The sequence below is a fragment of the Allobosea sp. 01N443 genome, assembly GCF_056399325.1.
In genome coordinates, this window is record NZ_JBFTRC010000059.1 from 1 (window position 1) to 41,900 (window position 41,900).

At 65.1% G+C, this 41,900-nt stretch carries 47 protein-coding genes and 2 pseudogenes; 25 read left to right on the forward strand and 24 right to left on the reverse strand.

Features of this window, described 5'->3' with window-relative positions:
• Positions 1 to 329 (forward strand): annotated as a pseudogene (locus tag AC1DRP_RS16175) (dienelactone hydrolase family protein); the annotation flags it as partial.
• A gap of 79 nt (positions 330 to 408) precedes the next feature.
• Here AC1DRP_RS16175 and AC1DRP_RS16180 read toward each other — a convergent pair.
• The 3 genes from AC1DRP_RS16180 to AC1DRP_RS16190 form a co-directional block, all read right to left on the reverse strand.
• Positions 409 to 918: a GNAT family N-acetyltransferase gene (locus AC1DRP_RS16180; protein ID WP_476768966.1), complete on the reverse strand. Its 510-nt coding sequence runs from the start codon at positions 916 to 918 to the stop codon at positions 409 to 411.
• A gap of 185 nt (positions 919 to 1,103) precedes the next feature.
• Positions 1,104 to 1,583 carry an SRPBCC family protein gene (locus AC1DRP_RS16185; protein WP_441508873.1) on the reverse strand — a complete coding sequence of 160 codons (480 nt, stop codon included), beginning with the start codon at positions 1,581 to 1,583 and terminating at the stop codon, positions 1,104 to 1,106.
• The gene (locus AC1DRP_RS16190) at positions 1,567 to 1,917 is read right to left on the reverse strand and encodes an ArsR/SmtB family transcription factor (protein ID WP_441480415.1); all 351 of its coding nucleotides are present in this window, start codon (positions 1,915 to 1,917) and stop codon (positions 1,567 to 1,569) included. Before AC1DRP_RS16190 ends, AC1DRP_RS16185 begins: the two co-directional genes overlap by 17 nt.
• 108 nt (positions 1,918 to 2,025) lie before the next feature.
• Here AC1DRP_RS16190 and AC1DRP_RS16195 point away from each other — a divergent pair, with 108 nt between their 5' ends.
• Entirely contained in the window at positions 2,026 to 2,667 is a 642-nt protein-coding gene (locus AC1DRP_RS16195) for a dihydrofolate reductase family protein (protein WP_476768967.1), read from the forward strand.
• Positions 2,668 to 3,078: 411 nt separating this feature from the next.
• On the opposite strand, the gene AC1DRP_RS16200 is transcribed toward AC1DRP_RS16195, so the two are convergent.
• Both AC1DRP_RS16200 and AC1DRP_RS16205 read right to left on the reverse strand, forming a co-directional pair.
• Positions 3,079 to 3,522 carry an SRPBCC family protein gene (locus tag AC1DRP_RS16200; RefSeq protein ID WP_476768968.1) on the reverse strand — a complete coding sequence of 148 codons (444 nt, stop codon included), beginning with the start codon at positions 3,520 to 3,522 and terminating at the stop codon, positions 3,079 to 3,081.
• 154 nt (positions 3,523 to 3,676) lie between these two features.
• Positions 3,677 to 4,816, reverse strand: coding sequence for a DJ-1/PfpI family protein (locus AC1DRP_RS16205; protein ID WP_476768969.1), 1,140 nt, complete (start codon positions 4,814 to 4,816; stop codon positions 3,677 to 3,679).
• A 140-nt stretch (positions 4,817 to 4,956) separates the two neighbouring features.
• Between AC1DRP_RS16205 and AC1DRP_RS16210 the strand changes: the two genes are divergently transcribed.
• Complete coding sequence (locus AC1DRP_RS16210; RefSeq protein WP_476768970.1) at positions 4,957 to 5,928, forward strand: GlxA family transcriptional regulator; 972 nt, start codon at positions 4,957 to 4,959, stop codon at positions 5,926 to 5,928.
• Between the two features lie 45 nt (positions 5,929 to 5,973).
• Here the strand turns inward: AC1DRP_RS16210 and AC1DRP_RS16215 are convergent, their stop codons facing one another.
• Positions 5,974 to 6,735 carry an alpha/beta fold hydrolase gene (locus AC1DRP_RS16215; RefSeq protein WP_476768971.1) on the reverse strand — a complete coding sequence of 254 codons (762 nt, stop codon included), beginning with the start codon at positions 6,733 to 6,735 and terminating at the stop codon, positions 5,974 to 5,976.
• Positions 6,736 to 7,015: 280 nt separating this feature from the next.
• Here AC1DRP_RS16215 and AC1DRP_RS16220 point away from each other — a divergent pair, with 280 nt between their 5' ends.
• Positions 7,016 to 7,234, forward strand: a complete 219-nt coding sequence (locus AC1DRP_RS16220; RefSeq protein WP_476768972.1) for an AbrB/MazE/SpoVT family DNA-binding domain-containing protein — start codon at positions 7,016 to 7,018, stop codon at positions 7,232 to 7,234.
• On the forward strand, positions 7,221 to 7,568 hold the full coding sequence (locus AC1DRP_RS16225) for a type II toxin-antitoxin system PemK/MazF family toxin (protein WP_476768973.1): 348 nt from the start codon (positions 7,221 to 7,223) through the stop codon (positions 7,566 to 7,568). Before AC1DRP_RS16220 ends, AC1DRP_RS16225 begins: the two co-directional genes overlap by 14 nt.
• 13 nt (positions 7,569 to 7,581) lie before the next feature.
• Here the strand turns inward: AC1DRP_RS16225 and AC1DRP_RS16230 are convergent, their stop codons facing one another.
• Both AC1DRP_RS16230 and AC1DRP_RS16235 read right to left on the reverse strand, forming a co-directional pair.
• On the reverse strand, positions 7,582 to 8,016 hold the full coding sequence (locus tag AC1DRP_RS16230) for a dihydrofolate reductase family protein (RefSeq protein ID WP_476768974.1): 435 nt from the start codon (positions 8,014 to 8,016) through the stop codon (positions 7,582 to 7,584).
• 85 nt (positions 8,017 to 8,101) lie between these two features.
• Positions 8,102 to 12,709: an autotransporter-associated beta strand repeat-containing protein gene (locus tag AC1DRP_RS16235; RefSeq protein ID WP_476768975.1), complete on the reverse strand. Its 4,608-nt coding sequence runs from the start codon at positions 12,707 to 12,709 to the stop codon at positions 8,102 to 8,104.
• Positions 12,710 to 13,303: 594 nt separating this feature from the next.
• On the opposite strand from AC1DRP_RS16235, the gene AC1DRP_RS16240 reads away from it, so the two are divergent.
• Together AC1DRP_RS16240 and AC1DRP_RS16245 are read left to right on the forward strand one after the other, a co-directional pair.
• Positions 13,304 to 13,483 carry a hypothetical protein gene (locus tag AC1DRP_RS16240; RefSeq protein WP_441492805.1) on the forward strand — a complete coding sequence of 60 codons (180 nt, stop codon included), beginning with the start codon at positions 13,304 to 13,306 and terminating at the stop codon, positions 13,481 to 13,483.
• A 122-nt stretch (positions 13,484 to 13,605) separates the two neighbouring features.
• Entirely contained in the window at positions 13,606 to 13,938 is a 333-nt protein-coding gene (locus tag AC1DRP_RS16245) for a YciI family protein (RefSeq protein ID WP_476768976.1), read from the forward strand.
• 113 nt (positions 13,939 to 14,051) lie between these two features.
• Here AC1DRP_RS16245 and AC1DRP_RS16250 read toward each other — a convergent pair whose 3' ends face one another.
• From AC1DRP_RS16250 to AC1DRP_RS16270, 5 genes are all read right to left on the reverse strand, one after another.
• Entirely contained in the window at positions 14,052 to 15,395 is a 1,344-nt protein-coding gene (locus AC1DRP_RS16250) for an ATP-binding protein (protein WP_476768977.1), read from the reverse strand.
• Positions 15,392 to 16,141: a response regulator gene (locus tag AC1DRP_RS16255; RefSeq protein ID WP_476768978.1), complete on the reverse strand. Its 750-nt coding sequence runs from the start codon at positions 16,139 to 16,141 to the stop codon at positions 15,392 to 15,394. Before AC1DRP_RS16255 ends, AC1DRP_RS16250 begins: the two co-directional genes overlap by 4 nt.
• Positions 16,142 to 16,297: 156 nt before the next feature.
• On the reverse strand, positions 16,298 to 16,549 hold the full coding sequence (locus AC1DRP_RS16260) for a hypothetical protein (protein WP_441492809.1): 252 nt from the start codon (positions 16,547 to 16,549) through the stop codon (positions 16,298 to 16,300).
• A 155-nt stretch (positions 16,550 to 16,704) separates the two neighbouring features.
• Positions 16,705 to 17,340, reverse strand: coding sequence for a maleylacetoacetate isomerase (maiA, locus tag AC1DRP_RS16265; protein WP_441492810.1), 636 nt, complete (start codon positions 17,338 to 17,340; stop codon positions 16,705 to 16,707).
• 140 nt (positions 17,341 to 17,480) lie between these two features.
• On the reverse strand, positions 17,481 to 18,176 hold the full coding sequence (locus AC1DRP_RS16270; RefSeq protein WP_476768979.1) for a MarR family winged helix-turn-helix transcriptional regulator: 696 nt from the start codon (positions 18,174 to 18,176) through the stop codon (positions 17,481 to 17,483).
• Here AC1DRP_RS16270 and AC1DRP_RS16275 point away from each other — a divergent pair.
• Positions 18,158 to 19,057, forward strand: a complete 900-nt coding sequence (locus AC1DRP_RS16275; protein WP_476768980.1) for an alpha/beta fold hydrolase — start codon at positions 18,158 to 18,160, stop codon at positions 19,055 to 19,057. The two genes, AC1DRP_RS16270 and AC1DRP_RS16275, sit on opposite strands and share 19 nt — an antisense overlap.
• A gap of 52 nt (positions 19,058 to 19,109) precedes the next feature.
• Positions 19,110 to 20,315, forward strand: a complete 1,206-nt coding sequence (locus AC1DRP_RS16280; RefSeq protein ID WP_441492813.1) for an ABC transporter substrate-binding protein — start codon at positions 19,110 to 19,112, stop codon at positions 20,313 to 20,315.
• 137 nt (positions 20,316 to 20,452) lie between these two features.
• Here the strand turns inward: AC1DRP_RS16280 and AC1DRP_RS16285 are convergent, their stop codons facing one another.
• Genes AC1DRP_RS16285 through AC1DRP_RS16300 form a run of 4 tightly spaced genes read right to left on the reverse strand, consistent with a single transcriptional unit; the run spans position 20,453 to position 23,048 of the window.
• Complete coding sequence (locus AC1DRP_RS16285) at positions 20,453 to 21,094, reverse strand: CDP-alcohol phosphatidyltransferase family protein (RefSeq protein ID WP_476768981.1); 642 nt, start codon at positions 21,092 to 21,094, stop codon at positions 20,453 to 20,455.
• Between the two features lie 3 nt (positions 21,095 to 21,097).
• On the reverse strand, positions 21,098 to 21,487 hold the full coding sequence (locus AC1DRP_RS16290) for a hypothetical protein (protein WP_476768982.1): 390 nt from the start codon (positions 21,485 to 21,487) through the stop codon (positions 21,098 to 21,100).
• Positions 21,484 to 22,434: a phosphatidate cytidylyltransferase gene (locus tag AC1DRP_RS16295; protein WP_476768983.1), complete on the reverse strand. Its 951-nt coding sequence runs from the start codon at positions 22,432 to 22,434 to the stop codon at positions 21,484 to 21,486. Before AC1DRP_RS16295 ends, AC1DRP_RS16290 begins: the two co-directional genes overlap by 4 nt.
• Positions 22,431 to 23,048 carry a lysophospholipid acyltransferase family protein gene (locus AC1DRP_RS16300; protein ID WP_476768984.1) on the reverse strand — a complete coding sequence of 206 codons (618 nt, stop codon included), beginning with the start codon at positions 23,046 to 23,048 and terminating at the stop codon, positions 22,431 to 22,433. Before AC1DRP_RS16300 ends, AC1DRP_RS16295 begins: the two co-directional genes overlap by 4 nt.
• Before the next feature lie 286 nt (positions 23,049 to 23,334).
• Here AC1DRP_RS16300 and AC1DRP_RS16305 point away from each other — a divergent pair, with 286 nt between their 5' ends.
• The 4 genes from AC1DRP_RS16305 (at position 23,335) to AC1DRP_RS16320 (ending at position 27,068) form a co-directional block, all read left to right on the forward strand.
• Positions 23,335 to 24,009: a hypothetical protein gene (locus AC1DRP_RS16305; protein ID WP_476768985.1), complete on the forward strand. Its 675-nt coding sequence runs from the start codon at positions 23,335 to 23,337 to the stop codon at positions 24,007 to 24,009.
• An 862-nt stretch (positions 24,010 to 24,871) separates the two neighbouring features.
• Positions 24,872 to 25,867, forward strand: coding sequence for a 6TM ABC transporter family protein (locus tag AC1DRP_RS16310; RefSeq protein ID WP_476768986.1), 996 nt, complete (start codon positions 24,872 to 24,874; stop codon positions 25,865 to 25,867).
• A 139-nt stretch (positions 25,868 to 26,006) separates the two neighbouring features.
• A complete protein-coding gene (locus tag AC1DRP_RS16315) occupies positions 26,007 to 26,222 on the forward strand; it encodes a hypothetical protein (protein ID WP_476768987.1) in 216 nt (71 codons plus the stop codon).
• Between the two features lie 363 nt (positions 26,223 to 26,585).
• Positions 26,586 to 27,068, forward strand: coding sequence for a peroxiredoxin (locus AC1DRP_RS16320; RefSeq protein WP_476768988.1), 483 nt, complete (start codon positions 26,586 to 26,588; stop codon positions 27,066 to 27,068).
• 156 nt (positions 27,069 to 27,224) lie between these two features.
• Here AC1DRP_RS16320 and AC1DRP_RS16325 read toward each other — a convergent pair whose 3' ends face one another.
• On the reverse strand, positions 27,225 to 27,908 hold the full coding sequence (locus AC1DRP_RS16325; RefSeq protein ID WP_476768989.1) for a helix-turn-helix domain-containing protein: 684 nt from the start codon (positions 27,906 to 27,908) through the stop codon (positions 27,225 to 27,227).
• Positions 27,909 to 28,038: 130 nt separating this feature from the next.
• Between AC1DRP_RS16325 and AC1DRP_RS16330 the strand changes: the two genes are divergently transcribed.
• The 4 genes from AC1DRP_RS16330 (at position 28,039) to AC1DRP_RS16345 (ending at position 30,546) form a co-directional block, all read left to right on the forward strand.
• Positions 28,039 to 28,428: a hypothetical protein gene (locus AC1DRP_RS16330; protein ID WP_476768990.1), complete on the forward strand. Its 390-nt coding sequence runs from the start codon at positions 28,039 to 28,041 to the stop codon at positions 28,426 to 28,428.
• Positions 28,425 to 29,051, forward strand: coding sequence for a helix-turn-helix domain-containing protein (locus tag AC1DRP_RS16335; protein ID WP_476768991.1), 627 nt, complete (start codon positions 28,425 to 28,427; stop codon positions 29,049 to 29,051). Before AC1DRP_RS16330 ends, AC1DRP_RS16335 begins: the two co-directional genes overlap by 4 nt.
• Positions 29,048 to 29,923, forward strand: coding sequence for a YdaU family protein (locus tag AC1DRP_RS16340; RefSeq protein WP_476768992.1), 876 nt, complete (start codon positions 29,048 to 29,050; stop codon positions 29,921 to 29,923). The genes AC1DRP_RS16335 and AC1DRP_RS16340 overlap by 4 nt, the downstream gene beginning before the upstream one ends.
• A gap of 95 nt (positions 29,924 to 30,018) precedes the next feature.
• Positions 30,019 to 30,546 (forward strand): hypothetical protein, encoded by a 528-nt coding sequence (locus AC1DRP_RS16345; protein WP_476768993.1) that lies wholly within the window; start codon positions 30,019 to 30,021, stop codon positions 30,544 to 30,546.
• Between the two features lie 181 nt (positions 30,547 to 30,727).
• Here AC1DRP_RS16345 and AC1DRP_RS16350 read toward each other — a convergent pair whose 3' ends face one another.
• From AC1DRP_RS16350 to AC1DRP_RS16370, 5 genes are all read right to left on the reverse strand, one after another.
• On the reverse strand, positions 30,728 to 31,009 hold the full coding sequence (locus tag AC1DRP_RS16350) for an addiction module antidote protein (RefSeq protein ID WP_476768994.1): 282 nt from the start codon (positions 31,007 to 31,009) through the stop codon (positions 30,728 to 30,730).
• 3 nt (positions 31,010 to 31,012) lie between these two features.
• Positions 31,013 to 31,303 (reverse strand): type II toxin-antitoxin system RelE/ParE family toxin, encoded by a 291-nt coding sequence (locus AC1DRP_RS16355; RefSeq protein WP_441507610.1) that lies wholly within the window; start codon positions 31,301 to 31,303, stop codon positions 31,013 to 31,015.
• Between the two features lie 147 nt (positions 31,304 to 31,450).
• Positions 31,451 to 31,708 (reverse strand): helix-turn-helix domain-containing protein, encoded by a 258-nt coding sequence (locus AC1DRP_RS16360; protein WP_441507609.1) that lies wholly within the window; start codon positions 31,706 to 31,708, stop codon positions 31,451 to 31,453.
• Positions 31,709 to 31,912: 204 nt separating this feature from the next.
• Positions 31,913 to 32,761 (reverse strand): diaminopimelate epimerase, encoded by an 849-nt coding sequence (gene dapF, locus AC1DRP_RS16365; protein WP_476768995.1) that lies wholly within the window; start codon positions 32,759 to 32,761, stop codon positions 31,913 to 31,915.
• A 562-nt stretch (positions 32,762 to 33,323) separates the two neighbouring features.
• Positions 33,324 to 34,421, reverse strand: a complete 1,098-nt coding sequence (locus AC1DRP_RS16370) for a YeiH family protein (protein ID WP_441507606.1) — start codon at positions 34,419 to 34,421, stop codon at positions 33,324 to 33,326.
• Between the two features lie 263 nt (positions 34,422 to 34,684).
• Here AC1DRP_RS16370 and AC1DRP_RS16375 point away from each other — a divergent pair, with 263 nt between their 5' ends.
• The 7 genes from AC1DRP_RS16375 to AC1DRP_RS16405 all read left to right on the forward strand — a co-directional run bounded on the left by AC1DRP_RS16375 (position 34,685) and on the right by AC1DRP_RS16405 (position 40,713).
• Complete coding sequence (locus AC1DRP_RS16375) at positions 34,685 to 34,987, forward strand: hypothetical protein (RefSeq protein WP_441507605.1); 303 nt, start codon at positions 34,685 to 34,687, stop codon at positions 34,985 to 34,987.
• 323 nt (positions 34,988 to 35,310) lie between these two features.
• Positions 35,311 to 35,739, forward strand: coding sequence for a portal protein (locus AC1DRP_RS16380; RefSeq protein WP_476768996.1), 429 nt, complete (start codon positions 35,311 to 35,313; stop codon positions 35,737 to 35,739).
• The gene (locus AC1DRP_RS16385) at positions 35,732 to 35,992 is read left to right on the forward strand and encodes a hypothetical protein (protein WP_441507603.1); all 261 of its coding nucleotides are present in this window, start codon (positions 35,732 to 35,734) and stop codon (positions 35,990 to 35,992) included. The genes AC1DRP_RS16380 and AC1DRP_RS16385 overlap by 8 nt, the downstream gene beginning before the upstream one ends.
• Positions 35,993 to 36,469: 477 nt before the next feature.
• Positions 36,470 to 37,501: an AAA family ATPase gene (locus AC1DRP_RS16390; RefSeq protein ID WP_441507602.1), complete on the forward strand. Its 1,032-nt coding sequence runs from the start codon at positions 36,470 to 36,472 to the stop codon at positions 37,499 to 37,501.
• Between the two features lie 97 nt (positions 37,502 to 37,598).
• The gene (locus AC1DRP_RS16395; RefSeq protein ID WP_476768997.1) at positions 37,599 to 39,323 is read left to right on the forward strand and encodes a S8 family peptidase; all 1,725 of its coding nucleotides are present in this window, start codon (positions 37,599 to 37,601) and stop codon (positions 39,321 to 39,323) included.
• Entirely contained in the window at positions 39,317 to 39,970 is a 654-nt protein-coding gene (locus AC1DRP_RS16400) for a hypothetical protein (RefSeq protein ID WP_476768998.1), read from the forward strand. Before AC1DRP_RS16395 ends, AC1DRP_RS16400 begins: the two co-directional genes overlap by 7 nt.
• 260 nt (positions 39,971 to 40,230) lie before the next feature.
• Positions 40,231 to 40,713, forward strand: a complete 483-nt coding sequence (locus AC1DRP_RS16405; protein WP_441507600.1) for a methyltransferase family protein — start codon at positions 40,231 to 40,233, stop codon at positions 40,711 to 40,713.
• 70 nt (positions 40,714 to 40,783) lie between these two features.
• Here the strand turns inward: AC1DRP_RS16405 and AC1DRP_RS16410 are convergent, their stop codons facing one another.
• A complete protein-coding gene (locus tag AC1DRP_RS16410; RefSeq protein WP_441507599.1) occupies positions 40,784 to 41,212 on the reverse strand; it encodes a CBS domain-containing protein in 429 nt (142 codons plus the stop codon).
• Between the two features lie 548 nt (positions 41,213 to 41,760).
• On the opposite strand from AC1DRP_RS16410, the pseudogene AC1DRP_RS16415 reads away from it, so the two are divergent.
• Positions 41,761 to 41,900 (forward strand): annotated as a pseudogene (locus AC1DRP_RS16415) (cytochrome P460 family protein); the annotation flags it as partial.

The window sequence follows — 41,900 nt, forward strand, 5'->3', positions numbered from 1 at the left end:
CCTATTACCCGCCTTGCGAGATCCTGACCGAGCCCTTGGTCATCCCGACACTCGTTCTCATCGGCGACAGGGACGATTGGACCCTCGCATCTGACTGCGAAGCAGCCGCCCGGCGTCAGGTCGGTGGCCCCGCCGGACTGAGCCTCACCGTGTTCCCAGGCGTGTACCACTCATTCAATTTCCCGATTTTCGCAGAGCCGCGTCAGATCTACGGGCACTGGAGCAAATTCGACGAGGCGGCGAGCAGGCGCGCGACATCTGAACTTCGCGAATTCCTCGAGCGGGAATTGGCTGGATCATCGGACCGGATATCGCATCCGGCCCGATGATCCAGCCTTCTGTGTTTGCATCGGCCTTGTCCCGAAAGCCGCAATCCACTTTTCGGGCCGATGCTTTGGTTAGCCTCCTTCAAAGCGGTCTTCGGTCGCAAAGACCACCAAGCCCGGCTTGGGTCGATTTTGCCCCTTGGCGGATGATCGTCTTCTGCATTGGGACGCAGTTGTTAGCGTGTTCAAGCAGCCGCGGCGGATGGCCCTCGAAGCGTTTCCACCCCGTCGCAGGATAGAACCCTTCAGCATCCGAAGCCGCGTTCACGAACAGGATACTGATTCCGAGCCTGTGCGCGTATCCTTCCACCATCGCGTTCAAGATTCGACCGTGGCCCTGTCCGCGAATGGCGGCCGTGATGGCAACGAGCCTGACGATACCCGTTCCATCGCGTCGATCATCGAGCCTTGTCGTACCGGCTCCCAGCCCCTTGAACTTCAGCAGCAGGGGATGGTGGTGGGGCAGTCGCTCTTCCGGACGGGCATCGTCGTAGCCGCCTAGACCCCGTTCCTCCCACAGAACCGCGCCGCGGATAGCGTGGTAGACTTGCCAGTCAGCATCGCTGGCAACGCGAATGAGGGCGTGTTCCATCGAACAAGACGAGCACGTGGACGACCGCTTCCCATCTCGCCTGATCGAATGCCAGCTTCCGAACCAAGGCCGAAGGGGCAAATTCGACCCATCTCGGACGTTCGCGGTTGGACCGCAAAGTCCTGAAAGCGGTCGTTTATGGGCACTATGGCGCGGCGACCGCCAACCCTCCAGATGAGCAGCGTTCAACCATCCAGCCAAGTGGCGAGGCCGTCCAGCGTCTGCAGCCCATATTCCACCGCGCCGAAACCGACGACCACCTGTCGGCGTTCGCGGCTTGGGTGAAGCTGGCGCATGGTCAGCACGGTCTTGCCGTCGGTCTGCTCATCGAAGGTAACCGTCATGTAGAAGCGCTCCGGGTCGTTGGGGTCCGGGGTACCATAGTCCACCACGATCAGCTCGTTCGGCACGACCTTCAGGAAGCGCATGAGATTGGGGAAGCGCTGCTTTTGGCCCTCGAACACGCCCACCATGTCGAAGCGCCATTCCCCGCCTTCGCGGATATCGGCCTTGTGGTTCTCGATGTTGAGGCCAGCCGGGCCGTACCACTGCGCCAGCGCTTCCGGGTCCATCCAGGCAGCGAAGACCTTATTGCGCGGGTGCTTCAGCACCTTGACCAGCACGATCTCACGGTCGAGCGACCAGGTCTCAAACAGCTTTTCCATCGTCGTTCTCTTCCGCCTTGTCCAAATAAGTTTCCAGCCGGTCGAGCCGCTCGGCCCAGCGTCGGCGCTCCGCTTCCATCCAGTCTGCCGCCTCGGCGAAGCGCGCCCGCTCCAGCCGGCACCAGCGGCTGCGCCCGCGCTTCTCGCTGGCGATCAATCCGCAATCCTCCAACACCTTGAGATGCTGGGCGAAGGAGGGCAGCGCCATGTCGAAAGGCTCGGCCAGTGCGGTCACCGGCAGCTCGCCCTCGACCAGTCGCGACACCACCGCGCGGCGGGTCGGGTCGCTGAGGGCGTGAAAGGCGAGGTCGAGGGGGGTCGAGTGGTAGGGCATATAGCTCGGTAAAGCGGCCGGCCGTGCCGGTCAATAATAAAAAGGCACTTGCCTTAGTGTTTAGCTGCGAATACGAAGGTGAGTACCTTAGTGTTTGGGAGTGCACCAATGGCAGTTCGTGTGGACCTTGTTATCTCGCTCGATGGCTTCGCAACAACGACGGACCAGACGCCAGACAATCCGTTCGGCCAGGACTGGTCGCGCCTGGTCGGCGCTTATGTCGCGACGAGGACGTTCCGGGAACGTGTGTTCAAGGACACCAGCGGCAAAGGCACCACCGGCATGGACGATGCGTATGCAAAGGACTACTTCGACAACATCGGCGCGGAAATCATGGGCGCCGGCAAGTTCGGGCTGCACAACTTTCCCGACGATCCGAACTGGAAGGGGTGGTGGGGCGATGAGCCGCCATTCGGCTGCCCGGTCTTCGTCCTGACGCACAAGCGGCGGCCMTCCATCGAGATGGCTGGAGGCACCACGTTCCACTTCCTCGCGGCGGACCCGGTTGATGCGCTGCAGCAGGCCGTGACAGGCGCAAACGGCAAGGATGTGCGGATAGGTGGCGGACCAACCATGGTTCGCGACTATCTGAAGGCCGGGCTTGTCGACCGCCTGCATGTAGCCATTACCCCAATTCTGCTGGGGCGGGGCATACGCCTCTGGGACGAGTTACGCGGGTTGGAAGCCGGCTACACCGTCAAGTCGGAAACGGCCGAGAGCGGCACTGTCCACCTCACGTTCCAGCGMTAGCCGCCAGGCCGTGACTTACGGCCATCATGGACTGCCCAAACTTGGTCGATGACTGCCTTCCCGTTTCTGCCCTCGCCCAATGTCCACTTTTCCTGGTTCCATAACCGAAAGCAGACCGACCGGTTTCCACCCTTCCTGCGACCTTCGGAACGTCCGGTCATTGGCAGTGGCCCGGCGGGCCAGGAGCGGATGGTGGTCTTTGCTACCTCATTCCGCTTCAAAGGGTGGGGTGAACCGATTGAACGTCCTGATCTCGAGATGGATCAGTTCGCCTGGGAGGGCGCGCTCGTAGCGGCGCACCGATACCGTTAGCGGGGGCAGGGGGGCCGAACCATCCGACGCTCGCTGCGGCGGGGCCGGATCGGGCTCAGGGCGAGCGATCGTCCCGGAGCCGTTCCGGCACCGCGTTTGCTACTGGTTGATCTCGGGCTCGGCGAGTTTCGCGAGCTTGCGCAGGGATTCCTGCCAGCCGAGATAGCAGGCCCCGGTGGGGATCACGTCCGGCACGCCCTCTTGCTCGATAGTCACCTCGGTGCCGACGAACACGGCCTTCAAGATCACCGTGACCTTCATCTCGCCGGGCAGGTTCGGGTCGTCGAACCTGTCAGTGTAGACGAGGCGCTGACCGGGAACGAGCTCCAGATAGGTTCCGCCGAAGGCGTGGCTGTGCCCCGTGGTAAAATTCCGGAACGACATCCGGTGGTGGCCACCGACCTTCGCATCGAGCTCATGGACGGTGCAGGTAAAGCCGTAAGGGGGCAGCCAGCTCGCAATCGCGTCCGGTTCGAGGAATGCGCGGTAGAGCTTCTCGGGCCTGGCGGCGAAGACGCGGTGCAGTCGGATCGTGCTCGGCATGGATCTCTCCTCCTGGTTCGGTTTTAGGGTGTTCGGTTGTCTCCCGGCCGGCGGCCCTTCACGCTCGACACATCTACGACGAACGGGCTGGTGAGAATTCGACAGCGCTCCCGAAAAAAAATCCGGAGCACCGGCCAGCCCCGTCATCGCTCCGCTATCGCCTGGGATATTCAAGCTGCATCGCGACGACATCGCTGGTCCGCGCGCCGTAGCGGGCGGTGATCGCGTCGAGCACGAGATCGAGCGCCTGGGCAGGCTTGCGGTCGGGAAAGGTCGCGACGCGCTGGTCTGGCGCCAGGGGCGCGCCCGCGCGGTCGGGAACGATACGCAGGCCGTTGCGGGTCTCGACCGCTTCCATCGCGCCGGCATAGGTCGTCGCATGGGAGCGGTAGGTTCGCGACCATGCATCGGCAACCAGGGCAAGCGTCGCCTCGTCCATGCCCGGCACCAGGGGGATGCCGCGTTCCTCCCGGTTCCAGAAGGCCAGCCTGTTGGCGAGCACGGTCAGCGCGAACGGACGGGTAAGCCTGAACGCGCCGCTGGCATGGCGCATATCCCACGCGTCGAGGCCGAGCTCCTGCGCGACCGCTTCCGCCCTGGCAGGGCCGGCGATCGCCTCGATCAGCGTCAGCATCATCGGCATGGAGGCGGTGATGCCGGTCGTGGTCGTCACGCCCTTGTCCGAGACGATCCGCCGGTCCGGGACATAGGCGATCGTCGGACTGCGCGTCAGCATCGCGCCGAGATAGTACCAATGCGTCGTCGCGCGCTTGCCGTCGAGCAGGCCGGCTGCCGCGACGACTTTGGCGCCGGCGCAGATGCCGATGATCGCCGCCCCCTTTTTCGCCTGGCTCCGGATCCAGGCGATCGCGGCTGGATCGTCGTCACGGCTCATGGCGGGCACGACCACATAATCGGCTCCTTCGGGATGGCTTGCGTCGAATGTGGCGATGGTGGCGTCAGGCTCCGCGACGAGGGCCGGGAAGAGCCGCACCGGTCCTGGACCGGTCGCCAGCATCATGACGTCGGCTACGTCCGCGCGGCGCAGGATGCCGCCCGGCATCAGGTAGTCGGTCGTCTCGGTGGCGTCGTTGATGCCGATCACCGCGACCAGGGGGCGCTCGCGCTTCGCGGGTTTAAGCGAAACGCGCATCGCGTCGGCTTCCTCCTGCGGCACCGGCGGCGCCTCTGTGGCCGCCCTCGCGGACGGCAGGCTGAAGACCCAGCCGCCGAAGCCGGCGAGGGACAGGAGAATGAGAGCGACACCACCCCACAGGACGTATGATCTCGACATCGCTTTACGTCTCCCGGAACGGAAGAAGGGCGGAACGCCGCGAATGGGCCGGTTGGCCTCATCCGGAACGTCCTCATGCCCGCGGAAACTAGCAGCGGCGAGTTCTGGCGGACATGACAAAGAGATGGCAATTTCTGCCAATGCACGCTGTCGCCTTCATCGTCTATCGCGGTTTCGAGCTGCTCGACGTCTCCGGGCCGACATCGGTCTTCAGCGGCGCCAACCGCGCCCTGCAGCAGCGCGGCAAGCCGGCGTTCTACAGGGTCGTACTCGCATCGGCCCCGGGCGGAGCCATCGAAAGCAGCAGCGGCGTCGCGCTGGAGACGCGACCGATTGCCGAGCTTCGGCCCGGGGACGCCCAGACGCTGCTGGTTGCAGGGGCCGAACGCGAGCCACTCCTGCAGGCGGTGGCGGATTCAGCCCCCTGGGCAGGCCTCCCGCAGCTCGCGGGGCAGGCGGAGCGTTTCGGCTCGGTCTGCACTGGCGGCTTCGCCCTGGCGGCACTCGGGCTGCTCGACGGCCGTCGTGTCGCGACGCATTGGGATGCCTGCACGCCTTTTGCGAAGACCTTTCCGAAGGTGGCAGTCGATCCTGACGCCCTCTATCTGGTCGACGGCAAGCTATGGACCTCGGCCGGGGTCACCACCGGCATCGACATGGCGCTGGCGATGATCACGCAGGATCTCGATGCGTCGATCGCCGGCGAGGTTGCCAGACGGCTGGTGCTCTATGCCCGGCGCCCCGGCTACCAGTCCCAGTTCAGTCCGCTGCTGGAGGCGCAGGTGAAGGGCGACAGCCCGCTTGCCGACCTAATCGGGTGGATGCAGGCGAATCTCGACGCGCCGCTGGACGTGCCGTCGCTGGCGGCCCGCGCCGGGCTGTTGCAACGCACCTTCCATCGCAAGTTCGTGGCAGCGACCGGCGAGACGCCGGCCCGCTTTGTCGAGATCGCCCGGCTCGACGCCGCGCGCATGCTCCTGTCGCGCGGGCTGTCGCTGAAGGCGGTTGCGGCGCAAGTGGGGCTTTTCCCAACCGCGCGCCTGGCGGACGCCTTCGAACGCCGCTTCGGCATTGCGCCACGGCTATTCCGCGACATGCACGCAGAGCCGTGAGCGCTCAGAGGCGGCTTTTCTTGGCGCTGCCCGGCGAACGAAGGCTCAGCCTGTTGCCTTGGCGATCGCCTCGGCGAGCCCGCCCGGATTGTCCCACGCCATCGAATGGCCCGCCTGGGGCACGATCGCGACGCCGCATCCCTCATCCGGCAAGCCGTCAAATTCGGGGGCTGGCAGCGAGCGCTCTCCGACGAGGAGTGTTTTTCGCGTGGTCAGGCTGCCGAGCATTTCGCGCCATGTCGGGTTGCATCCGGCGATCAGCGATACTGCTTCCCGGTGGACTGCGAACGGGGCGCTGATGGCCAATGAGGCAGCCCAGACCGTATTGCCGACCGCCCTTGCAGTCGCGACGGTCGCCGCATGGCCGCGCGCCACGAACTCGCCCTCGGACATGTCGGCGATTGCCTTGCTGAAGAAGCCACCGCCCGGCTCCAGATTCGGTTCGCCAAGCACGAGCGCTTCGACCTTGGGGAGCAACGCAGCCAGGGTGATCGCCACTGCCCCTCCCATGCTGTGACCGAAGAGGCTGACAGGCCCCTCGCAGACGCTCCCGATGAGCCCGGCAACCGAGCGAGCATGGCCTTCGATGGAATAGCAGAAGTCTGCCGGCCTTTCGCTGAAGCCGGAGCCGAGCAGATCGACCAGGATCGCCCGGCGCCCGGCCAAGGCCGTATCCGCGATCACGCGCGGATAGTCACAGGATGACGCGCAGCCGAGACCGTGGATGAATACCAGGGGCGTGCCGGTCCCCGGAATGTCCTGATACAGGATATTGGCGGACGCCGTCTTCACCCAGAAAGCCTTCACGACCCGCTCCATCACATGCCAGGGCAGCTCCGCTAACCCGGAGTGCCGCCGCACCATGTCAGCATGATCTGGGAAGCCGGCGGAAGGGGCGCCCGGGACCGTCCGGTTTCCGGGGAGTGGCGGATGCCCGCGTGTGGCGCGCAGCAGCGCCTCTTACCGGGGCTCGGGAGGCGCCCACCGCCTGGTTCAGAACGAGAGACGCCGTACTGGCGACTCGCTCTTAGCTCGCCGTCTGAAAGGAATTTCCTTACTGTAAGGAGCTTCCTTACAGGAGTTCCGCATGATCACGAGCAAGCTGACATCAAAGGCGCAGACGACGATTCCGCAGCCCATCCGGGCCGCGCTGCATCTGCGCGAGGGCGACGAGATTGCCTATAGAATCGAGGGCGACACGGTCGTGATCCGCAAGGCACCGGCAGCAGCCCCGGCCGAAGACCCGTTTGGCACATTCAGCGAGTGGGATAGCGACGCCGACCGGAGAGCCTATGCCAAACTCTGAGTTCAGCCAGGGTGACGTTGTCCGTGTGCCGTTCCCCTTAAACGACCGCAACACCCGCCAGCATCGGCCGGCGCTTGTCGTCAGCCATGGCGGCGTAGGGGAGGGCGAAGGCCTGTTGTGGGTGGTCATGATCACCAGCGCCGAGAACCGGTCATGGCCGGGCGACGTGTCGCTGGGCCTGACTTATGGCGAGGTCGGGTTGCCGGCGCCATCGGTTATTCGCCCATGCAAAATCGCGACGATCGAGGCAGGCCACGCGGAGAAGCTGGGCCGGATCAAGCCGACGACAATGGCCCAGGTTGGAGATCAACTGCGGACGTCTATGGGCGTTTAGAGGCTGCTCTGGATTAGCGCTCGCGCCGGTAATGCGTGGCGACGGCGCCGCTGCGGAGCGGCGTGGCCGAGATCAGCTCGAGCCGTCGCGTGCTGGGCAGCCCGCTCTGGTAGAGGGTTGGGCCGTGGCCGGCGATCCTGGGATGGACGAGGACCTTGTACTCGTCGATCAGATCCAGCCGGTCCAGCTCGGTCGCGAGCTTGCCGCTACAGAGGAGCACGCCGGCCGGGGTCGCGTCCTTGAGCCTCTGCACGCCCGTGCGCAGGTCGCCGGCGATGTGGTGGCTGTTGGTCCAGGGGAAGTCCGTTCGCGTCGACGACACCACGTATTTCGGCTTGGCGTCCAGCTTGACCGCCCACTCGCGTATCGCCGGCGGCGCCTCCACGTCGCCAGCAACGTTTGAGATGGGTGGTGAGCGGCCGTTCGGCGACGTGCCGATAGCTGACATTGCGTGGCGTCGAAGCGATCGTCTGGACACCATCGAGCGGCCGCGTCTCGGCCGCTCGATCGGCGCTGGCGCCGTCGCGGGTTTCTTAGAAATTCACCCTGAGCTGGGCAGTGCCGCCGACACGTTGCGTGTTCCCGGACAGCTCCGAGTCGACGCGCATGCCGAGGCTGACGGTTTGGCTGAGCTTGATATCGGCTCCCGCCGCGAGCAGCGCCGCATTGCGGTCGGGCCTGGCACCGCTCACCGCGAAGCTCGCGCCGGGCAGGCCGTTGAGCGCGGCGGTGAGGTCGGCGTCGCGCTGGTAGTAGTGCGCCCAGGCGGCGCGGACGAAGCCGGTGACGGGAGATGCGCCCGCGATCAGGTTGGCGTCGAGCTGCAGGCCGAGCTCGCTGCGGCTGGTGATGTCGGTGCGCCGCGGCAGCGTCAGCATGCCGGCGGTCGCGCCCATCCCGTCGCGCTCGACCGCAGCCGGGCTGTTCGCCCGCACCGCCTGGAAGGCGGCGAGCGGCGAGAGCGTCAGGCCACCCCAGCCGGCCACCGGCAGGCTCGCCTCGATCCGGCCGGACCAGGCCTGCGTCGCATAGGAGGCGGCCACGCCGGTGCGGCCCAGCGCCGGGATGGCGCGGCTGGTGTCGGTGTCGAGCCGGGCATAGCCGAGCGCGCCGGCAAGGTTGACGGAGCCAAGCGTGGTGCGGCCGTAGAGACCCGCCTGGAAGACATCGGCCTGCGCCTTGCCGAGCCCGCCCGAGAGCGAGGCACGCGACTGGCCACCCGCGACTGCGGCGCCCATGACCGTGCTGGAGCCCAGCCGGATGTCGGCGCCGACCGCGACGTGCGCATCGGAGAGGTTGCGGTTGGCCGAACCCACGACCCGGTCGCCGTCGGTTCGTCCGGTCGAGCCGAAAGTCGCGCCCCAGAGCGTGAAGCGCGCCGGATCGAAGGTCGGGCGTCCCGGCCCATCCTGCCTCGATGGCAGGTCGGCTGTGAAGCCGGCCACGCCGGCAGGGCCGCCGGGCGCTCCTGAGAGCCGGCCGCTGCCCGAGCCGTCCAGCATGGTGCGCAGGAATTGGTCTGAAGCGACATGCGCCATCGCGGGCGCCGCCGTATGGACCTCGCCCGAGAGCGAGTTCACAGCCGCCGGGATCGCCGCCGCCGGCAGGTTGTAGATCCCGAACAGCGCGGACGGGTCGACGCCATTGGCCACCGCACTGTCGATGGCCGAAGCGATCGAGGCGGCGTTGCGCGGCGCTGTGACGCCGAGCGTCGGCGTCACGATTGGCGCCAGCGGCTTCGGCGTCAGCGTCAGCAGCACGTCGTTGCCGGTGTAGCTCACCGCAGTGGTGACACCGTCGCCGAAGGAGCCGGTCGTGTCGACCGGGCCGAAGCGCGTGCCGCCGAGCCCGCCCGCTGCCGAGAGCAGCGTGTAGGGGGAGGAGAAGCTGTAGGCGCCGCCGAGCGGCACGATCCGCAGCGTACCCGCCAGCGAGGCCGTGCCGGTGACGTTGACCCGGTCCGCGACAGTGCCTTGCACCTCGGCGATATAGGTCGAGGCGACGCCCATCACGAGGCTGCCGTTGACGGTCAGCGTCCCCGGCGAATTGCCCGGCGAAAGCGTGCCGCCGATCGTGGTCGCGCCGACCGAGCCGGAGCCAGCGAGCGTCGCACCCGCATGCACGATCACCGGCGTCGCGACCGAGCCGTCGACGACGAGGCTGCCACCGAACACCTGGGTCACGCTCGTGTAGGTGTTGGTTCCGTTCAGCGTCAGCGTGCCGGTACCGGTCTTGAGCAGCGAGCCCGCGCCCGAGATCGTGCCGGAGAAGGTCGTGCTGCTGTTGTTGCCTCCGGCGGTCAGCGTCGTGCCACCCAGGAGCACGTCGCCCGTGCCGGACAGCGAGCCGACCGTCTGGGCGATGCCGTTGAGATCGAAGACCGCCCCGGCCGAAATCTGCACCGCCGTCTGGTTCGGCAGGACGCCCACCCCGCCCATCCGTAGCGTGCCTTGCTGGATCCAGGTGGCGCCGGAGTAGGTGTTGGTCCCCGACAGCGTCAGGACCCCGGCGCCCGTCTTGGAGAGCGTGCCCCCGCCGCTGATGACGCCGGCCAGGCCAAAATCCAACGAACCGGTATCGACGAAGGCGGTGCCGCTCGACAACGCCACGGCGTTGGCCAGCGTGAGAGCAGGGGCGTTGGCACGAAGCGTCGTCCCGCTCGCCATCTGCAGCGTRCCTGTGCCGAGCGCGCTCGCCGATCCGACGGCGAGGGTGCCGGCGTTGAGCAGCGTGCCGCCGGAATAGCTGTTGGCGCCGGACAGCGCCAGCGTGCCGGCACCGGCCTTGGTCAGGCTGGTCCCGACGCCATCGATGATGGCCGAGCCGATCGAAGCGGTGACGCCGGCTGCCGTGTTGATCGTGCCGCCACCGGCGACGCCGAGGCCGAGAGAACCTCCGGTCAGCAGATAGCCGTCGCTGGTGAACTGCAGCGTGTCGAAGTTTTGCGTGCCGGACACCGTCACCGTGCCGGCTATGCCCTGGAACACGCCGACCGAGCTCAGCCACGGGGCATTGAAGCCCACCTCGCCCGGCGCCACCGCCCAGTTGGTGTTGCCGCCGTTCCAGGTGCCCGTGCCGCCATCGACGGCACCGTTGCCGGTCTGGTCGGCGCCGTCCCAGAACTGCAGGATCTGGCCGGCCCCGAGCACGGCAAGATTGACTTGCGGCGGCAGGCCGGCAGGCATGCTGTAGACCGTCCCGGTCGCGCCCGCGACGCTGGGCGCGGTCAGGGCAAGCGAAGAGAAGCTGCCGCTGATCGTGCCGCCGCCGGTGACGTCGAACAGGCGATAATAGCCGGCCGAAGCGACATTGGCCGTGAGCGTGCCGCCGAGCGTCAGGTTGCCGGCCGCCCCGCTGCCGTTGATGATGATGTGGTCGTTGGTCGCGCCGCCCGCGACTCCAGGGGTGCCGAGTTCGAACACGGTGTTCGAGCCGGCATTCAGCGCCAGCGATCCTACCGTGAGCGTGCCCGGGCTGTTGCCGGCCGACAGCGTTCCGCCGGAGGCGACCGTCACCGCTCCCGCGATCGAACCCGAACCGCCAAGCGTCGTGCCGCTGCCGACGCTCACGCTGGACGAAGCCAGCGAGCCGTTCACGATCAGCGTGCCCCCGTTGATCGTGGTTGCGCCGGTATAGGTGTTGGCGCCGGTGAGCGTCCAGGTGCCTGCATCTATCTTCGTCAGCCCGCCTGTCCCCGTAGCGATCACCCCGGATGCGGTCCCTGTCCCGGGGCCGGCGAGGGTCAGGTTTTGGCCCGAGCCGGTAATGCCGCCGGAGACGGTCAACGTACTTGGAAAGGTCAAAAGGCCGGCGTTGATCTGGCTGTCCGCGGCGAGAGTGATGTCTCCGCCATAGGTGTTCGTACCACCGCCCGCTTGCAGGGCGCCGAAACCACCTGTGCCGCTGCCCGAGAGCGTGAGCGCCTCCCCGACGATGTTGACGCTGCCGCCGAGTATAAGGGACGCGCCCGATGCCACCACCGTTCCGTTCGCCGTCGAGCCGAGACCGAGACTGTTTGTCACGAACAGGCTGCCCGAATTCACGGTAGTGAGGCCGGAATAGGTGTTGGCGCCTGCCAGGGTCCATTGGGAGCCGGACTTCGTGATCGAGCCGGAGCCGATGGCGATCACGCCACGGATGGTGCCGCCATTGTTGCTGGAGCCGCCAAGCGTCAGATCCGTGTTGGATCCAGTGATGCCGCCCGAAAGATTCAGCGAGCTCAGGTTCTGGACATTGATGCTGCTGGATGCCGCAAGGGAGATCGCGCCCTGGAAGGTGTTCGCGCCAGAATTCAAGCTGGTGAGAGCGCCGCCCCCCGACACGCCAGTCCCCGACAGCGTCAGAGCCTCGGCGCCGACGGTGATACCGCCCGTCAAGGCGAGCGTCGCACCCGAGTCGACCGTCGTTCCGCTGGAAACCGCGCCGAGGCCACTGGCGTTGGAGACCGTGAGCGTGCCCGCCGAAACTGTCGTCAAACCCGTATAGATGTTCGCACCGGACAGGGTCAGGCCGCCGGTGCCGACCTTGGTGAGGCTGACTGGATCCTGGATCACGCCGGCATAGGCGGTGTCCGAATTTAGGCCGCCAACCGACAGAGTTTGTGCCCCCCCCCCGGCTCGTATGATCCCGGTGCCTTCGATCGAACCGATCGACAGCGTATCACCGGCGCCCATGGCCAAATTCAGTAGTCCGCCCTGGCCGATAAATCGCGAGCCCGCAGCCGAACTCCCGGCGAAGAACTGTATCGAGCCGGAGCCTGGTCCAGCAGTAAGTGCCATCGCGCCGGTAATCGTGCCAGAGATGCCGAACCCGCCCGCTGCTCCTGCAAACAGCGTCTGCTCGGAGGTCGAATTATTGGTGATGTTGGTGATATACAGAGCCGAGCCGGGGGCTGTCGACAGCGTGTAGGCGAGGGCGTTGTTGTTGTACTCGAGCAGCGTGAGTGTACCGCCGGACGCGGTGACATTTCGCTCTGCCGTCGGGCTGTTCGTGAAGGTCGCCGTATCCGTCGGCACGGTACCGCCGGCCCAGTTCGAATCGAGGTTGAAGTCCCCGCTGCTGCCCAGCCAGTCCGCCGCATGCGCCGTGCCGGGGGCCATCACAGGCGTTGCAGCGACGGCGAGCGCCAGACCGCTCACCATCGTTGTGTCCACCAGCGCACCCCGCCAACGCGATAGCGTATTGGCGGCGACGTCACGGCTCCTCGAAGGCATCATTTTATGCCACAGCCCCGCGGCTATGACGCCGGTTGCGAGCACGGAAGGGGCAGTGAAGGATGTCGTCCCGCGCGTGGCGCGCTGTAGGCAGGAGATCATAGGCTCTCACGGTAGGCATAGGCCGTCGCCATTAGCCCGCGACGCAACCCGTGCAGTTTAGCGATTTAAGATCGTGATGCACCTGCTTTCTGACCTTGCGGCATTGTCGCGCCCCGCCGCGATTCAGCAACGAGGACGGACGAACCCTCAGCTATCACGCCTCCCAGAAGAGCAGCCATTGCAGAACCCCATGCGTCTAGCTGCCCGCGCAGCCATACAGTGTGCCGGCGTGCTCGTGACGCGGCGGCGGAGCAGAGGTCTGCTTTCGGGCGGAGACCCAGGTTCTGGCGCCGAGCGGCCGGATGGGCTCGGCTTCCATCGACACGTGGGGCCAAATTCGTCGCCATCACTGCTATAGTCGCCATCACTGCTATAGTGGACGCGAATGCGGGAGATGTCCCGGCGAAGCAGGAGCAGATCGTGGCCGAGAGATTTGAACGGCATCGCCAACCCTGGACCCATGAGGAACTGGAGAAGCTGAAGCTGCTCGCCAGGAAGGGCATGGCCTTGAAAGCGATTTCGAAGGCGATGACCCGCAGTGAGGAATCCATCAAGGACCGCGCGAAACAGGATGGCATCGGGATCGCCAAGCTCCGCTAGACCATTGGACCGGACATCCTATCGCGTCCGGTGATCCAACCTTTGCGTTTGCATCGGCTTTGCCCCGAAAGCCGCAATCCGCTCTTGCGGCCGATGCTTTGGCCAGTTGGAGGAGGCGACCCGTGCCGACATTCGTGACGATCGGGTATGGAGACCGTGAGGGCTACGACCGTACCCCGGTAGCCGTTCGAGACGCAGCCCACGCCCATGATGCGGCGTTGCAGAAAGACGGAGTGTTGATGGGTATCGCGGGCGTTCCCGTGCAGGTGCGCAATCCCGACGCTGCCCAGGTTGAAACGGCCAATGGCCCATTCATGACGTCGTCATTGCCGGTGGCGGGCTTTGCCATCATCGAAGCCGCCGATCTGGCCGAGGCCATCGCTATGGTTTCACGAACGCCCTGCGCCGTGGCCCATGGCGTCGTTGAGGTGTGGCCGCTCGAGCAACGCTCATGAAGCGGCACGTCGCGCTGCGCTCAAGCGATGGCGGGGGCGGGGACATGCAGCCATGACTGTCCCGTTCGGGTCCACGCGACTGTCGCGGCACGGCCGGGCAAAGGTGTAAGCGCTCAGGCGCTCTCAGGAGCCGCAGCGGCCAGGCGCGGCAGGCTGATCCGGGCCAAGAGGCCGCGCGGCTGGTTGTCGTGCAGGCTCAGCTCGCCATCATGGGCGGCCGCGATCGACCGGGTGATGGCGAGGCCGAGGCCAAAGCCTTCTGAATCGATCCGCCCGCGTGCCTCGTCGCCGCGCATGAAGGGTTCGAGCAGGCGCAAGCGATCGGCTTCCGGAATACCGGGGCCATCGTCGGCCACCTCGATCAGGAGGGCATCGGGTTCGTTGCGAAGGCGGATGATCACCTGCGTGCCATGGCGCACCGCGTTCTCGACGAGATTGGTCACGGCGCGCTCCAGCTGCTGGGCATCGCCTGTCGCGACGAGCCGTCGCGGCCCCTCGTAGCGCGTCGATGTGCCGATATCGCTGAACTCGTCCGCGACGGTCTGGAGCAGGCTCGAAAGGTCGACAGCACCGCGCTTCTGGCGCCGGTCGACATCGCGCAGATAGGACAGCGCGCCCTGCACCATGGTGCCCATATGCTCCAGATCGCGGGTGAACTGAGCGCGCAGGACAGCGTCCTCGATGAACTCGACGCGCAGGCGCATGCGCGTGATCGGCGTCCTGAGGTCGTGGCTGATCGCCGCCAGCATGCGCGTGCGGTCGGCAAACAGCGCATGGATACGGTCCCTCAAGCGGTTGAGGGCGCGCGCGGCGGTGCGGACTTCGAGGGGGCCCTCCTCGGGCAGCGGCGAGGGATCGCGGTCGATCGAAAACTCCTCGGCAGCCGAGGCGAAGCGCGCGAGCGGCGCCGTGATGCCGCGCGAGGCCCAGAGCGTCAGCGCGCCGATATTGAGCCCGAGCACGATGATCGTGGCGACCACCAGAATGGAGATGGGGCGCGGTGGCGGTGTCCCCATTCCACCGGGCGCGATCTCGACATCGAGGCCCGTGCCGTCGGGAAGCCGGATCGCATAGCCTTGCGGCGGCCTGTCCCCGTCAGGCACCGGGTTCGGCTGCACCGCAAAACCCTCGCCCAGGCGCTGCGCCATGCCCTCCGCGGCGAAAGGATGCGGCTGCGCTGGCAAGGGGGCGGGGTCCTTGGCCGATAGCGTGAACCGGTAGCGCCGATCTGCCGTGTTCGCGGTCTCGACGACCATCTGGCGCAGCTCAGGCTGCGTCCGGGCCACCAGCTTCGCGATCGTCGCCACGCTCTCATAGGCTGGCGGGCCTGGTCTGCCGCGGGGCGCCTGCCAGACCAGGGCGACGGAGAGCACGAGATAGAGCAGGCCGATGACGCCGATCACGAGCAGCGCGATCTGGCTGCCGATCCGTGCGGGCAGGCGAAACGGGTGGATCATTGCCGGGCGACGGCGGGCGTGAAGAGATATCCGCCCGAGCGGATCGTCTTGATCAGTTCGGGCTCGCGCGGCTCGCGCTCGATCTTCTGGCGCAGCCGGCTGATCAGGATATCGATGCTGCGCTCGAACGGTGTGGCGGCGCGTCCCTGCGTCAGATCGAGCAGCGCATCGCGCGCGAGCACGCGCCCGGGCCGCTCGCACAACACCCGCAGCAGATCGAACTCGGCGCCGGTGATAGTGACACGGACATTGTCGGGATTGGTCAACTCGCGGTTATTGGCATTCAGCGTCCAGCCCGCGAAGGAAAAGGAGCCGGGAAGCTCGTCCGGATCGGCCTGTCCGCTGCCCCGTCGCCGCAGCACCGCCCGGATGCGGGCCAGGAGCTCGCGCGGGTTGAACGGTTTGCCGAGATAATCGTCGGCCCCCATTTCGAGGCCGATGATCCTGTCGATATCCTCGCTGCGGGCGGTGAGCATGATGATCGGCAGCTGCATCGTCAGGCCCAGCCGCCGGCAGATCGAGAACCCGTCCTCGCCGGGGAGATTGAGATCGAGCACGATGAGGTCAAACCGGCCGTCCCGCAGAATCCGGTCCATCTCGCGCCCGTCGCGCGCGGTGGAGGTCCGCATGTCGTTCTGCGCGAGATAGCGCGCGACCAGCGTGCTGATCTCGCGATCGTCCTCGACGATCAGGATATGCGCCGATGCGCTCACGTCAGGTTTCCAGGTTTCAAGCGATGTGAGCATATCGGAGGCTTAGGTCCCCTGCAGCCGTCATCATGGCTAAAGCATCGGCAGGGCCGAAGCATCGGCCGGAAAAGTGGATTGCGGTTTTCGGGGCAAAGCCGATGCAATCACAGTTGGTTAGATCATCGGACCGGATACGATATCCGGACCGATGATCTAAGGCCGATAGGCGAGATCGCGGCATCGGATCGTGCCGTCCGCAGCGATCCGGACGGCTCCGATGGCTTGCTCCCGCCCCGTCACCGGATCGCGATAGACCATGCGGCTGCAGGCCGAGGCAGTGTCGGCGGTGTCGGCCCCGAAGATGCGCAAGAGCACCACGCTGATCCACATGGCTGCTGCGGCGAGGACCCCCAGGGCGCGCCTCAGCGACGAGCCCGGCCGCAAGGGTGAAGGGATATCCGGCATAGGCGCTCCGACGTTGCGTGAGCCTGCCGGATAGGTCGCGTTTGTGGCCCCAGTGCCGAACGGATGTTGCTGGAGTGTTTCCGTTTGTATCCCTGAGCGCATCCTCCGCATCTGGCGCAGGGCGGAACTGGCGCCTTGACGATATGTCGGGCCAGCTACTCGGCATCGCCCTGCATCGACGGGTGGGCACTCCTGAAGGCAGGGTGCTCGTTGCACAATCGCTCGACCCGCAGGATGCGCGTGCAATGGTCGATCGGCACCTGGAAACGCCGCGCTGCGTAGAGCTGGGGCAGCAGGTAGATATCCGCCAGGCCGGGCAGGGGGCCGAAGCAATAACCCTCGTCGCCAATCAGCGCCTCGACGGCGCCGAGCCCCTGTCCGATCCAGGTGGCGATCCAGGCCGCAACCTCCGGTTCGGCCTGCCCAAGATTCTGCCTGAGATAGGACAGCGGCGCGACGTTGTGGAGGGGATGAATGTCACAGCCGATGATCGCTGCGACGGCCCGGACCTTCGCACGCAAGACCGGGTCGCGCGGGAGGAGCGCCGGAGCCGGACAGGTCTCCTCGAGATATTCGATGATGGCGGGCGATTGGGTCAGGATGGTGCCGTCGTCGAGTTCCAGTGCCGGCAACCGGCCTTGCGGGTTGAGCGCGCGATAGCTCGCGCCATGTTGCTCTCCGCCGTTCCGGACGAGATGAACGAAGCGCGGCGTGACTTCGAGCCCCTTGAGCGCGAGCGCAATGCGAACGCGGTATGACGAGGTGGACCGCCAATAGGTATAGAGTTTCATCCTGCCTCCCCCTCGACGCGGAACGATGACGGCCGGGCCTTGATCGAAACCAGGTGGCGCCGGCTATATACATGAGGGCCAGTACATAGGCTGCCAGCGCCGCTTGTCCGACCCGCAAAAGCTGGCGGTAACGGGAGACGCTATAGCTCCGAAAGCGAACCCCAGTCCGGCACATGGGCGGCGAGCTTGTCGAGCAGCTGATCAAGTTGTCTTCGTTCTGGTTTGGACAGGCAGGACAGCATCGCCGCCTCGCGAAGTTTCAACGCCGGAATGTAGCGCTGATACAGGGCTCGGCCGGGATCGGTCAGGAAGAGCCGCTGACGTCGGCTGTCGGCTTCATCGGTCAGCCGTCGGATCAGCCCCTTCTTCTCCAGCGCGATGGCCGCACGGCTGACGCCCGCCTTGAGATGACCCGAGAATTCGCAGAACTCGGCAGCGGTGATGCCTTCGCGGGAATGCAGCGCCAGCAGGATCACGATCTCGGGGCGCGTCAGGCCGAATTCGGCCTCGATCCGCCGGAATGACGGCTCGCGGTAGAAGTTCAGGATGTAACCGATCCTGTAGGCCGTTGGTATCTCGGTGCCTCCGAGCATCGCGCGCAGGCCCTCTTCGCGACCCACCCCGGCCACGTCCAGGTCCGTCGCTTCCAGGTCCGTCGCTTCTGAATTTCGTCTCATATGAGACTTTTTTGTTGCTGTCATGACATCGCAGTCGTAGCATTCCGGGCAATGAGAGGACTTGGCGATGCCGCCCAGTCCCCGGGGAGGATCGCATGGATATCCCGGTTCCCGCCAGCGCTCGCCCCGCCGCGACAGGCGTGTCGTTCGGGCGAGCATTCTTCGCTGCAACCGGATCGCTGCCGATCTATGTCGACCATATCGCCGCGATAGCCGGGCCCAGGCGCTTGCCCGTCGTCATGGTCCATGGCGGCTGTCACACCGGCCAGTGCTATCTCGCGACGCCGGACGGGCGCCAGGGCTGGGCGACCCGCTTCGCGGCAGCGGGGCGCGACGTTTTCGTGGTGGACTGGCCCGGCCACGGCCGCTCGCCGGCGTGCGGGAATCTGGCGACCCTGTCGACCCGCGAGATCGCGCAATCCATTCTCGCCCTTGTGGAGATGGTCGGGCCGGCCGTCCTCCTGGTCCACTCCGCCAGCGGGCCGATGGCGTGGTGGATCGCGGAGCGGGCCCCTGGCGCGGTCGCCGCCGTGATCGGCGTTGCGCCGGGCGCGCCGGCCAACATCCTCCCCGTGCTGCCCGACGACCCGGAAGCGATTGCGAAGCTCAGGGACGATGTCAGCCTGGGCTGCCCTGTGATGCTGCCCGAGGACAGGCCGGTCGTGGTCGGCGAGGCGTTCATGCGGAGCTTCTGGGCCAACGCTCCGCGCTTTCCGCGTCAGGCCTTCGAGCAGTATCGGCTCTCGATTGTCCCGGAGAGCGCGCGGCTGTTCAACGAGCGCTTCAACATCGGCGGGCGCGGCTTGCAGATCGCGGACCCGGCCGCGCTGGCTCGGACGCCGATCCTGATCGTCACCGGTGATCACGATCCACGCCATCCGCGCGCGATAGACGAGGCGACCGCCCGCTATCTGGGGGCGGAGTTCCTGTGGCTGCCGGACGAGGGCACCTCCGGCAACGGCCACATGCCGATGATCGAAGACAACAGCGACGCCATCGCGGACCGGCTGCTCCTCTGGCTGGCCGGCCGGGAACTCTGACCCCCTGTTTCAAGCGAACCGCAGCAAGCGGACCAGTCCTGGGAGGACACTCATGAAGACGCTGCTACTGGCCGGAGCCCTGACCGCATTCGCCTGCACGACCGCCGCCGAGGCGCAGGTGAGCGACGATGTCGTCAAGATCGGCGTCCTGACCGACATGGCCGGAGTGACGGCCGATATCACCGGCAAAGGCTCGGTCGTCGCGGCCGAGATGGCGGTCAAGGAGTTCGGCGGAACCGTGCTCGGCAAGCCGATCCAGATCGTCACGGCCGACCATCAGCACAAAGCGGATGTCGGCACCACGGTCGCGCGGCAGTGGTTCGACATCGACAAGGTCGATGCGATCGTCGACGTGCCGAACTCGGCGGTGGCGCTGGCGGTGCAATCGCTGGCACGGGAGAAGAAGCGCATCGTGATGTATTCGGGTGCCGGGACGACGGCGCTGACCAACGAGCAGTGCTCGCCTTACGGATTCCACTGGACCTATGACACCTATGCCGTCTCGCGCGGCACTGCGTCGGCGGTCGTCAAGGCCGGGGGCAACACCTGGTTCATGCTGGCCTCCGACTACGCCTTCGGTCATCAGCTGCAGAAGGACGCGACCGACGTGGTCGAGGCCAATGGCGGCAAGGTACTCGGCGCGGTTCGTCATCCCCTGAACAATGCCGATTTCTCCTCGTTCCTGCTCCGGGCCCAGGCCTCCGGCGCGAAGGTGATCGGCATCGCCAACGCCGGCAACGACACGGTCAATGCCATCAAGCAGGCCGGCGAGTTCGGTCTGGCCGAGCAAGGCCAGTCTCTCGCGGCATTGATCTTTTTCCTGCAGGACGTACACAGCCTGGGGCTGAAGGCGACGCAGGGCACGTATCTGACCACGGCGTCCTACTGGGACATCGATGACGCCTCGCGCGCCTGGTCGAAGCAGTTCATGGAGCGGACCGGGATGATGCCCTCGATGCTGCATGCCGGCGTCTACGGCTCCGTCCGGCATTACCTCAAGGCCATCAACGAGGCCGGCACCGACGATCCCGACAAGGTTGCCGCCGCGATGAAGGCGATGCCGATCAACGACGCTTTCACGAAGGGGGCGACGATCCGCGCAGATGGCCGCGTGCTGCGCGAGATGTATCTCGCCCGTGTCAAGAAGCCGGCGGATTCCAAGGGGCCGTGGGATTATTTCGAGATCGTGCGAACGATTGCGCCGGAAGAAACCGTCTGGCCGCTCTCCCAGAGCAAGTGCCCGCTGCTTCCGAAATAGCTGCGGGCGGCCCGGCGACTGAAGTCACCTCTATTGTAATTGAGACGATGCACCTGTGGGCCTTGCCAGCCGGTATCGTCCCGCTTCGGTCGTCGGGGAATGTCGGGGGACGGCGTCGAGCGAGATCGTGAGCTCGCTCAGCGCGCGCGCAAGGCCCGGACCACATTTGCGGCCCGCCGCAGCGTGGTCACGGCAGCGCCAGCCGCGATGAGCCAGAGAGCGAAGACCAGGACCTCGTTATGGCCGCGCCAAAGCGGCTCCAGGAGGGACAAGACGGCCGCTGCGGTGATCACCGCCATGCGGTGCTGCTTGGCCATCGGGCCCGAGAAATCGGCCGGCAGCCCGCAGGCGCGACCGAGCTCGCGCGTGTAGGCGGTGAGCACCGCGAGGGCGGCCGCCGCCCAGCCCAGGGCCGGGATCCCGGCCCCGTAGCCGGCGCCGACGAGAATGAGGATATCGGCGACGCGATCCGGGAACTCGTTCCAGAACGGTCCGTCGGGGGCCTGCTTGCCGCCTTCGATCGCCACCATGCCGTCGAAGAGGTTGCAGAGCAGCCTGAGCTGGCAGAACAGGGCAGCCGCCAGGAGCAGGGCGGCGCGCAGCCCGGCATCCGCCAGGYCCGCAAGCCAGAAGCCGGCGCCGGCAAAGGCCGCCATCGCCATGCTCGCCATCGAGATCTGGTTCGGCGTGATCGCGGMCGCGCTCAGCCTGCGCGCGATCGAGCGGGCCCAGCCCGCATCCCGGCTCGCGAGCGGGCGTCGATTACCGTCCTCTGCCACGGTTCAGGCCCTCCTGCTGCGCCAGAGCGAGAAATTGTAGAGCGCCGCATAGCTGGTCGCGACGGTCCACGGCACCGCGATCGTCCTGGCGATTTCCGGCGTGCCACCAAGCGTATGGATCACGGTGAGCAGGCTCGCGGAGACAAGCCCGGCGATCAGGGGCGGAGCCAGGAGGGCCGCGAGGCCGGAGAAGCGCCTGGCCAGTTCCTCGATGCCGCGTTTCAGGAGCAGCGTGATGAGCGCCGACAGCGCGCCCTGGATCAACCCGGCCTGGAGCGGCGCCGGCATCGGATGGGCGCGGTTGGCGAATGCCGCCCAGCTCCCCATCGCGACAAAGGCGAAGGCGATGTGCACGAGGCTGCTTCGCATCAGGCTGGTGACGGGAAGTGTCATGTGGTCGACCACCCCCAGCGGACCAGGTGAAAGAAGATCGGCGCCGAGAACACCACGGAATCGAGCCGGTCGATGAACCCGCCATGGCCGGCGATCAGGTGGCCCCAATCCTTGACGCCGCGATCGCGCTTGATCRCCGACATCACGAGCCCGCCGAAGAAGCCCATCAGGACGATGACGAGCGACAGGAAGGCCGCCTKGAGCAGCGTGAACGGTGTCATCCAGGACAGGGCCGCCCCCACGGCCACCGCGCTCAGCCCGCCGCCAATGAAACCCTCGACCGTCTTCGAAGGCGACAGGTTCGGCGCGATCCTGGTGCGGCCGAGAAGCTTGCCCCAGACATATTGCAGGACATCGCTCATCTGCACGACGATGACGAGATAGGCGATCAGGAGCACGTTGCGCTCCTCGAAGCCGGGAATGTCGAGGCTCAGCAGCGCCGGCACATGCGACGTGCAGAAGACGCAGATCATCAGCGCCCACTGCACTTCGGCGATGCGCACGAGAAAGTCGTCCGTATCGCCACGCAGCGCGGCGATGATCGGCATCAGCAGGAAGGCGTAGACCGGGATCAGGATCGAGAAGAGGCCGTACCAGTCCATCCAGATGAGATAATATTGCAGCGGCAGCACGACGAAGAAGGCTACCGCCAGCGCCCAGTGGTCGGCGCGGTGCGTCGTGGTCAGCGTGATGAATTCACGGAAGGCCGCGAAGGAACAGAAGGCGAAGAGCAAGGTCACGCCGGCCTTGCCGCCGATCAGCGCCAGCCCCATCAGCACGATCATGACCCACCAGGCACGGATCCGGTGGTTCAGGTTCTCGATCACGGCATGCGAGCCATCAGGCGACAGCCTGCGCTCAAGCACGTAGCCGATCGCAGAGGCGACGATGAGCACGCAGAGCAGGCCGGCGAGCACCGCCACGAGATCGGGATGCGGCATCGTCATGGCGCGCCGGCCTTTGGCGAGAGGGCGAGCAGGGCCGCTTCCGCCCGCGCCAAAAAATCCCTTTTGGTCTCGCCCTGGGCGATCTGGAGCGCGGCCCCGAAGGTGACCGTGCAGATCAGGGGTATCGGCACGAACTCGCCCTTCGGCATGACGCGGTTGAGATTGTCGATCCATACCGGCACGAGGACGATCTCCGGCCGGGCGCGCGCCAGGTGGAAGAGCCCGCTCTTGAAGGGCAGGAGCGGGGCAGGGGTGCTGTTGCGCGTGCCTTCCGGGAAGACGATCAGGGAGGAGCCGGCATCGAGCGCATCCGTCATCTGGCTGATCGGGTCGTTCGTCCGGCTCGGACGCTCGCGGTCGATCAGGACGGCGTTGAAGACATCGCAGCCGATGAAGCGCCGAAGACGGCTTTTCAGCCAGTAGTCGCTCCCGGCGACCGGCCGGCTCGCCAGGCGCAGGCGGCGCGGCAGCACCGTCCAGATCAGCACGAAATCGCCATGGCTCGCGTGGTTGGCGAAGTAGATCCGCTGCTGGTCGCTCGGCGCCACGCCGTGCCATTGTCCGCGGACCGCGGTGAGGAAGCGGGCAAACAGCAGAATGAGCGTGCCTGCCAAGCTTATCCCAGCTMCGCGCATCTCAATTCCCAACCACGTCTTCCTGCTGACGTAGCGCTCAATCGCGCCCCTGTCGACGGCCGGCGTCGATCGGGCGGAGCTGCCACTCGCTCACCACGGCTCGCGAAGGGGGCGAACCGCATGGTTGGGCGCAATCAGGAAGCCGCGCGATCGGCAACAGGCCCCCTCGGGATTAGTGCTGACGTCAGCTACGGTCATGGATTGTCCGGAGCCTGATCCATGATCTGGCAAAATCCCCTGCAATACCGGCACAGATGGAACTCAGATGGCACCTGACGTGAGCACGACTCCTCGCCGCGGCACCACGGGTCTGCGCCAGTTTCTGGATCTCGAGGAGCAGCGCGATTGGATCGAGGGCAAGACCGACTTGCGCGACGCTGACGAGCGCTCGGATTCCCTCGAGCTGCGGTTCAAGTACGTCACGCGATTTCAAAAGCTGCTGCGTCGCCCGCAGGCACAGGACGCCCTGGAGATTCTCAGGCTCTACGGCCAGAACTGCATCCCCATCCCGCGCAGGACCGAGCGTTGCTACTGGTCGGTGTCTTGTCTGCCGTCGACATCCGACAAGCCGCTCGTCCGCGTCAATGCGAGCTGGATGGAGTTTTTCACCCTCTATGCGGACGGGGAGGGCATCCGTGCGCGGTTTTTGGTGCATCTTTCGGATTTCGCCACGGACCAATCTCCTGCACAGGGCCAGGTGGACGAACTCTTTCTCGAGCGCTGCGTCACGACGCCAGAGGATGTCAGCTATTTCTTCCCGCGTGGCGCAGACATCTTTGGCATCAATGTGCGGGGCTCCGCCTCGATCCGCAGTTTCCTTGCGGCGCGCCGCGTCCTGGCTGCCATTCGAACCTTCAATCTGACGCATATGAACCGAGGGCGGAACGCCTACCAGGCAAGCCACTGCTACAGCCTGGCGGATTGCATGCTGGCAGATTGAGTGGCGCTCGGAGGGCCGCCAGCCTGGCGAGGCGACCGGATCGCTCCGCCGTTGCGGCCGCGATCCACGACCGCGGGCTGATGGCGACAGGCTGACCAGCCGAGCGGCCGCTCCTCGGCGGCGCAAGCCAGGCCCGAGCCACGGCCACGCCATGAGAACGAAGGCAAGGTGGGACGTCGAAATGGCATCGCGGCTCTGCCAGCCTCCTTGGTCGACCTGGCGTTTGCGCAGTGGCTGGTGTCGGCTCAGGCCGCGCGTTCCCAGGAAATAGGAGATGGCCCGAACCGTGCGGGCTCAGCATGGAGCGGCGAGCGTCCGCTTCCGGGTGGTCATCCGGCGTCCGTAACTGGCGCGAGGTCGACGGGGCGCTGCGATGCGAGCGCAACGACCGAGATGGATGGGAAGCAGACCTCGGCTTATCGCCAGGAAGCCGACATTCGGGTAGTTTTGCTCCATGCCCGGAGTGAAGCGAAGGGTCATATGGCAACGGCAGAGCGTAAGCGGGATTAACCGGGATTACGAGTGGCATGGCCAGATGCCGCGTTATCGATTCCGCCGTTTAGAAATGGATGATAAAAGTCTTTTGCGTCTACGACGCCCTGAATCCAAGTTCTCTGGTGAAGCAGCCTTCGCCGCTGGTTTCGCCGGTTCGAAAAGCTGACCGCATTCGTTTGGTTTGATGCAGGTCAAAAAAATAGTTCCCTGCTTAGCTATAAATGGTCCGAGCCGCCGAAAGCGCAGCGCAGTGATGAACGGTCTTGGCAAAACAATTGCCCCGCAAGGCGGAAAGTAGGATTCGACAAGGTTAAATTCGATGGAATGACGGTCGCCCCCTCCTTCGCTCTCGATTTGGYAGAAAGCCATGTTTAGTCGGCCATTATCTTCGGGCATTATCTCAGATTCCGTTGAGTTATTGCCTAATTCTCTGTTCAAATTCGTATTTAGAATTGGCGGCTGGCATCAATTGTGGGTATCGCTAATCTCTGTTGCGGTATTTCTGTTGAATACCGCGCCGATCGAGCTCCAGAGGAGAGTGATTGATACCGCCGTCAAGGGCGGACCGATCAGGTTGATTCTACTACTCATCGCCGCTCAAGCCGCCATTACAGTTTGCTTCGGCCTCCTGAAGCTCCTCATGAACCTCTATCGGGCCTGGATTGGAGAAAGCGCCGCCCGTGCCCTTCGCGTTGCGATCGAGGCTCGACTTGCAAATCGGTCCGCCGAGGCTCGGCAAGGCGGCAGCGACGCTATCGGGCTGTCTATAATAATAGCGGAAAGTGATGACGTCGGCCTATTCGTCGGCTCCAGCGTAAGCACGCCGGTCGTGGAAATTGGATTCCTGATTAGCGTATTCACCTATCTTGCAATTCTGGAACCACGACTGGCCATGGTCAGCGCGGCCATTCTCGCGCCACAGATCCTCATTGTGCCGCTGATACAACGTGCGATCAATGCGAGGGTCGAAGGTCGGATAGTGCTTCTACGAAAAGTGGGAATGGATATTCTTACCATAAGCAAGGCAGACGAACTGATCCCGAGAAAAGACGATCTGAATATAATATTCCATCTCAACATGGGTATTTTTGCACTGAAATTCTCAATGAATTTCTTTATGAATCTTACAAATAGCATAGGAAATCTAGTAATTCTTGGGCTAGGGAGCGTTCTTGTCGTTCGCGGGCAGACAGAGATCGCCACAGTCATCACCTTTCTTTCGGCGACGGGGAAGGTCGTTGATCCCTGGAATGATGTGGTCGACTGGGCTCGTAGTCTGGCCGTTTCGTCGGTGAAATATGATCTGATCGTTAAAGGGTATGCGCGGCTTGGCTTGGCGCAGGACGCATTGGACCATCCATGAGTGGCAGGCATCATCCGCCATGCCGCGGCCGGCCCTTCGGGGGCACTGCTTGATCTGACGCAGCGCCGAGCAGTCACCCCTGTAGCAAGATTGGCAATTCGTTGCCGATCGTCAGCATTTCAAACCGCAGAGGTGGCCCATGAAAACCACGATCAAACACACTCCGGAGTCGTGCCGGTCGGACGCGCCGACTTTCACGATCGAGACCGTTGAAGACTACGAACTCGCAAAGCGGCGCATCAAAACGCTCTCGGTGCAGGACGGGAGCAGTTACCGCGAGTCAGTAGCGCTCAAAAACGCGATCGGCGTATGGGAAAGGGAGCACCCTGACGTGATCAAGGAACCGCGGCGATGAAGAGCGCTGCCTAATAGCGCTGCGGGTGCCGCTAACCAAGGATCTGCTCAGGCTACTTGATTCCCGGACAGCATCGTCGGGGGCCGCCAGGGGCCGCGGTCGGCGCTCGGCCTCCGTCGACCGTTAAGCGGCATCGACAGCCAGACTTCCTGACTGGACTTTTGCAAGAGTCAAAATGTGGCCAACTCCGGTCGCCGGACATTGATCGGCTAATGTCTCACTTGGGTCGACTCCGGAAATAGCGATGACGCGCCGCCTATGTCTCGGTGGGAATCGGACATCCGGCATGCGATGGAATCGGMCAGGATCAAAATCTGACCAAGGCAATCAATGTCCCTAAGCTCTCGTCTGGTCGGCATTCGGATGCCCGCGGTCGCTCTGCGTTCAACAACGGGGCGAAAGGTCGATCTGGCGTCACTGCCTGGAGGACGCACGGTGATCTATTGTTACCCTCGGACGAGTGACCCGGGGAAGCCTGCGCCTACTGGCTGGGATGTCATTCCCGGCGCTCGAGGCTGTACCCCGCAGGCCTGCGCATTTCGTGACCATCATGACGATATGGCTCGCGTTGGAGCGACCGTGTTCGGTCTCAGCACCCAAGCAACCTCCTATCAGCAAGAGATGGCGACACGTCTGCACCTACCCTTTGAAGTGCTGAGCGATGAGGACTTCCAGTTGACGGATGCGCTGTCGCTTCCAACTTTCGTCGCGGACGGAATGCGCCTCATTGAGCGGTTGACCTTGGTCGTCAAGGACGGAGCGATCGAACACGTCTTGCATCCGGTAACCAGGCCCGAAAAGAGTGCGGAAGACACGCTTGAATGGCTGTCAGCGCAACAGGTTTAGTTTCGCTTTGGGGCGGGAACCGAAGTCAGGCGAGACCTTTGGCAACGTCTGCTTCCGGGTCTTGCATGGGGCCGCTTGTTGCGCGATCGGGAACAGTCCAACGGCAAAGGCCAGGAGCAGGAAGCCACGTCGCTCCGGCTGCAGGGCCACCCGAACCTAAACCCCCAGCAGCTCGTCATAGGGAATGATCCGCAGCATCTGCTTCACCCGCATGGCGTCGAAGCGGAGTTCCTTCGGCGGGTTGTATTGGGAGACGACGATCGTCTTTGCGCCGCGTGAGACCAGGGTCTTCACGTAGACCGGGCCGGGCTCGCCATCCTCGTCGGAATAGAGCTCGAGCAAAACCTCGTCGCCGATCTCGGGGCGGCGGCCGTCCTCGTCGGCATAGATCTTCTTTCCCGCGCGGTAGAGCGGGTACATGCTGTTCGTGATCAGGTTGACCGCGAAGGCGCGCTTGCGCCCGGCCAGCGCCGGCGGCCGCGTCGTGCGCTCCAGCACATCGCCGTTCAGCCGGAAATCGCCGTCCTCCTCGCTGCCGCCGACCGCCGTGCCCATCACGGGCAGGTCGCGCGCGCCGCCGAGCGGCTTCAAAAGCTCCGGCTGGCCGGCGATCGCGGCATTGGGCTCGGGCTCGTCATCGCCCGCCATCAGGGCGCCATCCAGGATCAGGTGCTTCAGCCCGACGGCGGCGAGCACGCTGGTCAGATGCTTCGAGCGCCGGGTCTGGCCGTCCTCGATCTTCTTGATTGCGACCTGGGAGACGCCGATGCGCCGCGCCAGCTCGGCCTGGGACCAGCCAAGCGCGTTGCGGGCATCCTTGATGAGCGGGCCGAGTTCCATAGGGCAATCAATAACTTAGGATATCGAGAACGTCTCGATAACTTTTGTGATTGACTAATCATAACTTAAGTTATCAATATGCGGCATGAACCCAGCCGCTCACCCAACCTCACCCCTCACAGCCACTCAAGTGGCGCCAGCGACGCCAGTCGCGCCAGCGACGCCCGTCGTCTCCATCACGCCAGTCGCTCCCTTCACGCCCCGCGATCTCCTGCGTCGTGAAATCGACCGGGCCGGTTCCGAAGCCAGGCTCGCCACTGCCGTCGGCTGTTCGCAGGTCGCGATCAACAAGGCCAAGCGCGCCGCTTCGGTCTCGCCCTGGATGGCGCTCCGGCTCGAGGCCGCGACCGGCGTTTCGCGCCAGCATTGGCGGCCCGATCTCTGGCCGGCCGATGGCGTGCCCTCTACGCCGCCTGAGCCCGCCGTGCCCAGCACCCGTGCGCAGCCTGGCCGCATCGCCCGGTTTCGCCGGGCCTGCGAGGCACAGCTGGCCTTCCCGCTGGACAGGGGGCACCCATGACCGCTCTCCCGATCAAGGGCTATGCCAGGGAGTATGGCAGCGCCGAAGAGATGCTGGCGGCCTATCGCGCCAGGCAGGCCCTGCCGTGGAAACAGGCGGCAAAGCCGGAGGAGCCGGTGCCGGCTGCGGGTGCATCTGCAGGGCCCGGGCTCGATGTCCGCGCCGCCAGCGAGGCGAAAACCCGCGAGGCCAAAACCCGGGAGGCCGACGCGTCGCAAGACGGGACGCAGCCCGGCGCCGTGCCCTGGGCCGTGGTGCGCAACCAATACCGTCTGCACCATGCCAGCACGCCGCTGCGCGGGAAGATGCAGGCCGGCGCGATCATCGCGGCCGTCGCTGCCGAGACCGGCATCGCCATCGATGCGCTCAAGGGCGAGCAGCGCGTCGCCCGGATCGCCGGGGCGCGCCAGCTCGCGATCTGGCGGGTGGCTGATGAGACCGAATTGTCGCTCTCCGAGATCGGGCGGCTGTTCCACCGCGACCACACCACCGTGCTTCACGCCATCCACGTCATCAATCAGCGCCGCGGCGCGGATGTGCGCGGCTATGGCGGCGTTCCCGTTGCCCGGACCGAGGGCAAGAAACCGGCGAACCGGGCGCCCGGGCGTGGAGGCACGCGATGAGCCGGGCCTGGATGCCGCTCTATGTCGCCGATTATCTCGCCGATACCGGCCATCTCAGCGCGGCCGAGCATGGCGGCTATCTCCTGCTGATCATGCATTACTGGCAAAATGGCGGGCTCCCTACCGAGGACCGCCGGCTGGCCCGCATCGCCCGGATGTCGCCGGCGGAATGGGGCGCGAGCCGTGACACGCTGGCCGATCTCTTTGCCGAGGACTGGGTCCATAAGCGCATCGATGCCGAACTGCAGGCGGCAGCCGAGGCCAGCGGGAAGGCCAGGGCCAAGGCCGTCAAGCGTTGGCAGGTCCAAGCTGCGGCAGATGCTGCGGCAGATGCCGCAGGAGTGCCGGGGCATGTGCCGGAGGCATGCAAATCACAATCACAATCACAATCACTAATTCAATCACCCCCAGCCCCCAGGGGGACTGGGCGCGCCAGGGCGCTTCCTGAGCACCGGGAGATCGAGGCTGCGCTCGGCGCCGTGCTCTCGAAGGAGCAGGCTCAGGCCGTCATCGCCCATCGCCGGACGCTGAAGAAGCCACTGACGCTGCATGCGGCGAGACTTCTGGCGAACCAGCTTGCCCTGGCCGCCGAGCCGGACCGCGCCGCGGATCTGATGATTTTGCGGGGCTGGCAGGGTTTTGCGCCGGAATGGGGCGTCAATGCCGGGCTCGCGCTTGCCACCCCGCCGGACCAGTCCGGGAGCGATGCCGGGGCCGGCGTCAGGATCTCGCCGGTCGACGATCCCGAAGCCTGGGATGCCTGGCGGCAGGCGAGGGGCGGCAGGCCGCTTCCGACCGACAGGACCGGCTGCTGGACCGTGCCCAGCCGGCTTCCCCCGACGACCCCGCAGCCAAGCGAGCCAACAGCATGACCGAGACACAAGTACCGCCAGCGGGCGTCGCCGCACGGGTCGCACCAAGCCCCCAAACCCCAGCAGAGCAAACCCCAGCAGAGAAAGACGAGACGATGGCACGCGCAGGACGCAAACCCCGCACGGATGTCGGCCGCTACCGCAATGGCCGGATCAGGAATGCCGAGCGGGGCGAGCGCCCCGAGAAGATCATGGCGGTGGCGCTGGCGCAGCCGCACCGCAAGGGAAATGCCTCGCCGATGGCCGGCTATGCCTTTGGCCGGATGTTTCTGGGCGGGATGATCGACCGGCGCCAGTTCGAGGCGGCCGAGACGGTGACGCRCCGCTTCGTGCGCTATCATCGCCACATCACCGACAGCCTCCCAAAGCTGCCGAGCATGGTCGCCGAGCTGGTCGCGGGCACGACAGGCGAGGGGCCTGAACTCGACGTCGAGACAGTCGCCAAAATCCGCTCGCAGTATCGCGAGCTGCAGGACGCGCTGGCCGATTCCGGCCTGCACCATGACGGCAACGCCATCCTGATGCGGGTCTGCGTGCTCGACCGCGACATCACCGACCACGCGACCATGGGCATTTTCCGCTGCGCGCTGAACGTCATCGCGCATCGGCTGCGCTTGAGCTGATGCCGTAGCTCACGGTGGCGAGCTGCGCCCGGACCAGCGATGGCCGGGCGCCTTTCCGTTTCGGGCAGAACAAGGATGCCGCCACTGCTTACAGGTGCGCCGTGGCGTCTGCTTCAGCCCACAACCATCCCCGACAGGTTTACGGGGCAAGCCGGCATCGCGCCGGCCTCGTCGGTTCTTTTCAGGCTGCAACCCGCAGCTTCAACCMGAGCGCCTTCATCACGCCCATCAGGGTTGAAAGGCGAGGGTCTCCCTTCTCGCTGAGCGCACGATACAGGGCTTCGCGCGTCACGCCCGCATCCTTCGCCACCTGGGTCATGCCGCGCGCCCTCGCGACCTCGCCAAGAGCCTTGGCAAGAAACGCCGGGTCATCCTCATCGAGGGCGGCCTCGATATAGGCGAGCTGCTGCTCAGGGGTTTTGAGATGCTCCTGGATGTCGAAGCGGGTCGTTTCGAGGGGCATGTCTCAGGCCTCCTGTGCCATGCGCTTTGCCTTGGCGATATCCGCCGATTGGCTGCTCTTGTCGCCGCCGCACAGCAGGACAACGATCGTCCTGCCCTGCTGGATGAAATAGACCCGATACCCCGGCCCATAGCTGATCCGCATTTCGCTGACGCCTTCGCCGACCGGCTTGACGTCGCCAAAATTGCCGTCCTCCATCCGTTGGATGCGCGTCGCAATTCGCAGCTGAGCGTTGGTGTCGCGCAAGGCCCCGAGCCAGCTGGAGAAGATCCTGGTCTGGCGGACTTCGAACATTCGTAACTTATAAGTTACGGCGCGATGAGCGTCAACGGATCGGGAAACAAGGGCTGCAGTCCCGCCGCGAGCGAGGCGAGCGAGCCGACAGGATCATGGCGGTGGCGAGCTGCGCCCGGACCAGCGATGGCCGGGCGCTTTCGCGGTTCAGCCCCGGATCATCCAGGCGAGGTCGAGCGCGTCGGAGCGCACCGAGGCGGCCGCCACCGTGGGGTTTTCCTTGCAGACGGCGCATTGGAGCGAAACGCGTTCCATCGCCAGGGCGTGAAGGGTGTTGACCTCCTCCCCATCGGCCCCCGTCTCGATCTCCTGCACGGCTTCCGGGCTCAGGCCGAACTCCAGGGCAAGGTCGTCCTGGCTCAACCCGCAGGCCTGGCGAAGAGCGGCGAACTCGGCACGGGTCATCGGGCAACCTCGCTTGGGGCGGCAGATTCCGGGCAGCGCTGCAGCCGGGGAGGCGACCGCCCGGCTGAAGGAGCATACGAAAAAACCGGCGACCGGTCAGGCGATCAAACGTGCCTTGCGTCCTGTTTCGACGAAGACGCTCTAAACTATCGGAGTCGAGCACGTTTTCTGCGTTCGGACGATCTCGTCGAAACGCAGCCTGAGCTAGGCCTTGTCGACAAAGCTGCCGTCCTGACGATGCATGGATTTGCCTGGGAGCGCGATTTCGCCACGGAAAACGGTCGCGACCCTGCCCGTCAGCCACACGCCGCTTCCAGCCTTCCAGGAAACACCCACGCTTCCACCATCACAGATGACCTCGACTTCCTCGTCGACAAGCCCACGGCGGATGGCCGCCACGGCCGCGCCGCAAGAGCAAGATCCTGACCCCGCCGGCACGCCTCCGCCTCGCTCCCAAATGCGCAGCCTTATGCGCTTCCGGTCCAGCACTTGAACGAAATGGAAGTTGGTTTTTTCAGGAAACAGARGATGGTGTTCGATCTGCGGCCCTGCCGACCAAGGGTCGATCGCCGAGAGATCATCAACGAAAAACGTGCAGTGCGGATTGCCCATGCTGCAAGCGGCAGGCTCGCCATCGAGCGGCAATCGCAATGTGTCGCAAGGCTCGGCGAGGGGAATGTCGCGCCAATCGAGCTGAGGTGCGCCCATATCGACGCTGATAGGCCCGTCCTGTGTCGACAGGCAGCGCAACACGCCTCGCTCGGTGCGCAAGGTCGTTTCCTGGCTCGCGGCCTCCTTCATCATCAGGTGAGCGACGCCGCGCGTTGCACTGCCACACGCACCCAAGGTCGTGCCGTCTGGATTCCAGAAGATGAGACGAGCGGCGGCATCGTCGCAGGGAAGCACCACCGCCAGTTGGTTGAAGCCGACGCCGCGGTTCCGGTCGCCAAGGAATCTCGCGACATCGGCATCAACCGGATTGGGGCTCGTGCGTGCATCGACGACGACAAAGTCWTCACCGTTGGCATGCATCTTTACGAAGCTGAGAGTCATGCGCTTTCCCAGTCAAATCCGACGGTGCAGCCATGCGCTGCCCAGACCCCGGCATTGAACGTGGGCTGCCTGCCCAAGGCAATAACGGCGCGTCTTGACGCACGGCTGACATGTCGATTCAACGCGTCGTCCTGGCGGAAGCCTTGGGCGAGCGGATCGGTCTGGCGGAGGATGCATGGGCGCTGGTCGCGCCTTTGCTGCCGGCTGAGCGCGGGCGTGGCTGCCGACCCGCACAAGATAACGGCCGGCGACGAGGCCCAGGACGTTGGACCGGCGCGGGTGATTTGCGGCCGCGCCAGGAATGACCGGCGCTTCGGCGTTCCGGTCTCGCAACCGTGCGACCCTGACTGAAGTCTCACATGCACGATGCGCCGGTCTTCCCTCGCCGATCTCGGCTTTCAATGCTCCGTCGCGGGTGAGYGCGACAAATGGGTGCAGTCCAGCCCGCGTTATCTCCTGGCCAACAACGTCCCCGGAGTTCCCGAGGCAACGATCACAAGGCTGAAGCAGCGCTGAGCGGCGCGGCGCTCCCCTCCATGGTCGGGGCCCGAGAACCTCCGCCTCACGGCACCGCGATCAGGTGGATGAGGCCAAGCGAGGTCGCCGCGAGCGCCAGCAGCGAGAGGATGACGGCGGCTGCGACGCGGGGGCCGGCCCGGGCGACGGAGCGAATGTCGACGCCGAGCCCGAGCGCCGCCATCGAGATAATGGTCAGCAGGTTCGCGATGGTCGCGAGCGGCGCAAGCAGGACCGCCGGAATCAGCCCTGCCGAGCGCAGCGCCGCCAGCACCAGGAAGCCGAGGATGAACCAGGGCACGATATGATGCGGCGCGATCCTGTGCGGGGCAGGGCGATCGCCAGCCGTCACGTGAGGTGCCGGCGCGTCCGTTTCCGCGCGCAGCCGGCCTGACAGCAGCGAGAGCACGAGGATGACGGGGCCGAGCATCAGCACGCGCACCAGCTTGACCAGGGTCCCGATCTGGATCGCCGCCTGGCCGGCTGGCGCCGTCGCCGCGATGACCTGGGGCACGGCATAGACCGTCAGGCCCGACAGGATTCCGAACTGGTGAACGCTGAGGCCGAGCGCCGGGATCAGGAGCGGCAGGCACAGCACGACCGCGACCCCGAGCACCGCGGTAAACGCGATCGAGGCGGCGACGTCCTCGCCATCGGCGCCGATGACCGGCGCGGTGGCCGCGATGGCTGAATTTCCGCAGATCGAATTGCCGCAGGCGACGAGGATGGCCATGCGCTGCGGCAGTCCGAGCAGGCGGCCGATGCCGTAGCTCAGCCCGATCGCGACGAAGACCACGGCGGCGATGCCAAGCAGAAGCGGTGCGCCGGCGCTGGCGATCGTGGCGGCGCTGAGCGACGCCCCGAGCAGCACGACCGCGACCTCCAGCAGCGTCTTCGCGCAGAACGAGATGCCGGCGCGCCAGCTTCTGGCGGGGCTCCAGAGCGACCGGACCAGGGTTCCCAAGAGAATGGCCAGCACGAGCGCCTCGAGCCAGGCGCGCTGGAAGAAGGCGGTCTCCAGATGCTCGACGGCGAGAGCCGCCCCCGACACGGGCAGGCAGAGCAGAAGGCCAGGTCCAAGGCGCTTCAGGCTGCCGGGGATCCGGCCGGTTGAGCTCGTTTGATCGTGGATTTGCAGCGTCATGGCGGCACCTGGCAGTTCGATGCGCCGTGTCTGGGCTTTTTCATTAAAGCAATCCAACATGTTGTTTGTCTTGTTTCGATCGATCCGATCGATCATTCCTACCGCGGGCTCCTTTCGGGCCGCGCAGGCCATCCGCGCGCTTCTCGGAGACGCGCCCGCCGCAATAGCGCGCGCAGCCGCAGGGATGACGGGGCTCGCGAACCAGGGCGCCGGTTGAAAGCCGCTGCGGCCTATGCTCTGACCGGCGCAGGAGGAAGGGTTTCATGCTTCGCCATGCCGCAATCATCGTCTCGCTCGCACTTGCCGGGTGCCAGGCCGCGAGCGACGCTTCGCCGGGGCCGCAGCGCACCGCTGTCCGGCCAGGCGCCGGCAATGCGACGCTCGAGGCGCTGGCGAACAGGGACGCCGCCGCCTGCATCCGCGAATCCAACAAGGCGGCGGCGAAACCGGTCAGTGGGGCGAGGGGCACCGGCGCAGACCAGGCGACCGCCCGCCGGAGCGACGCCATGAAGGCGGTCTATGACGACTGCATGGCCAGGCGCGGCTACGCCACGCCGCCGGCGTGAGTGGAGACGCCCGGCAGCGCTCCGTTGGCTCAGGCCGAAAGTGATACACAAAAATCGCATACAGGGGCTTTACATGCGTTTTTTGTGCATGCTATGCCTTTATTCAAGGTGGTGATTTGCGCCCGGGCCAGGGATGGCCGGGCGCTTTTGCGTTTCAGACCGCGCGCATTCTCTGCCGGTCCGCCAGGTCTTTGCGAGCCTCCGGCGCAACGTGCTCACATTAAGTATCTGAACTGGGAGCTGTTGACCCACACCCCGATTATGCCATGGTTCCTCCAAGGGAAGCTTGGGGGATTATGGTGGCTGAGCAAGAAGTCCCCGCGATGAGCAAGCAAGAATTTGCTGTCGCCTATATCGACAACTGGGCCCGCGCGATCCGCCATACCGGCAAGATCCTGGTCGACCTGATCCCAAAAATCTACGACACGGCCCGGGTGCTGCGGATCATCGGCGAGGACGGCAGGACGCAGGAGATCRGCGAGCGCCTGGAAACCGTGCTGCCGCCCGAGATCCGCGCGCTGAAGGCGCAAAAGGCGGGCAGGCCGCTGCCGCAAGCGATGCAGCCGCCGCCGCCCGATCCCGCGCAACAGGCGGCGCGGCAGATGGAGCTGGCGACGCGCGAGGCGGAGCTGGTGGCCAAGCAGGCGGAGGCCCGCCGCAAGCAGGCCGAAGCCGGCAAGGCCGAGCTGGCGCTGGAGGCTGCGCAGGTTGCGCAGATGCTGGGGCGGGGGGGCGGGGGAGCAGGTGGCTGAGCCGCAGGCCGACCCGGCGCTCGCCGGCATGGCGCAGGCGATTGTCGAGCTTCAGGGCGTGGTCGGGGAGATCGTGCAGGCGCTGCAGGGGGCGCCGCCGGGTGAGGTGTCGGCGAGTACGCCGATGGGTTCTGGCGAGCCTATTGGGCTGGAGCCTGAACTGATGGCGGGCCTGATGCCGATCAACCAGCCGCCGCCCGCCGGGGCGGCGCCTTTAATGGCGGAACCACAGGGCCAGCTCCCGCAATTCTAGCCGCTTCGGGCGGGCCTTCGCAGGGTGCGGATGTGGCGGCGTTGACCGCGAAGCTCCCGATCGGGCGGCATTTCGGAGGCGAGGCGCCCGACGCGACGAGTGTCCCAGTTGGGAGTTCGTGGAGCGCCTCGCGGTGTTGCGATCGTCACCTCTAGACATTGAGAGCTGCCATGAACCTGCCGTTCGCATTGGACTGGGTTCCTTCTTGACAGTCCACAAGCGGCCAAGTTGCTCCGCGGACGAGATCGCGAGAGCCGGACGCCGCCCATTTCAAGCGTAGTGCGAACGCTCCAGGTCGCAAATTTGCGAGCTCAAGCACTTACCGTCTGCCCAACCTTCACCTAAGGTGTTCGTGGATTCGACACAGCACTGTCTTGACGCGACCCGGCGCGCAGAACTGTGACGGACACGCAAACGACCGTGGGGGAGCGGACGAATCTCTCATGGGTTCGAAGCGAGTGATCAATTAAGGCAGCTATGGCTCGTAGTGATCTTCTTATTAATCTCGTTCGCGCTGGCGCGGTCGGCGATCGTGAGGCGGTGCGCTCCACGGCCGAGGCGTTGGTCGCAGATGAGCGGGCTAAGAAGCACTATATTGTTGCCGATCGTCTACAGCGGGCCCTTTCGGCTGTACCGGTCACGCCGCCCGCGTTGACCGCCAGTTCGCAGCACCTTAACCCCGTCAATGGTCGCGAAGCCATTCTAGAGGTCACAGCTCGGCTGCGGCTCGATGATCTGTTGCTCCCGCTTCCCGCTCGGCAGAGCGGTGGTCAGCTTATCGAGGAGCACCAGCGCGCCGATGTTCTGCGTGCCAATGGCTTTGAGCCCCGCCACCGTGTCTTGCTTTCCGGACCACCTGGTAACGGCAAGACCTCGTTTGCAGAGGCCATTGCCGAAGGACTTGGTCTGCCATTCTACGTCGTGCGCTATGATGCGTTGATCGGCAGCTATTTGGGTGAAACCAATGCTCGGTTGCGCAAGCTCTTCGACTATGTACGTACGACGCCGAGCATCTTGTTCTTCGACGAGTTCGATGCGATTGGCAAGGAGCGCGGTGACACCCACGAAACGGGCGAGATCAAACGGGTGGTATCCTTCCTGCTGATGCAGTTGGATCAATTGCCTAGCTACGTTGTAGTTATCGCGGCCACCAATCATGGCGAGTTGCTGGACCGTGCGGTGTGGCGCCGCTTCCAGATGCGCTTGGCTATACCGGCGCCGCACCTAAAGGAAGTGACGGTTTTCCTTGATCGCATCTTGTCCGATTGGCCGAATACGCCGAAGATGACTCCGGCGAGAATCGCCGCCCGGTTGGGCAAGGTCAGCTATGCTGAGGCGCTCGATTTCTGTCAGAACGTAAGACGACGCCAGATTTTGGGGTTGGGGGAGATGGCTATTGATGACGCGTTGCGAGCCGAACTTGACTTGTGGGTTTCGCGAGTAACGCCAGAGGTCATCAATGCCGAGCGATCCGACGAAGCCACTCCTGAGGCTGACGCCGCAACCTGATCAACCGCGTCTACTTGGACGGCCCGCATACGTCCCACCTCCTGACTCATTTCCGCGCGATCGCCAGACGGGGACTTTCGGTCCCAAATTTACCCGATTGGCGGAGGTTCTTGCGCGCGGTGCCAATGCGCTTGAGCTGCGCGCCGATCCGTCCGGACTTGCGCCTGAACGATTGCTCGTCTTCGAAGTTCGAGGCTCGATCGGCGCGTTCGCCAACGCCGTACAAAATGTCGCCGGGCTCGAACTTGTCGATGAGGAAGAGCTCGAGACCGACGAAGGCGACCAGCAGCCCTATGCTTATCTGCTCGTTCCGGACATCGTCGCGCTACGCAATCTCGAGTCCCTCTGGCGCCGTTGGCAGAATGGCCAGTTAGTCCGAGGCGAAACACCTTGGGCGAATGTATTCGATCTGCTGAGGGACTTACGGCCTTGGGGGCCGCTTGATCGCGTCAGTAGCATCGATGCAAGTTTTCTCGCTGTTGTAATCGATGGCCGTGACGATGAGGAGTTGGTTAGGCTCGAGGTTGAGTTGGTCTACCGCGAGCGGGAGGCCGTAGCGAATGAGCAGGAGGCGAATGTCCGGGCGGCTATTATCGGTCGCGGAGGAGCGGTCGTCACTCGCGCCCGCATCGGCGACATCGGCTATCATGCACTATTGGCGGACATTCCGGTGCGAGCGGTCCGGGAGATCTTGGACCGACGTTCCGAGGGCATTGCCGGCCTCGAGCCGGTCTTACACATTCGACCCCAAAGCGCACCGACCACGATCGAAATCKCCGATGTGGCTGAGGAACGCGAAGCCGCCGCAGCGAGACACCCGCTGGGAGACCCGATCCTCGCGCTGCTCGACGGGGTCCCGGTCGCGGCCCACCGCTTACTCGCAGACCATATGGATCTCGACGATCCCTTTGGCCTCGAGCCTGAGGCGCTAGTAACCAGTCGCTCTCACGGCACGGCGATGGCGTCGCTGATCGTGCATGGCGATCGCAACCAGGCGGAAGCAGCGCTTCCGCGTCGCATCCACGTTGTACCGGTGATGGGCAACAATGACGAATTTCCAAGCGATCGGCTGATTGTCGATCTCATCTATCTGGCGGTCGTTCGATTGCGCGAGCAGCGCCCAAACGTAATCATTGTGAACCTGTCGCTGGGCAATCGGTTTCGGCCCTTCCACGGGCAATTGTCGCCGTGGGCTCGCCTTCTCGACCGTCTGGCGGGCCGCTTCGGCTTGCTATTTATCGTCAGCGCCGGCAATGCGACCACTGACTTCGGTGTGCCCGCTTATGCAACCGGGTTCGACTATGAAGTCGCAGACGGGAACCACCGCGCAACGTCGATGATCGGTGCGCTCCACGCGCTCATCGGCGAACGCCGGATATTCTCTCCAGGCGAGACTGTGAACGGGTTAACGATCGGCGCGTCCAATCGGGATGCCGTACCGCCTGCTGAGCGCGCTCTCGCCCGAGCACTTATCGACCCCTATCCTTTGCATGAGGCGGCGAATCCATCGAGTACACTTGGGCCTGGTTTTGCCCGATCAGTGAAGCCCGATATCTTGATGCCGGGCGCGCGCGAGCATATGCAGATCGTCCGCAACCACGCTCATATCGAAGTGCGTCCTGGGCGGGCGTCACGCGGCGCGGGCCTTAAGGTCGCGGCGCCTCCCGCGGGGGGACGGGAGAACCTCGACGGTTATACTAACGGCACTAGCGCGGCGGCTGCCCTAGCGTCGCGCACCTGCCATCAGATTCACGACGCGCTCGAGGCGAGTTACGGCGAGCATTCCTTTTGCTTCCGCCTATCGAGCGAGCGGTCTTGCTGAAGGCCTTGCTCGTTCACCCTGCACGCTGGCCTCGCAACGTCGCTGACCTCATCAAGGCGACGGTGGGGCCATGGGGCCGCGGCCAGGCCAGCAAGCAGAAGGATAATATCCGCCGTTTCATTGGCTTCGGCTGCGTCGATGCCACGGATGCGGTGGCCTGCGCGGCGGATCGCGCCACTTTCTTCGTAACCGGCAGCCTGCGGAACGATCGAAACGTCACGATCGAGGTACCCGTGCCTATCGCCATGGGTGGCAAAGCGCGCCCGCACAGTCTATCGGCAACTCTCGCCTGGTTCACGCCGGTCGCGCCCGGTCGCAAGAGCTATCGCACGTGTCGCCTGAAAATTCTGAAACCCGCGTCAATCGGCGAGCTTGGAGTGAGCAGCCACAGTTGGCAGCCAGACGAAAACCAGACGAACCGGGGAACAATCTTCTCTCGATGCTGGGATGGGAGCGATGCCCCTGTCGTCGCTGCTGATATGACCATTCCGTTGATCGTACAGCGCGATCCGGACCAAGGCACCCCGATTGACGAGCCCGTGATCTTCGGCTTGGCCGTCACACTGGCCATGCCCGGCGAGGTAGCATTGTACGACGAAGTCTATGCGCGCGTGAGGCCGCCGATCCGCGCTGCCGCGCGGCCTTGAGTTCGGCGCCATCAGGATGCTGTCGCGGTAGACGCCGTCGCGCTTCCAGTCGCGCCGGCGCCGCCCTTCAATCTGGAAGTCGAGCCCTCGTAGAGGGCACACGCCGTCGCGTTGTCGTCGAGAAACCAGGTTGTGAGCCGATGGCCGGCATGATGCCGATGGACCAACCCTGCCTTCGGGCGCGCCCCGGACACTGGCTGGTGATAGACATCGAACGCCGTGGCGTCCCTGGTGGGGACGGGCTTCGGACAGGCAGCGGTATGAGCCACGCAAAAGGGAATGTGCGCGACAATTCGGGCGCCGTGATACGGCCGCCGATCGCCTGGGCGATCGCGGTGCTCGTCGGGCTCGGGCTCGAATGGCTCTCTCCGCTGCCATTCCTGGCGCCGGAGATGCCGGCGGGCGCGCTCGGCGGCATCCTGTTCCTCGCGGGCCTCGCCCTGCTGATCTGGGCGGCAACGACGTTTCGCCGCGCAGGGACGCAAATCCAGACCACCCAGCCGACGACGATGATCGTCGAGGCGGGGCCGTACCGTTTCACGCGCAACCCGATCTATCTCGGCATGGTGCTCGGCCTCATCGGCCTCGCCGTCGCCTTCAACAGCCTGTGGCTCTTCGTCCTGCTGCTGCCGTTCTATCTCGTCATCCGCTACGGCGTGGTCGCCCGCGAGGAGGCCTATCTCGATCGGAAATTCGGGGACGTCTATCGCGCCTACAAGGGCCGCGTCAGGCGCTGGCTGTAGCGAGGCACGGCGCTGAGAAGGGCCCTCTCTCAGGGGTCCTTGCTCGTTTCGCTTCCGACAGTCGCTTGCGTCAGGCCGCCTGGGCGTGTCCGGGCACGACCACCGCCGACAGCGCGATGCCGATGGCCTCCGGGTCGTCCTTCAGCGCACCATCGGCGAGCGAGACGACGCCGACGAGGCGCTTGTCGCGGTTGACCACCGGCAGGCGCCGCACCTGGAGTTCGCCCATGTTCTGCGCGACATCGTCCATGTTCTCGTCTTCGAAACAGTATTTGACGTCGTGTGTCATGATTTCGCGCACAAGCGTGTCATGGCCGCGCCCCTCGGCGACGGCGCGGATGACGATGTCGCGGTCGGTGATCATGCCGACCAGATGGTCGTTGTCGCCGACAGGCATGAAACCGATATCTTCGGCCGCCATGCGTCGGGCGACCTGCAGCAAGGTCTCGTCCGGTCGGGCGATCTGGGCGCCCCTGGTCATCACATCCGATACGATCATGGTCTGAACCTCCATTCCTTCGGGGATAGACTTCGGCAGGCCGTTCGGCTGATCCTGATTGCAGGCGATCGCGCGTCGGGACCGAGGACAGGACGGGTTGCAAAGACGATCCGCTTTGCGCATGTCCTGCTCCGGCGGCACTCCCCAGCCAACGAAGTACGCGGGCGAGGGTTCCCGATGGCGCCTTGAGAATATCGCTTAAGGGATGGCCGCCGCAGCTGCCGCGCGCCCCTGGCCGGGATGGCTTGCGAGCGGGGCCATGCCGGGGGCTCAGGAGTTGAAGCGACCTCAATCGACCTGCGCGTCTCCTCGTGACCTGCCTGTGCAACCGTGGCGGGAGAACGCTTCGCGAACCTGCGTTCGGCAACCGGAACAGAGGGGGAATCGAGGCTGCAGAAGCCGACCAACGTCGCATGAATAAGCCGAGAAAGGACCCGCCGCGGGYACGCGCTGCCGCGAGCCGGGCCTCCGTCCAGCGGGCGGCGGCCGAGGCGCAGCCGGGTCAAGGCAAGCTGGATCAAGGCAGCCATGGTATGGTGCGACAGGCGGTCGCCGTGATCCTCGCCAATCCCGTGATGATCGAGGCCTACCGGGCCGGCATTCCCGGGAACGGCAAAGCTTTCCCCGATGGCGCCAAGATGGCGAAGATCCATTGGAACCCGGCAAAGAACCAGTACTTCCCGGACAC

Coding starts and splice junctions, on each gene's coding strand:
- AC1DRP_RS16410 (WP_441507599.1), bottom strand. CDS start 41,212: ATGATCGTATCGGATGTGATGACCAGGGGCGCCCAGATCGCCCGACCG.
- AC1DRP_RS16180 (WP_476768966.1), bottom strand. CDS start 918: ATGGAACACGCCCTCATTCGCGTTGCCAGCGATGCTGACTGGCAAGTC.
- AC1DRP_RS16305 (WP_476768985.1), top strand. CDS start 23,335: ATGGCACCTGACGTGAGCACGACTCCTCGCCGCGGCACCACGGGTCTG.
- AC1DRP_RS16355 (WP_441507610.1), bottom strand. CDS start 31,303: ATGTTCGAAGTCCGCCAGACCAGGATCTTCTCCAGCTGGCTCGGGGCC.
- AC1DRP_RS16340 (WP_476768992.1), top strand. CDS start 29,048: ATGAGCCGGGCCTGGATGCCGCTCTATGTCGCCGATTATCTCGCCGAT.
- AC1DRP_RS16320 (WP_476768988.1), top strand. CDS start 26,586: ATGCCCGCGGTCGCTCTGCGTTCAACAACGGGGCGAAAGGTCGATCTG.
- AC1DRP_RS16230 (WP_476768974.1), bottom strand. CDS start 8,016: ATGTCAGCTATCGGCACGTCGCCGAACGGCCGCTCACCACCCATCTCA.
- AC1DRP_RS16185 (WP_441508873.1), bottom strand. CDS start 1,583: ATGGAAAAGCTGTTTGAGACCTGGTCGCTCGACCGTGAGATCGTGCTG.
- AC1DRP_RS16260 (WP_441492809.1), bottom strand. CDS start 16,549: ATGCCGGATATCCCTTCACCCTTGCGGCCGGGCTCGTCGCTGAGGCGC.
- maiA (WP_441492810.1), bottom strand. CDS start 17,340: ATGAAACTCTATACCTATTGGCGGTCCACCTCGTCATACCGCGTTCGC.
- AC1DRP_RS16200 (WP_476768968.1), bottom strand. CDS start 3,522: ATGCCGAGCACGATCCGACTGCACCGCGTCTTCGCCGCCAGGCCCGAG.
- AC1DRP_RS16315 (WP_476768987.1), top strand. CDS start 26,007: ATGAAAACCACGATCAAACACACTCCGGAGTCGTGCCGGTCGGACGCG.
- AC1DRP_RS16225 (WP_476768973.1), top strand. CDS start 7,221: ATGCCAAACTCTGAGTTCAGCCAGGGTGACGTTGTCCGTGTGCCGTTC.
- AC1DRP_RS16290 (WP_476768982.1), bottom strand. CDS start 21,487: ATGACACTTCCCGTCACCAGCCTGATGCGAAGCAGCCTCGTGCACATC.
- AC1DRP_RS16280 (WP_441492813.1), top strand. CDS start 19,110: ATGAAGACGCTGCTACTGGCCGGAGCCCTGACCGCATTCGCCTGCACG.
- AC1DRP_RS16255 (WP_476768978.1), bottom strand. CDS start 16,141: ATGCTCACATCGCTTGAAACCTGGAAACCTGACGTGAGCGCATCGGCG.
- AC1DRP_RS16310 (WP_476768986.1), top strand. CDS start 24,872: ATGTTTAGTCGGCCATTATCTTCGGGCATTATCTCAGATTCCGTTGAG.
- AC1DRP_RS16205 (WP_476768969.1), bottom strand. CDS start 4,816: ATGTCGAGATCATACGTCCTGTGGGGTGGTGTCGCTCTCATTCTCCTG.
- AC1DRP_RS16325 (WP_476768989.1), bottom strand. CDS start 27,908: ATGGAACTCGGCCCGCTCATCAAGGATGCCCGCAACGCGCTTGGCTGG.
- AC1DRP_RS16375 (WP_441507605.1), top strand. CDS start 34,685: ATGCTTCGCCATGCCGCAATCATCGTCTCGCTCGCACTTGCCGGGTGC.
- AC1DRP_RS16370 (WP_441507606.1), bottom strand. CDS start 34,421: ATGACGCTGCAAATCCACGATCAAACGAGCTCAACCGGCCGGATCCCC.
- AC1DRP_RS16220 (WP_476768972.1), top strand. CDS start 7,016: ATGATCACGAGCAAGCTGACATCAAAGGCGCAGACGACGATTCCGCAG.
- AC1DRP_RS16335 (WP_476768991.1), top strand. CDS start 28,425: ATGACCGCTCTCCCGATCAAGGGCTATGCCAGGGAGTATGGCAGCGCC.
- AC1DRP_RS16390 (WP_441507602.1), top strand. CDS start 36,470: ATGGCTCGTAGTGATCTTCTTATTAATCTCGTTCGCGCTGGCGCGGTC.
- AC1DRP_RS16360 (WP_441507609.1), bottom strand. CDS start 31,708: ATGACCCGTGCCGAGTTCGCCGCTCTTCGCCAGGCCTGCGGGTTGAGC.
- AC1DRP_RS16190 (WP_441480415.1), bottom strand. CDS start 1,917: ATGCCCTACCACTCGACCCCCCTCGACCTCGCCTTTCACGCCCTCAGC.
- AC1DRP_RS16405 (WP_441507600.1), top strand. CDS start 40,231: ATGAGCCACGCAAAAGGGAATGTGCGCGACAATTCGGGCGCCGTGATA.
- AC1DRP_RS16270 (WP_476768979.1), bottom strand. CDS start 18,176: ATGCTCGCCCGAACGACACGCCTGTCGCGGCGGGGCGAGCGCTGGCGG.
- AC1DRP_RS16210 (WP_476768970.1), top strand. CDS start 4,957: ATGCACGCTGTCGCCTTCATCGTCTATCGCGGTTTCGAGCTGCTCGAC.
- AC1DRP_RS16250 (WP_476768977.1), bottom strand. CDS start 15,395: ATGATCCACCCGTTTCGCCTGCCCGCACGGATCGGCAGCCAGATCGCG.